The 57,671-nt window shown below is 57.4% G+C and carries 48 protein-coding genes (2 of these 48 running past the window's edge); 35 read left to right on the top strand and 13 right to left on the bottom strand.

Annotated elements, in window-relative coordinates; genetic code table 11:
- Window positions 1–601: the 3' portion of a serine endoprotease DegP gene (gene degP, locus ACL2XG_RS11120; RefSeq protein ID WP_410016369.1), read on the top strand. 845 nt of this gene lie to the left of the window's left edge; the window shows 601 of its 1,446 coding nt (coding positions 846–1,446); its start codon lies beyond the left edge, outside the window; the stop codon is at window positions 599–601.
- Window positions 602–784: 183 nt separating this feature from the next.
- Window positions 785–1,942, top strand: coding sequence for a CdaR family transcriptional regulator (locus ACL2XG_RS11115; protein ID WP_410016368.1), 1,158 nt, complete (start codon window positions 785–787; stop codon window positions 1,940–1,942).
- 69 nt (window positions 1,943–2,011) lie between these two features.
- Here ACL2XG_RS11115 and ACL2XG_RS11110 read toward each other — a convergent pair whose 3' ends face one another.
- A complete protein-coding gene (locus ACL2XG_RS11110) occupies window positions 2,012–3,358 on the bottom strand; it encodes an enolase C-terminal domain-like protein (protein WP_413722162.1) in 1,347 nt (448 codons plus the stop codon).
- 41 nt (window positions 3,359–3,399) lie between these two features.
- Window positions 3,400–4,737, bottom strand: coding sequence for an MFS transporter (locus ACL2XG_RS11105; protein WP_410016366.1), 1,338 nt, complete (start codon window positions 4,735–4,737; stop codon window positions 3,400–3,402).
- A gap of 558 nt (window positions 4,738–5,295) precedes the next feature.
- On the opposite strand from ACL2XG_RS11105, the gene gudD reads away from it, so the two are divergent.
- Complete coding sequence (gudD, locus tag ACL2XG_RS11100; RefSeq protein ID WP_413722163.1) at window positions 5,296–6,621, top strand: glucarate dehydratase; 1,326 nt, start codon at window positions 5,296–5,298, stop codon at window positions 6,619–6,621.
- Window positions 6,622–6,777: 156 nt separating this feature from the next.
- Here gudD and garD read toward each other — a convergent pair whose 3' ends face one another.
- On the bottom strand, window positions 6,778–8,352 hold the full coding sequence (gene garD / locus ACL2XG_RS11095; RefSeq protein WP_410016364.1) for a galactarate dehydratase: 1,575 nt from the start codon (window positions 8,350–8,352) through the stop codon (window positions 6,778–6,780).
- Window positions 8,353–8,839: 487 nt separating this feature from the next.
- Between garD and ACL2XG_RS11090 the strand changes: the two genes are divergently transcribed.
- From ACL2XG_RS11090 to ACL2XG_RS11075, 4 genes are all read left to right on the top strand, one after another.
- A complete protein-coding gene (locus tag ACL2XG_RS11090; RefSeq protein WP_410016363.1) occupies window positions 8,840–10,171 on the top strand; it encodes an MFS transporter in 1,332 nt (443 codons plus the stop codon).
- 60 nt (window positions 10,172–10,231) lie between these two features.
- Window positions 10,232–11,002 carry a 2-dehydro-3-deoxyglucarate aldolase gene (gene garL, locus ACL2XG_RS11085; protein ID WP_410016362.1) on the top strand — a complete coding sequence of 257 codons (771 nt, stop codon included), beginning with the start codon at window positions 10,232–10,234 and terminating at the stop codon, window positions 11,000–11,002.
- A gap of 55 nt (window positions 11,003–11,057) precedes the next feature.
- Entirely contained in the window at window positions 11,058–11,951 is an 894-nt protein-coding gene (gene garR / locus ACL2XG_RS11080) for a 2-hydroxy-3-oxopropionate reductase (RefSeq protein ID WP_410016615.1), read from the top strand.
- An 83-nt stretch (window positions 11,952–12,034) separates the two neighbouring features.
- Entirely contained in the window at window positions 12,035–13,177 is a 1,143-nt protein-coding gene (locus tag ACL2XG_RS11075) for a glycerate kinase (protein ID WP_410016361.1), read from the top strand.
- 90 nt (window positions 13,178–13,267) lie between these two features.
- Here ACL2XG_RS11075 and barA read toward each other — a convergent pair whose 3' ends face one another.
- The gene (barA, locus tag ACL2XG_RS11070) at window positions 13,268–16,015 is read right to left on the bottom strand and encodes a two-component sensor histidine kinase BarA (RefSeq protein WP_413722164.1); all 2,748 of its coding nucleotides are present in this window, start codon (window positions 16,013–16,015) and stop codon (window positions 13,268–13,270) included.
- Window positions 16,016–16,074: 59 nt separating this feature from the next.
- Between barA and rlmD the strand changes: the two genes are divergently transcribed.
- The 5 genes from rlmD (at window position 16,075) to eno (ending at window position 23,719) form a co-directional block, all read left to right on the top strand.
- The gene (gene rlmD, locus ACL2XG_RS11065) at window positions 16,075–17,409 is read left to right on the top strand and encodes a 23S rRNA (uracil(1939)-C(5))-methyltransferase RlmD (protein ID WP_413722165.1); all 1,335 of its coding nucleotides are present in this window, start codon (window positions 16,075–16,077) and stop codon (window positions 17,407–17,409) included.
- Between the two features lie 9 nt (window positions 17,410–17,418).
- On the top strand, window positions 17,419–19,653 hold the full coding sequence (relA, locus tag ACL2XG_RS11060) for a GTP diphosphokinase (RefSeq protein WP_410016358.1): 2,235 nt from the start codon (window positions 17,419–17,421) through the stop codon (window positions 19,651–19,653).
- Window position 19,654: 1 nt separating this feature from the next.
- Window positions 19,655–20,473: a nucleoside triphosphate pyrophosphohydrolase gene (mazG, locus tag ACL2XG_RS11055; RefSeq protein WP_413722166.1), complete on the top strand. Its 819-nt coding sequence runs from the start codon at window positions 19,655–19,657 to the stop codon at window positions 20,471–20,473.
- Between the two features lie 221 nt (window positions 20,474–20,694).
- A complete protein-coding gene (gene pyrG, locus ACL2XG_RS11050) occupies window positions 20,695–22,332 on the top strand; it encodes a glutamine hydrolyzing CTP synthase (RefSeq protein ID WP_410016356.1) in 1,638 nt (545 codons plus the stop codon).
- A gap of 85 nt (window positions 22,333–22,417) precedes the next feature.
- Window positions 22,418–23,719, top strand: a complete 1,302-nt coding sequence (gene eno, locus ACL2XG_RS11045) for a phosphopyruvate hydratase (protein ID WP_410016355.1) — start codon at window positions 22,418–22,420, stop codon at window positions 23,717–23,719.
- A 132-nt stretch (window positions 23,720–23,851) separates the two neighbouring features.
- Here eno and ACL2XG_RS11040 read toward each other — a convergent pair whose 3' ends face one another.
- The 5 genes from ACL2XG_RS11040 to ACL2XG_RS11020 form a co-directional block, all read right to left on the bottom strand.
- Window positions 23,852–24,646: a lytic polysaccharide monooxygenase gene (locus ACL2XG_RS11040; protein ID WP_410016354.1), complete on the bottom strand. Its 795-nt coding sequence runs from the start codon at window positions 24,644–24,646 to the stop codon at window positions 23,852–23,854.
- 190 nt (window positions 24,647–24,836) lie between these two features.
- Window positions 24,837–25,652 carry a lytic polysaccharide monooxygenase gene (locus ACL2XG_RS11035; protein WP_410016353.1) on the bottom strand — a complete coding sequence of 272 codons (816 nt, stop codon included), beginning with the start codon at window positions 25,650–25,652 and terminating at the stop codon, window positions 24,837–24,839.
- Between the two features lie 205 nt (window positions 25,653–25,857).
- On the bottom strand, window positions 25,858–26,583 hold the full coding sequence (locus ACL2XG_RS11030) for a lytic polysaccharide monooxygenase auxiliary activity family 9 protein (RefSeq protein ID WP_410016352.1): 726 nt from the start codon (window positions 26,581–26,583) through the stop codon (window positions 25,858–25,860).
- A 53-nt stretch (window positions 26,584–26,636) separates the two neighbouring features.
- Entirely contained in the window at window positions 26,637–27,425 is a 789-nt protein-coding gene (locus ACL2XG_RS11025) for a lytic polysaccharide monooxygenase auxiliary activity family 9 protein (protein WP_413722167.1), read from the bottom strand.
- Between the two features lie 433 nt (window positions 27,426–27,858).
- Window positions 27,859–28,713, bottom strand: coding sequence for a lytic polysaccharide monooxygenase auxiliary activity family 9 protein (locus tag ACL2XG_RS11020; RefSeq protein ID WP_413722168.1), 855 nt, complete (start codon window positions 28,711–28,713; stop codon window positions 27,859–27,861).
- Between the two features lie 262 nt (window positions 28,714–28,975).
- Here ACL2XG_RS11020 and queE point away from each other — a divergent pair, with 262 nt between their 5' ends.
- Window positions 28,976–29,647 carry a 7-carboxy-7-deazaguanine synthase QueE gene (gene queE / locus ACL2XG_RS11015; protein WP_410016349.1) on the top strand — a complete coding sequence of 224 codons (672 nt, stop codon included), beginning with the start codon at window positions 28,976–28,978 and terminating at the stop codon, window positions 29,645–29,647.
- Between the two features lie 100 nt (window positions 29,648–29,747).
- Here the strand turns inward: queE and queD are convergent, their stop codons facing one another.
- Window positions 29,748–30,116, bottom strand: a complete 369-nt coding sequence (gene queD / locus ACL2XG_RS11010) for a 6-carboxytetrahydropterin synthase QueD (RefSeq protein WP_410016614.1) — start codon at window positions 30,114–30,116, stop codon at window positions 29,748–29,750.
- A 108-nt stretch (window positions 30,117–30,224) separates the two neighbouring features.
- On the opposite strand from queD, the gene ACL2XG_RS11005 reads away from it, so the two are divergent.
- From ACL2XG_RS11005 to ACL2XG_RS10990, 4 genes are all read left to right on the top strand, one after another.
- On the top strand, window positions 30,225–31,121 hold the full coding sequence (locus ACL2XG_RS11005; RefSeq protein WP_413722169.1) for a hypothetical protein: 897 nt from the start codon (window positions 30,225–30,227) through the stop codon (window positions 31,119–31,121).
- A 156-nt stretch (window positions 31,122–31,277) separates the two neighbouring features.
- Window positions 31,278–33,083, top strand: a complete 1,806-nt coding sequence (gene cysJ, locus ACL2XG_RS11000) for an NADPH-dependent assimilatory sulfite reductase flavoprotein subunit (protein WP_413722170.1) — start codon at window positions 31,278–31,280, stop codon at window positions 33,081–33,083.
- Window positions 33,083–34,783 (top strand): assimilatory sulfite reductase (NADPH) hemoprotein subunit, encoded by a 1,701-nt coding sequence (gene cysI / locus ACL2XG_RS10995; protein WP_410016346.1) that lies wholly within the window; start codon window positions 33,083–33,085, stop codon window positions 34,781–34,783. Before cysJ ends, cysI begins: the two co-directional genes overlap by 1 nt.
- A 15-nt stretch (window positions 34,784–34,798) precedes the next feature.
- Window positions 34,799–35,533 carry a phosphoadenylyl-sulfate reductase gene (locus tag ACL2XG_RS10990; protein ID WP_410016345.1) on the top strand — a complete coding sequence of 245 codons (735 nt, stop codon included), beginning with the start codon at window positions 34,799–34,801 and terminating at the stop codon, window positions 35,531–35,533.
- A gap of 60 nt (window positions 35,534–35,593) precedes the next feature.
- On the opposite strand, the gene agaR is transcribed toward ACL2XG_RS10990, so the two are convergent.
- Window positions 35,594–36,391 (bottom strand): transcriptional repressor AgaR, encoded by a 798-nt coding sequence (gene agaR, locus ACL2XG_RS10985; protein WP_410016344.1) that lies wholly within the window; start codon window positions 36,389–36,391, stop codon window positions 35,594–35,596.
- Between the two features lie 383 nt (window positions 36,392–36,774).
- Between agaR and kbaZ the strand changes: the two genes are divergently transcribed.
- The 5 genes from kbaZ to ACL2XG_RS10960 all read left to right on the top strand — a co-directional run bounded on the left by kbaZ (window position 36,775) and on the right by ACL2XG_RS10960 (window position 42,051).
- On the top strand, window positions 36,775–38,061 hold the full coding sequence (kbaZ, locus tag ACL2XG_RS10980) for a tagatose-bisphosphate aldolase subunit KbaZ (protein ID WP_413722171.1): 1,287 nt from the start codon (window positions 36,775–36,777) through the stop codon (window positions 38,059–38,061).
- 16 nt (window positions 38,062–38,077) lie between these two features.
- The gene (locus ACL2XG_RS10975) at window positions 38,078–39,235 is read left to right on the top strand and encodes an SIS domain-containing protein (RefSeq protein ID WP_413722172.1); all 1,158 of its coding nucleotides are present in this window, start codon (window positions 38,078–38,080) and stop codon (window positions 39,233–39,235) included.
- Between the two features lie 71 nt (window positions 39,236–39,306).
- Window positions 39,307–40,179, top strand: a complete 873-nt coding sequence (locus tag ACL2XG_RS10970; RefSeq protein ID WP_410016341.1) for a tagatose bisphosphate family class II aldolase — start codon at window positions 39,307–39,309, stop codon at window positions 40,177–40,179.
- Complete coding sequence (locus ACL2XG_RS10965) at window positions 40,176–41,144, top strand: N-acetylglucosamine kinase (RefSeq protein WP_410016340.1); 969 nt, start codon at window positions 40,176–40,178, stop codon at window positions 41,142–41,144. Before ACL2XG_RS10970 ends, ACL2XG_RS10965 begins: the two co-directional genes overlap by 4 nt.
- A gap of 1 nt (window position 41,145) precedes the next feature.
- On the top strand, window positions 41,146–42,051 hold the full coding sequence (locus ACL2XG_RS10960) for a DMT family transporter (RefSeq protein WP_413722173.1): 906 nt from the start codon (window positions 41,146–41,148) through the stop codon (window positions 42,049–42,051).
- A 306-nt stretch (window positions 42,052–42,357) separates the two neighbouring features.
- Here ACL2XG_RS10960 and ACL2XG_RS10955 read toward each other — a convergent pair whose 3' ends face one another.
- The gene (locus tag ACL2XG_RS10955) at window positions 42,358–43,383 is read right to left on the bottom strand and encodes an aminopeptidase (protein ID WP_413722174.1); all 1,026 of its coding nucleotides are present in this window, start codon (window positions 43,381–43,383) and stop codon (window positions 42,358–42,360) included.
- Between the two features lie 271 nt (window positions 43,384–43,654).
- Between ACL2XG_RS10955 and cysG the strand changes: the two genes are divergently transcribed.
- From cysG to rpoS, 13 genes are all read left to right on the top strand, one after another.
- Window positions 43,655–45,070, top strand: coding sequence for a siroheme synthase CysG (gene cysG / locus ACL2XG_RS10950; protein WP_410016337.1), 1,416 nt, complete (start codon window positions 43,655–43,657; stop codon window positions 45,068–45,070).
- 10 nt (window positions 45,071–45,080) lie between these two features.
- Complete coding sequence (cysD, locus tag ACL2XG_RS10945; RefSeq protein WP_410016336.1) at window positions 45,081–45,989, top strand: sulfate adenylyltransferase subunit CysD; 909 nt, start codon at window positions 45,081–45,083, stop codon at window positions 45,987–45,989.
- 12 nt (window positions 45,990–46,001) lie between these two features.
- Window positions 46,002–47,429: a sulfate adenylyltransferase subunit CysN gene (gene cysN / locus ACL2XG_RS10940; protein ID WP_410016335.1), complete on the top strand. Its 1,428-nt coding sequence runs from the start codon at window positions 46,002–46,004 to the stop codon at window positions 47,427–47,429.
- A gap of 2 nt (window positions 47,430–47,431) precedes the next feature.
- On the top strand, window positions 47,432–48,061 hold the full coding sequence (cysC, locus tag ACL2XG_RS10935) for an adenylyl-sulfate kinase (protein ID WP_410016334.1): 630 nt from the start codon (window positions 47,432–47,434) through the stop codon (window positions 48,059–48,061).
- A 91-nt stretch (window positions 48,062–48,152) separates the two neighbouring features.
- Window positions 48,153–48,470 carry a DUF3561 family protein gene (locus ACL2XG_RS10930; protein WP_410016613.1) on the top strand — a complete coding sequence of 106 codons (318 nt, stop codon included), beginning with the start codon at window positions 48,153–48,155 and terminating at the stop codon, window positions 48,468–48,470.
- 159 nt (window positions 48,471–48,629) lie between these two features.
- Window positions 48,630–48,947, top strand: coding sequence for a cell division protein FtsB (gene ftsB / locus ACL2XG_RS10925; protein WP_331122399.1), 318 nt, complete (start codon window positions 48,630–48,632; stop codon window positions 48,945–48,947).
- A complete protein-coding gene (gene ispD / locus ACL2XG_RS10920; RefSeq protein ID WP_413722175.1) occupies window positions 48,947–49,672 on the top strand; it encodes a 2-C-methyl-D-erythritol 4-phosphate cytidylyltransferase in 726 nt (241 codons plus the stop codon). Before ftsB ends, ispD begins: the two co-directional genes overlap by 1 nt.
- Before the next feature lie 30 nt (window positions 49,673–49,702).
- The gene (ispF, locus tag ACL2XG_RS10915; protein WP_410016612.1) at window positions 49,703–50,179 is read left to right on the top strand and encodes a 2-C-methyl-D-erythritol 2,4-cyclodiphosphate synthase; all 477 of its coding nucleotides are present in this window, start codon (window positions 49,703–49,705) and stop codon (window positions 50,177–50,179) included.
- Window positions 50,176–51,225 (top strand): tRNA pseudouridine(13) synthase TruD, encoded by a 1,050-nt coding sequence (gene truD / locus ACL2XG_RS10910; RefSeq protein ID WP_413722176.1) that lies wholly within the window; start codon window positions 50,176–50,178, stop codon window positions 51,223–51,225. Before ispF ends, truD begins: the two co-directional genes overlap by 4 nt.
- 205 nt (window positions 51,226–51,430) lie before the next feature.
- Window positions 51,431–52,201: a 5'/3'-nucleotidase SurE gene (gene surE / locus ACL2XG_RS10905; protein WP_410016331.1), complete on the top strand. Its 771-nt coding sequence runs from the start codon at window positions 51,431–51,433 to the stop codon at window positions 52,199–52,201.
- Window positions 52,195–52,821 carry a protein-L-isoaspartate(D-aspartate) O-methyltransferase gene (locus ACL2XG_RS10900; RefSeq protein WP_410016330.1) on the top strand — a complete coding sequence of 209 codons (627 nt, stop codon included), beginning with the start codon at window positions 52,195–52,197 and terminating at the stop codon, window positions 52,819–52,821. Before surE ends, ACL2XG_RS10900 begins: the two co-directional genes overlap by 7 nt.
- Window positions 52,822–53,064: 243 nt before the next feature.
- On the top strand, window positions 53,065–54,261 hold the full coding sequence (gene nlpD / locus ACL2XG_RS10895; RefSeq protein WP_413723548.1) for a murein hydrolase activator NlpD: 1,197 nt from the start codon (window positions 53,065–53,067) through the stop codon (window positions 54,259–54,261).
- A gap of 54 nt (window positions 54,262–54,315) precedes the next feature.
- Window positions 54,316–55,305, top strand: a complete 990-nt coding sequence (gene rpoS / locus ACL2XG_RS10890; RefSeq protein WP_410016329.1) for an RNA polymerase sigma factor RpoS — start codon at window positions 54,316–54,318, stop codon at window positions 55,303–55,305.
- An 83-nt stretch (window positions 55,306–55,388) separates the two neighbouring features.
- Here rpoS and mutS read toward each other — a convergent pair whose 3' ends face one another.
- Window positions 55,389–57,671, bottom strand: the 3' portion of a protein-coding gene (gene mutS, locus ACL2XG_RS10885) for a DNA mismatch repair protein MutS (protein WP_413722177.1). The gene runs 282 nt beyond the window's last position; only the last 2,283 of its 2,565 coding nucleotides appear in the window; its start codon lies beyond the right edge, outside the window; its stop codon occupies window positions 55,389–55,391.

Below are 57,671 nucleotides of genomic sequence, written 5' to 3'. Positions count from 1 at the left end.
GGCGCAGCTGGTGGCCTATGGCCAGGTCAGGCGCGGCGAAATCGGCATTCTCGGCACCGAGCTCAATCCGGAGCTGGCCAAGGCGATGAAAGTCGACGCCCAGCGCGGCGCGTTTGTCAGCCAGGTGATGCCTAAATCCGCCGCCGAAAAGGCCGGGGTGAAAGCCGGCGATGTCATCGTCACCATGAACGGCCGGCCCATCAACAGCTTTGCCGCGTTCCGTGCGGATGTCAGCTCGCAGCCGGTCGGCACCAAGGTCCAGCTCGGCCTGCTGCGCGACGGCAAGCCGGTAACCGTCGATGTGATCCTGGAGCAGAGCACCCAGCCGCAGCTTGATTCGGGCAATGTCTTTACCGGCATCGAAGGCGCGGAATTGAGCAACATGGATACCGGCGATCAGCAGGGCGTCAAGGTGGACAATGTCAAGGCGGGCAGCACCGCGGCGAAAGTCGGCCTGAAGAAGGGCGATATCATCCTGGGCGTCAACCAGCAGCCGGTGCAGAATATCGGCGAACTGCGTAAAATCCTGGATGCCAAGCCGCCGATACTGGCGTTAAACGTCAAACGCGGCGATACCACGCTTTACCTGCTGGCGCAGTAATCCCCCGCGTCCGGCTCTCGCCACCAAGACGGCGTCATCACGACGCCGTCTTTTTTTGCCCGAAAGAATGTGATATCCCGCACAAAATAAGCGAGCAAGATCACGCTTTGTGCTTCTGCACAATGTATGAGCGCCAGCACCCGGGTATAATAGGGCAAAGGGCTTAACAGAACCGAGGCGGGGATGGCAACGTATCATCTTGATGCGAAATTGGCGCAAGAAATTGTGGCAAGAACGATGCAGATTATCGACAGCAATATCAACGTGATGGATGCGCGCGGCCGCATTATCGGCAGCGGCGATGAAGAGCGGGTCGGTGAACTGCACGAAGGCGCGTTATTGGCCCTGTCGCAGGCCCGGGTCGTGGATATCGACGACGGCGTGGCCCGGCATTTGCACGGGGTACGGCCCGGTATCAACCTCCCGCTGAAAATCGACGGCAATATCGTCGGCGTTATCGGCCTGACCGGCAATCCCAGTCAACTGCGGCAGTATGGCGAGCTGGTCTGCATGACGGCGGAAATGATGCTGGAGCAGGCGCGCTTGCTGCATATGCTGGCGCAGGACAGCCGGCTGCGCGAGGAACTGGTGCTGAATTTAATCCGCGCCGAGGAAGTCACGCCGGCGCTGATCGAATGGGCCCAGCGGCTGGGCATCGATATCAACCAGCCCAGGGTGGCGGCGGTGGTGGAGGTGGACAGCGGGCAGTTCGGCGTCGACAGCGCCATGGCGGAGCTGCAGCAGCTGCAAACGCTGCTCACCACGCCGGAGCGCGATAACCTGATCGCCATCGTATCGCTGACGGAAATGGTGGTGCTGAAACCCGCGCTGAACAGCCACGGGCGCTGGGATGCCGAAGAGCATCGCCGGCGGGTGGATACGCTGTTTTCGCGCATGACCGAAAGCAGCCGCCTGCGGGTACGTATCGCCCTGGGCAATTTTTTCCCCGGCGCCGGCGGTATTGCGCGCTCCTGGCGTACCGCGCGCACCACCATGTCGGTGGGCAAGCAGCGGCTGCCCGAGCAGCGCCGTTATTTTTATCCCGATCTGATGCTGCCGGTACTGCTCGACAGCCTGCGCGGCGGCTGGCAGGCCAGCGAGCTGGTGCGCCCGCTGGCAAAACTCAAGGCCATGGATAACAACGGCCTGCTGCGCCGCACGTTGATTGCCTGGTTCCGCCATAACGTTCAGCCCACGCCTACCTCCAAGGCGCTGTTTATCCACCGCAACACCCTGGAGTACCGCCTCAACCGCATTTCGGAAATGACCGGCCTGGATCTGGCCAATTTTGACGATCGGCTGCTGCTCTACGTGGCGCTGCAGCTGGATGACGAAGCCTGATCCCATCGTCCGCGGCCCACCCCATGTCGCCGGCAAACTCAGGGTACGGCCGGCCGTACCCTGGATGGGTTAACGCAGCATCGCCGGCCGTTTCCGGTCAAAGGTCCAGCCGGGAATCAGATACTGCATCGCCTGCGCGTCATTGCGCGCGCCGGACGGCATGCGCTTGTAAAGCTCATGCTGCCGTTCGATTTGCGCCATATCGATTTCCACGCCGAGCCCCGGTTTACCGTTGAGTGTGATCGCGCCGTCGACGATTTGCAGCGGTTCTTTGGTCAGATGCTCGCCTTCCTGCCAAATCCAGTGGGTATCCAGCGCGGTGGGCTTGCCCGGCGCGGCCGCGCCGACATGGATAAACATCGCCAGCGAAATATCAAAATGGTTATTGGAATGACAGCCCCAGGTCAGGCCCCATTCATCGCACAGCTGCGCCACGCGTATCGCGCCCTGCAGGGTCCAGAAATGCGGGTCGGCCAGCGGAATATCAATGGCGTTAAGCTGTACCGCGTGGTTTAGCTCGCGCCAGTTGGTGGCAATCATATTGGTCGCCACCGGCAGCCCGGTGGCCCGTTTGAATTCCGCCATCACCTCGCGCCCGGAAAAGCCCTGCTCGGCGCCGCAGGGGTCCTCGGCATAGGCCAGCACGCCGCGCATATCCTGGCACAAATCGATGGCTTCCCTAAGCGACCAGGCGCCGTTGGGGTCGATGGTAATACGCGCGTCCGGAAACCGCCTGGCCAGCGCCGTCACGGTCTCTATTTCGCTGGCGCCGGCCAGCACGCCGCCCTTGAGTTTGAAATCCTTGAAGCCATAACGATCCTGCGCGGCTTCCGCCTGGCGCACCAGGGCGTCGGTGGTCATGGCCGTCTCGCGGCGCAGCCGGTACCAGTCATGGGACGGCCGGCTGGGCCCGGCCTGATAGGGCAGGTCGGTCAGGCTCCTGTCGCCGACATAAAACAAATAGCCCAGCACAGGCACGCTGTCGCGCTGCTTACCAGGACCGAGCAGCTCCGCCACCGGCACGCCGAGATGTTGGCCCATCAGATCCAGCAGCGCGGCCTCGAGAGCGGCCACCGCGTTTACCCGCAGTTCAAAGGTCCAGGCGCCCTGGGCGAAAGAATCAAAATCGTTGCTGACATGCCCCTGGTGCACGTCGTGCACGATGCGGTTAAGCGTCGCCAGCGGCTGGCCCACCACCCGTTGCCGGGCGGCCTGCAGCGTGTTTAAAATCACCTCGCCGCCCGGGGCCTCGCCGACGCCGGTATGCCCGGCATTGTCGGTAAGGATGACAATATTGCGGGTAAAATAGGCGCCGTGGGCGCCGCCGATATTCATCAGCATGCTGTCATGGCCCGCGACCGGGATAACCTGCATGGCGGTCACCGTCGGCGCACCGTTAAAATCGCTGTGATCCATTCCCTACTCCTGCGGTTGCAAACTGCTATGTCAAAAAAACCTTACGCCGTCAGCGGCTTAAGCACCAGGCGTTGAATCTTGCCCACGATAAACAGATAACTCAAAATCACCACCAGGCCGTTGGCGGCGACATAAATCAGGGCGCCGTCAAAGGATCCGGTTTTATTCAGGATATAACCGATGACAATCGGCGTGGTGATGGCGCCGATTTGCGTCACCAGGTTCAGTACGCCGCCGCTCAGGCCGACGATTTCTTTCGGCGCGGTGTCCGCGTTGACCGTCCAGCCCAGCGCGCCGATGCCTTTGCCGAAGAACGCCAGCGACATGGCCGCCACCACCACCACGTCGGAAGTGGTGTAGTTGCAAATCACCATACTGGTGCACATCAGCATGCCGATAATGATCGGCGTCTTGCGCGCCACCGACAGCGAAAATCCTTTGTTAAGCAGATAATCGGAGAAAATACCGCCGAGCACGCCGCCGATACAGCCGCAGATCGCCGGCAGCGCGGCGACAAAACCGGCCTGCAGGATGGACATGCCGCGTCCCTTCACCAGATAGATGGGGAACCAGGACAAGAAGAACCAGGTGATGGCGTTAACGCAATAGTTGGCCAGGTAAATACCCAGCAGCATCCGGCTGGAAAGCAGCTGCTTGATATACCCCATCTGCGGTCCGGCCTCGGTTTTCTGGTGGGCCGCCGCGTTATCCATATCCACCAGGCCGCCGCCGGCGCGGATATACTCCAGCTCCTGCTTGCTGACCTTCGGGTGGTCGAGCGGGCTGTACATGGTCTTGAACCAGACCAGGGACAGCACCACGCCCACCACGCCCATGACGATAAATACGTATTCCCAGCTTACTTCCTGGGTAATCCATCCCAACAGCGGATTGAAGATCACCAGCGCGGCATACTGGGAAATATTAAATATCGCCGAGGCGGTGCCGCGTTCCCTGACCGGGAACCAGGCGGAGACGATGCGGCTGTTGGCCGGCATCACCGGCGCCTCGGCGAACCCGACCATAAAGCGCAGGATAAACAGCATCATCGCCGCGGAGGCGAAGAAGTGCACAAACCCCTGCATAAAGGTAAATATCGACCAGATCAGAATGGCGGCGCCATAGATGATTTTTGAACCAAACCGATCCAGCAGCCAGCCGCCCGGCAGCTGCGCCAGGGTATAAGCCCAGCCGAACGCCGAGAAGATATAGCCCATTTGCAGCGGGTCGAGCCCCAGGTCGGCGGCGACGTGTGGACCGGCAATGGACAGGGTGGAACGGTCGGCGTAATTAACCGTACTGATGATAAACAGGATTGCCAGGATCCAAAACCTGGAGCGGGTTTTGTGGGTGGCGACGGAAATTGAGTTTTCGGCCATGATTCCTCTTCCCGGTAGGGGAATGTGATCGGGATATCGGGTACGTGGGTAGGGCGTCCCGCGTTGCTTTATAGCTATTATCGTCTTATGGTAGCGCTGACATTTTTGTGGCCGATGACTTCCGGCACGGGTAAGCAAGAGCTGAGTATAAGGGGAAGGGGTTGGCTGTACATTGTGCTGATGACTGAATGAAAAGTGGCAAAACAAGGGGTTTTAAGGCGAACGAACAGGGCGGTGTGACCTGGGTCGAAGATCCAGGGAAACTTGTGATCGGTATAACATATCATTGCAATCGACTGTCGGTCCTTTTTTAAAATGGTGTTTCATTTCAAGAAGTTATTATTTTTGCCGTTTCAGGATCGGGGTCACATAAAATAATCCCGATTAGTGAGATGGCTCACGGCAGGTCATTAAAACGGCAATTTCAGTCCAGATTCTTCGTCAAGGCTTATGCATCTGCATAATGTCAGGGGCTTGCCATGACGTTATAGTCATGCCAGCGTTTCCGTTTGCGACGGTTCTCCGTCTCCGTATTGTGCCCTTTGCCAAGGAAAAAATATGACTCCTGTTATCACCACGATGCAAGTCATCCCGGTTGCCGGCCATGACAGCATGTTGCTTAACCTCAGCGGCGCCCATGGCCCGTTTTTCACCCGCAATATCGTTATTCTTACCGACAACGCCGGGCATACCGGCGTGGGTGAAATCCCAGGCGGAGAAAAAATACGCCAGACCCTGGAGGACGCCGCCGCGCTGGTGGTCGGCCAGCCCCTGGGCGAATATAAAAATGTCATGAGCGCCGTGCGCCGGCAATACGCCGATCGGGATGTCGCCGGCCGGGGCCAGCAGACGTTCGATTTGCGCATTACCATTCATGTCGTCACCGGCATCGAGGCGGCGATGCTTGACCTGCTGGGCCAGTTCCTGGAAGTGCCGGTGGCGGCGCTGCTGGGCGAGGGGCAACAGCGCGACGAGGTGGAAATGCTCGGCTACCTGTTTTATATCGGCGATCGCCTGCGTACCGATTTACCTTACCGCAGCCAGGCGGATGAGACCTGCGATTGGTATCGGCTGCGGCATGAACAGGCGCTGACGCCGGAGGCGGTGGTGCGCCTGGCCGAATCCGCCTATGAAAAATACGGTTTTAATGATTTCAAGCTCAAGGGCGGGGTGCTGGCCGGGCAGGAGGAAGCCGCGGCGGTTACCGCCCTTGCGGCGCGTTTTCCCCAGGCGCGCATCACCCTGGACCCCAACGGCGCCTGGTCGCTCGCCGAAGCTATCGCCCTGGGCAAACAGCTGCGCGGGGTGCTGGCCTATGCCGAGGATCCCTGCGGCGCCGAGCAGGGCTTTTCCGGCCGCGAGGTGATGGCGGAGTTCAAGCGCGCCACCGGCCTGCCCACCGCCACCAATATGATCGCCACCGACTGGCGGCAAATGGGGCATACCCTGGCGCTGCAATCGGTGGACATTCCCTTAGCCGATCCGCACTTCTGGACAATGCAGGGGTCGGTACGGGTGGCGCAGCTGTGCCACGAATGGGGCCTGACCTGGGGCTCGCATTCCAACAATCATTTCGATATTTCGCTGGCGATGTTCACCCACGTGGCGGCCGCCGCGCCGGGAAACATCACCGCCATCGATACCCACTGGATCTGGCAGGAAGGGGACCAGCGCCTGACCAGGGAGCCGCTGCAAATCGTCGGCGGTAAAGTCAAGGTGCCGGAAAAACCGGGGCTCGGTATTGAACTGGATAGGGATCAACTGATGAAGGGCAATGCGCTCTATCAGCAACATGGCCTTGGCGCGCGTGACGACGGCATCGCCATGCAATACCTGATCCCCAATTGGCGCTTCGATAATAAACGTCCGGCGCTGGTGCGCTAGCGCTGGGCGGCGCCCCGGTCCGCCTTGGGCGTGGGCGCCGTGGCGACAGCCGCAGGCTAATCCTGGGGTAAAAAAAAAGGCCGGGAGCGATTCCCGGCCAACCTATCAAAGTTCATTCACACATAGCAAAGGGTGGTTCAGTGGTGGTAAGGGTAATCAGGTCACCGGCGCCGGGTTGAATACCGACAGGGCGTTATGAATGCCCCATTGATCGGACCAGGTTTTTTTGCGGCCGCTGGCGATATCCAGGATCAGTTCAAACAATTGCCAGCCCACGTCTTCAATGGTTGCCCTGCCGGTGGCGATGGAACCGGCGCTGATATCCATCAAATCAAACCAGCGGTCGGCCAGCGCGTCGCGCGTCGCCATCTTGATCACCGGCACGGCCACCAAACCATAGGGTGTGCCGCGCCCGGTGGTAAATACCTGTATGGTGATGCCGGAGGCAAGCTGCTGGGTACCGCAAATAAAATCACTGGCGGGGGTGGCGGCGAAAATCAGCCCCTTTTTCGTCGGACGCTGGCCGGGGGAGAGCACCTCCACAATGGCGCTGGTGCCTGATTTGGCGATGGAACCGAGCGATTTCTCAACAATATTGGCCAAACCGCCTTTTTTATTGCCCGGGGTGGTATTGGCGCTGCGATCGCTTTTACCATCGTCAAGGTAATTATCATACCAGGCCATTTCCTCCAGCAACCGGCGTCCCACCTGTTCGTCAGCCGCCCGCGGCGTCAGCAGGTGGATGGCGTCGCGCACTTCGGTCACTTCCGAAAACATCACCGTCGCGCCGCAGCGCACCAGCAGATCGGAGGCAAAGCCCACCGCCGGATTGGCGGTTACGCCGGAGAACGCATCGCTGCCGCCGCACTGCGTGCCCACCACCAGATCGGATACCGGGCAGGTTTGACGCTGGCGGGTGTTCAGACGCTGCAGATGATCTTCCGCTACCTGCAGAATATCATCCACCATGGACTTGAAGCCCACGTGTTTTTCGTCCTGGAGACGGGTGATGCTCACCCCCGGGCGTTCCACCGCGATGGGAATTTGATCCTCGGTACCGGCCAGCAGGCGTTCGGGCGGCAATTTTTCGCAGCCCAGGCCGATCACCATGATTTCGCCGCCGAAATTCGGGTTGAGGGAGATATTATGGATGGTGCGAATCGGCACCACCGCGGCGGGCGCATTAATGGCCACGCCGCAGCCGTACAGATGGCTTAGCCCGACCACGCCGTCGACGTTGGGGTATTTTGGCAACAGATCGCGTTCAATCAGTTTCACCACGTATTCAACCACGCCGGCCACGCATTGTACGCTGGTGGTAATGCCCAGCAGGTTTTTAGTGCCGACGCTGCCGTCGGCATTCCGGTATCCTTCGAAGGTATAGCCCTCCAGCGGCGGCAACGTCGGCGGGACCTTGGTGGCCAGCGGCAGGGTTTCCAGCGCCGGGGCCTTGGGCATCTCGACCAGCGATTCATCAATCCAGCTGCCCTGTTTGATTTCACGCAAGGCATAGCCAATCACTTCGCCATAACGGACGATATCGCCGCCGATAGCGATATCGCGCAGGGCGACTTTATGCCCTTGCGGAACATGCTCGATTAATTTCAAGCCGTCCGCGAATTGAGTGCCGGCCGGCAAACCATTATTGTTCACGATAATCGCGACGTTATCGTCGACGTGAACTTTGATATACAATGCCTTTTCCGCATTGGTCATTATTGTTGATGACATAAACGTCTCCGCAAATACTAATCTGTTGTTATAACCCGAACCAGCGTTCAGCCAGGATAACAATACGGGTGATGAGGATATTATATGCGGAATAGGGGCACTTCTCATTGTGCAAATGCACGATTTTATAGCGGCTATACCCGGGATTTATTTGTCATATGTTCAGTATAATGTGATAAAGGTCACCCTTCATTCGCGGCAGAATCCACGCCAAAAAATAACGTGACGACCGTCGTGCTTTCACGTGCTCATGTCCAAAAAATCGGTTATTTTAGGCTTAATTGTTGTGCTTATGCACAGTGCCATTTTTCACGATGGTTTTTATACTATGCAGGTCAGTTAAATAAGACACCAACCGGCCTACCGGTGAAATAAAAAGACTCTTACGAGAAAATATTAACTCACGATAAAAAAGCGCAACGCAAAAAATAGTGTGGTAATGATTTTTTGTGTTCCCGAAGTTTATCGCCTGATTAGAGCGTATTCAATGAGCACGACACCTCTGGTTTCAAGTAGAACAAAAACACATGTTCGTTATGTGATTTTATTAATTATCTTCCTGGTCACCGCGGTTAACTACGCCGATCGGGCAACCCTGTCCATTGCCGGTTCCGATGTCGCCAAGACGCTGGGGCTGGACGCCGGGCAAATGGGGCAGATATTCGCCGCGTTTGGCTGGGCTTACCTTATTATGCAAATTCCCGGCGGCTGGCTGCTGGACCGTTTCGGGTCCAAACGCGTTTATACCTACAGCCTGTTTTTCTGGTCGCTGTTTACGCTGCTGCAGGGATTCGTCGGCTTTTTCCCGGTGGCTTACGCGGCGATGACGCTGTTTATCCTGCGCTTTATGCTGGGTTTCTCCGAGGCGCCGTCTTTCCCGGCCAATGCGCGCATCGTCGCCGCCTGGTTCCCCACCATTGAACGCGGCACCGCGTCGGCGATTTTTAACTCGGCGCAGTATTTCGCCCTGGCGATATTTTCTCCCATCCTGGGCTGGCTGACCTATGCCTGGGGATGGGAACATGTCTTCACCGTCATGGGCGTGCTGGGTTTCATCATGACGATGGTGTGGATCAAATATATTCAAAACCCGAATAAACACCCCCGCGTTTCGCAGCAGGAGCTGGATTACATCGCCGCCGGCGGCGCCATGGTCGATATGGACACGCCGAGAGACGGTAAAAAAGACGGCCCGCGCTGGGATTATGTCAAACAGATGCTGACCAACCGCATGATGCTCGGCGTATTTTTCGGCCAGTATTTCATCAACAGTATTACTTGGTTCTTCCTGACCTGGTTCCCGATTTACCTGGTGCAGGATAAGGGCATGTCCATCCTGAAAGTGGGCCTGATTGCCTCGATCCCGGCGTTGTTCGGTTTTGCCGGCGGCGTCCTGGGCGGCGTGGTTTCCGATATTCTGATCAAGCGCGGCCACTCGCTGACCGTGGCACGTAAGATACCGATCGTCGTGGGCATGCTGCTGGCCACCAGCATTATCCTGTGCAACTACACCAACAATACGGTCATCGTGGTGGCGCTGATGGCGCTGGCGTTCTTCGGCAAAGGCTTCGGCGCCCTGGGCTGGCCGGTGATTTCCGATACCGCGCCGAAAGAAGTGATCGGCCTGTGCGGCGGCATATTCAATGTGTTCGGCAACGTGGCTTCCATCGTTACGCCGCTGGCTATCGGTTATATGGTCAAGGAATTGCATTCATTCAACGCCGCGCTGATCTTTGTCGGCTGTTCCGCCCTGGCGGCCATGCTGTGCTACCTGGTGGTGGTCGGCGAAATCAAGCGACTGGTGCTGGTTAAATCCTGATATCGCGGGCCCGGCGTTTTGGGGCCCGCTACTTTCTGTTTCATTGCATAGAGGTAAATTATGAACACTCCACTACTGCCTAACCGTTTTCGCCAGGGGTTACTTCAGGGGGAAACCCAGATTGGGTGCTGGTGCGCGCTGGCAAATCCCATTACCACGGAAGTGTTGGGCCTGGCGGGATTCGACTGGCTGGTACTGGACGGTGAGCACGCACCTAATGACGTCGGCACGTTTGTTCCGCAGTTGATGGCGCTTAAGGGCAGCCACAGCGCGCCGGTGGTGCGTCCGCCAACCAATGAGCCGGTGATTATCAAACGCCTGCTGGATATTGGTTTTTATAATTTCCTGATCCCGTTTGTCGAAACCGAAGAGCAGGCCCTGCGCGCGGTATCCTCCACCCGGTATCCACCCGCCGGCATCCGCGGCGTGTCGGTTTCCCATCGTTCCAATATGTTTGGCACCGTGCCGGACTATAACGCCACCATCAATGACAATATCACCGTGCTGGTGCAGATCGAAAGCCAGGAAGGCGTGGACAATATCGACGCCATCGCCGCTGTGGACGGCGTCGACGGTATCTTTGTCGGCCCGGGCGATTTGTCCGCGGCGCTGGGTTACCTGGGACAGCCGGGCCATGAAGCGGTGCAAAGCGTCATCCGCCATATTTTTGCCCGCGCCAAGGCCCATGGCAAGCCGAGCGGCATCCTGGCGCCGGTGGAAGCCGACGCCCGCCGTTATCTGGAGTGGGGCGCCACCTTCGTTGCGGTCGGCAGCGATCTCGGCGTATTCCGCGGCGGCACCCAGGCGCTGGCCGACAAATTTAAAAAATAACTGACATGGCGCGTCTGACGCGCCCTACACTTTTTATAGCAAGCGTTAAGAGGTAATAGTAATGAAAATTGGATTTATTGGCTTGGGCATCATGGGAAAACCAATGAGCAAAAACCTGCTGAAAGCGGGTTACTCATTAGTGGTACTGGATCGCAATACCGAAGCGGTAGCGGAAGTGGTTGCGGCCGGAGCCACCTCAGCCGACACGGCGAAGGCCGTGGCCGAACAAACCGATATCATTATCACCATGCTGCCGAACTCTCCGCATGTTAAAGAAGTGGTGCTGGGTGAAAACGGCGTGGTAGAAGGCGCCAAAGCCGGTACCCTGGTCATTGATATGAGCTCCATCGCGCCGTTGGCCAGCCGCGAAATCGCCGCCGCCCTGGCGGAAAAAGGCATCGACATGCTTGATGCCCCGGTCAGCGGCGGCGAGCCCAAAGCCATCGAAGGCACCCTGTCCGTGATGGTCGGCGGTGATAAGGCTTTATTCGACAAGAGCTTTGAACTGCTGAAGGCCATGGCGGCTTCCGTGGTGCATACCGGTGATATCGGCGCCGGTAACGTCACTAAACTGGCCAACCAGGTGATCGTGGCGCTGAATATCGCCGCCATGTCGGAAGCGCTGGTGCTGGCAACCAAGGCCGGCGTCGACCCGGAAAAAGTATTCCAGGCCATTCGCGGCGGACTGGCGGGCAGCACGGTGCTGGAAGCCAAGGCGCCGATGGTATTGGATCGCAACTTCAAGCCGGGTTTCCGCATTGACTTGCATATCAAGGATCTGGCCAATGCCCTGGATACGTCGCATGGCGTCGGCGCGCAACTGCCGTTAACCGCGGTGGTAATGGAAATGATGCAGGCCCTGAAGCAAGACGATTTGGGCAATGCGGATCACAGCGCCCTGGCTTGTTATTATGAAAAATTGGCCAAGATTGAAGTTAAGCGGCAATAAATTGGTCGGGCGCCGGACCGGCGCCCTGCGAGGCGGCAAAATAGCTATTTTGCCGGCTTCAGCTCAACAGGCGCAGGTAGTCTATGAAGATAGTAATCGCACCGGATTCTTACAAAGAAAGTTTGTCTGCCTTGGAGGTCGCAACGCAGATCGAACAGGGATTTCGTGACGTGTTTCCCGATGCCCATTACGTCAAATTGCCGGTGGCGGATGGCGGTGAGGGCACCGTGGAGGCCATGGTGGCGGCCACCGGGGGAGAAATCGTCAAGGTCAGGGTCACCGGCCCCCTTGGCGACCAGGTGGACGGCTTTTTCGGCCTGTCCGGCGATAAACAAACCGCGTTTATCGAAATGGCCGCCGCCAGCGGGCTGGAATTGGTGCGCGCCTGCGACCGCAATCCGCTGTTAACCACCTCTTTCGGCACCGGCGAGCTGATCCGCTGCGCACTGGATCACGGCGTTAAACATTGCATTATCGGCATCGGCGGCAGCGCCACCAACGACGGCGGCGCCGGCATGGTGCAGGCGCTGGGCGGCGGGCTGCTCGACGCGCAGGGTCAACAGATCGGTTACGGCGGCGGCGAGCTGGATAAGCTGGCGCGTATCGATATTACCCATCTGGATCCGCGCATCAGGGAATGCCGTTTCGAGGTGGCCTGCGACGTCACCAATCCCCTGACCGGCGATGAGGGCGCCACGGCGATATTCGGCCCGCAGAAAGGCGCGACGCCTGCCATGATCCGGCAACTTGACGCCTCGCTTGGGCATTATGCCGCCATTATCAAACGCGATTTGGATAAAGATGTCGAACATATCCCCGGCGCGGGCGCGGCCGGCGGCATGGGCGCCGGTTTACAGGCGTTTTGCGGCGCGGAGCTGCGCAAAGGTATCGAAATCGTTACCGAGGCGCTGGGACTGGATGCCCTGGTCAGGGACGCTACCCTGGTGATCACCGGGGAAGGGCGCATCGACAGCCAGACCATCCACGGTAAAGTGCCGATTGGGGTGGCGCTGGTCGCCAAACGCTATAACAAGCCGGTGATCGGCATCGCCGGCAGCCTGACCGCCGACGTGGGGGTGGTGCATCAGCACGGCCTGGACGCGGTGTTCAGCGTGTTATATGAAATCTGCACGCTGGAGGACGCGCTGGAAAACGCCGCCGCCAATGTGCGCATGACCGCGCGCAATATCGCGGCTACCATCAAGCTGGCCCGCGAGATGGCCTGATTTACAAGACGCCGGCTAAACGCCGGGGTAAAGGGTGGCGCAGCTTCACGGCGGCCACTCTTTTTTTTTGCGCGGCCTGGCCGGCGACGCCTAAGCCGTAAGAAAAGGCGCGGACGCCAGGGTGACATTTTCAATTTCATCCAGCATTTCCAGCCACTCCGGCTCTAGCGCCGCCAGCGGCGCGCCCGCGCGCAGTTGGCGTTCGATATCGGCGCAGAGCCGCCTGAGCCTGGGCACGCCGCTGTAGCTGCAACTGCCGTGCAGTTTGTGCACCAGCTCACCGATATGCGGGTCCTCGACGCCGTTTACCACGGCGGTCACCCGTTGTTTTACCTCGATTAAAAAGCTGACCAGCATCCCCAGCAGGTCTTGGGCCAAATCCGGTTTGTCGGCGGCCTGGCGCAGCGCCAACTGCCAATCCAGGGTGGCGTCCTGATTGTCCTGCTCCGCGGTCGCGTCCGCCGTCTGCGCGTGCGGCGAGCGGCGTACCTCTTCGGCGCCATAACGCGCCAGCAGCCGCTGCAATATGTTTTCGTCGATGGGTTTGGCCAGGTAATCATCCATGCCGGCCTCAAGCAGTTTTTCCCGCTCATTGCCCAGCGTATGGGCGGTAACCGCCACGATGGGCGTTTGCGCGTGGCGCGGCAACTGCCGCATCAGCTCGGCCGCGCGCAGGCCGTCAATTTCCGGCATCTGGATATCCATCAGGATCAGATCCAGCGGATGCCCGTCGGCGTAGGCCAGCGCTTCGCGGGCGTTTTGGCATAAAATGGTGTGTTCCACCTGCTCTTGCAGCAGCGCGCCGATAAGCTTCAGGTTGGCCGGATTGTCATCCACCGCCATGACGGTCAGCGGCAGGCGCGCGGCGCGGGGCGGCGTGACTTGGCTTACCACGGGCCGCGGCCGCGCGCGCAGCAAGGGTAAAAACCGGTTGGCGGAGACCGGCTTCGCCAGGCAGGCACAGGCGCCCATGCGTTTGATCTGCTCAGCCTCCACCATGGCGGGGCTGGGCAAGGCCAGGATCACGCAGCCGGCAATCCCGGCGGCTTCAGTCAGCTCGCGCTTGATATCGATTAACGAGAGGCGCTGCGTCACCGGTTTGCCGATAAGCAAAATATCATAGTGCCCCGCCGGCAGTTGCGTAAGCGTCGGACTGAAACTGACCGTCAGCGGCGTGGCGCGCAGCATATCCAGCGTCGCCTGGGCGGCGGCGGGGTTGGCTTCGACAAACGCCAGGCTTTTATCGCGCAGATGGGCATAATCCGGCGCGCCGTCGGCCCCGCTCAACTGCAGGGGGATATGAAACCAAAAGGACGAGCCGCGGTCGACCTGGCTGTGGAAATTGATATCGCCGCCCATTTCCTTGATCAGTTTCTGGGTAATCACCAGCCCCAGGCCGGTGCCGCCGTGGCGGCGGGTAATGCTGGCGTCCGCCTGGCGAAACGCCTGGAACAGCTGCGACTGCTGACGTTCGGCGATGCCGATCCCGGTATCGTGGATCTGCACCTCCAGCTCCATTTGATGGTTCCCGGTGCCGTGTTTTTCGATGCGGATATCGATATTGCCCTGTTCGGTAAACTTGATGGCGTTGCCCAACAGGTTGGTAATGACCTGCTGCAGGCGCAGGGGATCGCCCACCACGCCGTCCGGCACATCCTGCTGCACGTTCAGAGTAATCTCCAGTCCCTTCTCATGGGCGGTCTGCGCCAGCAGGACAATCACCTCATCCAGGGTGGCGCGCAGCGCGAACGGAATGGCCTCCAGCAGCAGCTTGCCGGCTTCCAGTTTGGAAAAATCCAGCACATCGTTAATAATGCTAAGCAGGTTATTGCCCGAACGTTCTATGGTCTGCAGGTAATCCCGCTGCGTCGGCGACAGCGGCGTTTTTAACGTCTGCCGGGTAAAACCGATGACGCCGTTAAGCGGGGTGCGCAGTTCGTGGGACATATTGGCCAGGAATTCCGATTTGATGCGCACCGCCTCCTGGGCGCGTTTTTTAGCCAGATCCAGCTCGACGTTCTGGATCTCCATCTGCTCCAGGGTTTCGCGCAGGTCCGAGGTGGCCTGATCGATATTCTGCTGCATTTCCTCATGATATGCCGTCAGCGACATGGCCATTGAGTTGATGCCGTTTTTCAGCATATCCAGCTCACCGAGCATATACCCCTCCACCCGGCTGTCGAGCTGGCCGCGCCGGATGCGATCGACCGTGCTGACCATATTGCGGATGGGGCCGGTAACATCGCGCATCAGGCGATAGGCGAACAGCATGGCGATACACAGGCACAGCAGCAGCAGCAGCGTCGAGACAAAGGCTTCTTTATATTGCTGCAACCGTACCGAATCCAGGTCCAGCTCAATGGTAATATAGCCCAGCGGCGCGATGCGGGCGTCGGCCTGGTTTGCCGGGTCGGGCAAATCATCCTCCGACCAGATGGGCGCGCGCATGATAAGCGTACCGCCCAGGCGCGCCAGGGTCAGTTCGCCGGGCGGCGGACTGCCCGGCGGCAACTGCTGTTGGTTGATATTCTGGTGGTAGTTGGAGGTGGCGAAAAGTTTATTATTGGCATCGAACACGCTTATCGAGCGTACAATATCGGAGTGATGGCGATGCAGCAGGTTGACGAGATGGCGCACCGAGTCGCGGTCATGAAGGGTCATGCCGTAGACGGTTGATACCGCCAGCGGTTCGATAATGCTCGTGCCGGCAGCCACCAACTGATTCTGCAATTCGTTATAACGATGAACGACAAAAAATGCGCTTAGCAGCAAACCGATCAATAACGTCGGCGCCAGAATCAGTATCATCATCCGCGCGCGCAAGCTGTATTTGGTCATAGCGTTCCAATATGGGAGAATGATAACCCGGCTATTCAGGAAACCTGTAACAAGCAATTATGGCGCAATTCTACTCTGCAAACCGTCGCGTGGCGACACAGCAAACCCTGACCGTGACCTGTCACGATCTGGATGGTTTCGGCCAGGGCGTGGCGCGCCTCCAGGGGAAAACGATTTTTATCCCCGGTCTGTTGCCGGGTGAGCAGGCCGAGGTGCGCATCACCGAGGACAAACGCCAGTTTAGCCGGGGCCGGGTGACCAAAAGGTTAAACGACAGCCCGGAGCGGGTCGCGCCGCGCTGCCCGCATTTCGGCGTTTGCGGCGGATGCCAGCAGCAGCACATCAGCCAGGCGTTGCAACAGCAAAGCAAGGCCGCCACGCTGCGCACGCTGCTGACGCGGGAAATCGGCGCGATTCCGGGCGCTATCATTCGCGTGGGCGCGGACGCCTACGGCTACCGGCGGCGCGCGCGCCTGGGGCTGGAATACCGCCAAAAGTCCCGCTCCCTGGCCATGGGCTATCGCCAGGCGAAGTCCAGCGATGTGGTGGATATTACCCATTGCCCCATCCTGATCCCGGGCCTGGAGCAACTGCTGGCGCCGTTGAAAGCGGCGCTGGCGCAGCTAAAGGCGGCCAGGCGCCTGGGGCATGTGGAACTGGTGATGGCGGACAACGGGCCGCTGGTGGTGTTGCGCCATCTTGATGTGCTTGACGACGGCGACCGGCGGCGGCTGCTGGAGTTCGCCGCGCGCCATCAGGTGATGATGTGGCTGGCAGCGGACAGCGAGTCGCTGGAATGCCTGCATGGCGAGCCGCCGATATACCACATTGACGATTTGCGTCTACAGTTCAGCCCAAGGGATTTCATTCAGGTCAACGCCGAGGTTAACCGCCGCATGGTGGCGCTGGCGCTGGAATGGCTGGCGCCCGGGGCGGATGAGCGGGTGCTGGATTTGTTCTGCGGCATGGGTAACTTTACCCTGCCGCTGGCCAAACGCTGCGCCGAGGTTATCGGCGTGGAAGGGGTTGCGGCGCTAGTGGCGAATGGGCAATATAATGCACAACAGAATTTATTGAATAACGTCACCTTCTTTCATGACAATCTGGAAGAGGACGTGACCACACGGCCCTGGGCCAACCGGGGATTTGATAAAATATTGCTCGACCCGGCACGTGCCGGCGCCCTGGGCGTCATGTCCCATATTGCCGCCTGGGCGCCCCGGCGTATCGTCTATGTGTCTTGTAACCCCACAACACTTGCGCGGGATAGCACTGTGTTGATGGCGTCGGGGTATGTCCCGGCGCGCGTGGCTATGCTGGATATGTTTCCGCATAGCGGACATCTTGAATCGATGACGTTGTTTGTAAAAGATGCCGGCGTCTGTGCAAAGTAGGGAGTGGATATGGTTGCGGTAAGAAGTGCGCATTTGAATACAGCGGGCGAGTTTGTCCCCGAAGACTGGGTTGCCAGTCTGGGTCTTTCCAACCCGCAGTCAAGTGAGCGGCTGGCCGAAACCTGGCGTTATTGCGAGCAGCAATGTAAAGAGCACCCCGAGGCGGCGCTGATCCTCTGGCGCGGCATCGAGATGGTGGAGATCCTGTCCATGCTCAGCATGGACAGCGACAGCCTGTGCGCGGCGCTGCTGTTCCCCCTTGCCGACAGCGAGGTGGTCGAAGAATCGGTGCTCGAGACGCAGTTCGGCAAGAAAATCGTCGATCTGGTGCACGGCGTGCGCGATATGGACGCCATCCGCCAGTTAAAAGCCACCACTAACGACTCCATGGCGCCGGAGCAGGTGGATAACGTCCGGCGCATGCTGCTGGCCATCGTCGAAGATTTCCGCTGCGTGGTCATCAAGCTTGCCGAGCGTATCGCCCATTTGCGCGAACTGAAGGACGCCCCTGAGGACGAGCGGGTGCTGGCGGCGAAAGAAAGTTCCAATATCTACGCGCCGCTGGCAAACCGGCTGGGGATCGGCCAGCTCAAGTGGGAACTGGAGGATTTCTGCTTCCGTTACCTGCATCCGGACGAGTACAAGCGCATTGCGCAGCTGCTGCATGAGCGGCGCATCGATCGTGAGCAGTATATCGATGATTTTGTCGCCTCGCTGCGCGATGCGATGAAAGAGGAAGGGCTGAAAGCGGATATCTACGGGCGGCCCAAGCATATCTACAGCATCTGGCGCAAAATGCAGAAAAAATCGCTGGAGTTCGACGAGCTGTTTGACGTGCGCGCCGTGCGGGTGGTGGTGGAGCGGCTGCAGGATTGTTATGCCGCGCTCGGCATCGTCCATACGCATTTTCGCCATTTGCCCGATGAGTTCGACGATTACGTCGCCAACCCCAAACCCAACGGCTACCAGTCCATTCACACCGTGGTGCTGGGGCCGCGCGGCAAAACGCTGGAAATCCAGATCCGTACCCGCCAGATGCATGAGGACGCCGAACTGGGCGTGGCGGCGCACTGGAAGTACAAGGAAGGCGCCACCGCCACCGGCGGCGTGCGCTCCGGTTACGAAGAACGCATCGCCTGGCTGCGCAAGCTGCTGGCCTGGCAGGAAGAAATGGCGGATTCGGGGGAAATCCTCGACGAAGTGCGCAGCCAGGTGTTCGACGATCGGGTCTATGTCTTTACCCCGAAAGGCGACGTGATCGATTTGCCCGCCGGCTCCACGCCGCTGGATTTCGCCTACCATATCCACAGCGATGTCGGACACCGCTGCATCGGCGCCAAGATAAGCGGGCGCATCGTGCCCTTTACCTACCAGCTGCGCATGGGCGACCAGGTGGAGATCATCACCCAGAAGCAGCCGAACCCCAGCCGCGACTGGCTGAATCCCAACCTGGGATATGTCACCACCAGCCGCGGGCGCTCGAAGATCCATAACTGGTTCCGTAAACAGGACCGGGACAAGAATATCCTGGCCGGCCGCCAGCTGCTGGACGATGAGCTGGAGCATTTGGGCCTGAGCATCAAGGAAGCCGAAAAGCTGCTGCTGCCGCGCTATAACGTCAATACCCTCGACGAGCTGCTGGCGTCCATCGGCGGCGGCGACGTGCGCATCAACCAGATGATTAACTTCCTGCAGGGCAAGCTGAACAAGCCCAGCCCGGAAGAGCAGGATCGCGCGGCGCTCAAGCAACTGACGCAAAAGCCGTCCGCGGTGCCGCGCTCGAAGGATAACGGCCGGGTGGTGGTGGAAGGGGTCGGCAACCTGATGCACCATATCGCCCGCTGCTGCCAGCCGATCCCCGGCGATGAGATTACCGGTTTCATTACCCGCGGCCGCGGCATCTCCATTCACCGCGCGGACTGCGAGCAATTGGCGGATTTACAGGCCAACGCCCCCGAACGCATTGTCGACGCCGTCTGGGGCGAGAGTTATTCCAGCGGCTACTCGCTGGTGGTGCGGGTGGTGGCCAACGATCGCAGCGGCCTGCTGCGCGATATCACCACTATCCTGGCCAATGAAAAGGTCAACGTGCTGGGCGTGGCCAGCCGCAGCGACATCAAACAGCAGCTGGCGACCATCGATATGGATATTGAAATCTATAACCTGCAGGTACTTGGCCGGGTATTGTCCAAACTTAATCAACTGCCGGACGTGATCGACGCGCGCCGGCTGCACGGAGAATAATATGACCGCGAACGCCATCGATGCCTCGGCCGCCGCCCAGGCCAGGCTGCTGGCCATCATGACCCGCCTGCGCGACCCGCGCACGGGCTGTCCGTGGGACAAGCGCCAGACGTTCGATACCATCGCCCCCTACACCCTGGAGGAGACCTACGAGGTGCTGGACGCCATTGCCCGGCGCGATTATGACGATTTGCGCGACGAATTGGGCGATTTGCTGTTCCAGGTGGTGTTTTACGCTGAAATGGCGCGCGAGCAGGGACTGTTCGATTTTGCCGGCGTGTGCGACGCCATCAGCGATAAACTCGAGCGCCGCCATCCGCATATTTTTGCCCGGCAGCCCGGCGAGGACGGCGCGGCGCCTCCCGGCCAGTGGGAACAGCTCAAGGCGCGGGAACGGGCGGAAAAAGAACGCCTGTCGCCGCTCGACGATATTCCCGACGCTCTGCCGGCGTTGATGAAGGCGCAGAAAATCCAGCAGCGCTGCGCCACTGTGGGTTTTGACTGGACCACGCTCGGCCCGGTGGTGGACAAGGTCTACGAAGAAATCAACGAGGTGATGCACGAAGCCCGCCAGGCGGTGGTGGATGAAGATAAGCTTGAGGAAGAACTGGGCGATCTGCTGTTCGCCACCGTCAACCTGACCCGCCATTTGGGCAAGAAAGCGGAAACCGCTTTGCAAAAAGCCAACCGTAAATTCGAGCGCCGGTTTCGCCAGGTGGAAGAGATTATCCAGGCCCAGGGGCAAACCCTGCCCCAGGCCAGTCTCGAGCAGATGGAAGCCGCCTGGCGGCAAATAAAAAAACGGGAAATCGCCGGGTAAACTCATCATTGCCGCTATGTTAACGATAACGCCGTTTTCGTAGCTAATATACTATAAAATAAGGTATTTATGGCAAGCGGTCATCGACTGGGCCCGCTGATGCGGCCGTTATGCCACCTGCGCGATTTGCAAAACGAACATTTGTGGCCGATTCGCGCTTCAGGTATACTGTTTTCCCGTCTTGGTTATTCCGTCTTTACACCTAAATTCTCAGGTTCAGCATGACAACAAATTATATTTTTGTAACCGGCGGGGTCGTTTCCTCATTGGGTAAAGGCATTGCCGCGGCCTCCCTGGCGGCTATTCTCGAAGCCCGGGGACTCAACGTTACCATCATGAAGCTGGACCCCTACATCAATGTGGATCCGGGCACCATGAGCCCTATCCAGCACGGCGAAGTGTTTGTCACCGAGGACGGAGCGGAAACCGATCTGGATCTGGGTCACTACGAGCGCTTTATCCGTACCAAAATGTCGCGTCGTAATAATTTCACCACCGGCCGCATTTACTCCGACGTGCTGCGCAAAGAGCGCCGTGGCGATTATCTCGGCGCCACCATCCAGGTCATTCCGCATATCACCAACAACATCAAGGAACGCATCCTTGAAGGCGGCGAAGGCCACGACGTGGTGCTGGTGGAAATCGGCGGCACCGTGGGCGATATCGAATCCCTGCCGTTCCTCGAGGCCATCCGCCAGATGGCGGTGGACGTGGGCCGCGAACACACCATCTACATGCACCTCACCCTGGTGCCCTATATGGCCGCGTCGGGCGAGGTGAAAACCAAGCCGACCCAGCATTCGGTCAAGGAACTGCTTTCCATCGGCATCCAGCCGGACGTGCTGATTTGCCGTTCCGATCGCTCGGTACCCAATAACGAGCGGGCTAAAATCGCTTTATTCTGCAATGTGCCGGAAAAAGCGGTAATTTCCCTGAAAGATGTTGATTCCATTTATAAAATCCCGGCCCTCTTGAAATCCCAAGGCCTGGACGATTATATTTGTAAACGATTCAGCCTGAACTGTCCCGAGGCTAACCTGTCTGAATGGGAACAGGTGGTGTACGAGGAAGCCAACCCGGGCGGCGAAGTCACCATCGGCATGGTCGGTAAATATGTCGAACTGCCGGACGCGTATAAATCGGTTATCGAGGCGCTGAAGCACGCCGGGCTGAAAAACCGCCTGACGGTGAATATCAAGCTTATCGATTCGCAGGATGTGGAAACCCGCGGCGTGGAGATCCTGAAAAACCTCGATGCCATCCTGATTCCCGGCGGTTTCGGTTATCGCGGCGTCGAAGGCAAGATCCTGACCGCGCAGTACGCGCGTGAAAAGAAAATTCCCTACCTCGGCATCTGCCTGGGGTTGCAGGTGGCGTTAATCGAATTTGCCCGGCACGTGGCGGGCATGGAAAACGCAAACTCCACCGAATTTGTGCCAGACTGTAAGTACCCGGTGGTCGCGTTGATTACCGAGTGGCGCGACGAAAACGGCGTCGTGGAAACGCGCACCGAGCAAAGCGATCTGGGCGGCACCATGCGCCTGGGCAGCCAGGCTTGCCAGTTAACCGACGGCAGCCTGGTGCGCAGCATGTACGGCGAGCAGACCATCGTCGAGCGTCACCGCCACCGCTATGAAGTCAACAATATGCTGTTAAAGCCGATCGAAGCCGCCGGCCTGCGCGTTGCGGGGCTGTCGGGGGATAACCGCCTGGTGGAGATTATTGAATACCCGGATCATCCGTGGTTCGTGGCGTGCCAGTTCCATCCCGAGTTTACCTCGACGCCCCGTGACGGCCATCCGTTGTTCACCGGCTTCGTCAAGGCGGCCGGCGAGTACCAGAAGCGTCAGCTGAAATAAATTTGAACAGGCGGGCGGCCCGCGGTCGGGTATCGCGGGCGGGTCGTCAGGAATTTTGTTTTAACTTGTACTGAGGAAATACTAAATGTCCAAAATTGTTAAAGTCATCGGCCGTGAAATCATCGATTCACGCGGCAATCCGACTGTAGAAGCAGAAGTGCATCTGGAAGGTGGTTTTGTAGGTTTGGCCGCTGCGCCGTCAGGTGCTTCCACTGGTTCGCGCGAAGCGCTTGAACTGCGTGACGGCGACAAATCGCGTTTTCTGGGTAAAGGCGTGACCAAGGCGGTTGCCGCGGTTAACGGTCCCATCGCTGAAGCGGTGCTGGGCAAAGACGCGAAAGACCAGGCCAATATCGACAAGATCATGATCGATCTGGACGGCACGGAAAACAAATCCAAATTTGGCGCCAACGCCATCCTGGCCGTTTCCCTGGCCGCGGCCAAGGCCGCCGCCGCGTCCAAAGGCATGCCTTTGTACGAACACATCGCTGAACTGAACGGCACCGCCGGCAAGTTCTCCATGCCGTTGCCGATGATGAACATCATCAACGGCGGCGAACATGCCGACAACAACGTCGACATCCAGGAATTCATGATCCAGCCGGTTGGCGCTAAAACCGTCAAGGAAGCGATTCGCATGGGTTCTGAAGTGTTCCATAACCTGGCGAAAGTGCTGAAGGCCAAGGGCCTGAATACCGCCGTTGGCGACGAAGGCGGCTACGCGCCGAACCTGGAATCCAACTCCGCCGCCCTGGCCGCCATCAAGGAAGCCGTGGAAAAAGCCGGTTATGTGCTGGGTAAAGATATCACCCTGGCCATGGACTGCGCCGCGTCTGAATTCTACAGCAAGGAAACCGGTAAATACGAACTGAAAGGCGAAGGCAAATCCTTCACCTCCGAAGAGTTCACCCACTACCTGGAAGGCCTGACCAAGACCTACCCGATCGTCTCCATCGAAGATGGCCTGGACGAATCGGATTGGGACGGCTTTGCCTACCAGACCAAAGTGCTGGGCGACAAAATCCAGCTGGTCGGTGATGACCTGTTCGTGACCAATACCAAGATCCTGAAAGAAGGTATCGATAAAGGCATCGCCAACTCCATCCTGATCAAATTCAACCAGATCGGTTCGTTGACCGAAACCCTGGCGGCGATCAAAATGGCGAAAGATGCCGGTTACACCACCATCATCTCTCACCGTTCCGGCGAAACCGAAGACGCCACCATTGCCGATCTGGCCGTGGGCACCGCCGCGGGTCAAATCAAGACCGGTTCCATGAGCCGTTCCGACCGCGTTGCCAAGTACAACCAGCTGATTCGCATCGAAGAAGCCCTGGGCGCACGCGCACCGTTCAACGGTCTGAAAGAAGTGAAAGGCCAGGCATAATTGCCCATTCCCGACTCAGTGCGTCGTTTGCCGGCATGCTGACAGGAAATGCGGATGATGTTTTTATCACTTTTCGCATCTTCAAAAGCCCCATCGTAAAGATGGGGCTTTTTCTTGTCGTTTAATAGGGATTCAGCCGAAATCCACATCTAGCGCCTGATAGACGGCATAGTATGTGTCAGTAGTTAGCCATAATAAAAGAATGACATGGTAACCGCTTTTATTCCATGGCAGTGGAATAAGCATGTTATCTCTTGGTTTTAATGCCGCCGCGTGCTGCCAGTAGGGGGTTTGCGGGTTCAGCATTTCCCAGAACGGCACCGGTTCAAACTGGTCGCGAGAATAAGGCCATCGTTGCGACCAATCATCCTTGGTGATAAACGCCCGATAGCCCCTGGTGGCGCGCAGGACGTAATATAACCATTCTACATATAATTCCTGACCGCGGTTTACCCTGATCCTGGGCCAGGTAAAGGGAATGCCTAAATAGAAAGTCATATCCTGGTCGTCCAAAGACACCAGGCCCCGCCTATCCTGGTGACCACCGCTAAGGATGTAAAAGTCAGAGGGTGGCGTTGAGCTTTCTACATCATCCTGAAATGGTTGGCGAACAGGCCCCGGGAACCGGTCGGGAAAATTTTTTCCCCCGGTTATGGCTTCGGCAAACCAGACTTCAAGATATCCCTGATTGGCAAGAAACTGGGCACGTGAGGGTGGGACCGTCAAGCGGCCAAGGCGGGCCCCATAATCAACGTTTGATTCGCCGGAACATAGCGGGCACTCGGCGCGCTGGATTTTATCTCGCTGACAATGGGCATAGGGTGGGTTAAAGAGACGATGGCCATTACCGATATGATTCACCCTATAAAAACATTTAATATTTGAATTTTTTTTAGGTGGGTCAACTGTTTTTGCTTTATGGTACATAAGCGTCTCCAGATTTACTCGCAACGGAAAATCTTATTATTAGTGTAAGCGTCAGCGAAATGAATGATCTTTACATTAAGTTGAAAAATCTGATAGCACAAATTTCTATAGTTATCTGTATAATTAATTTACTTTTATATGTATGATTTAACCCGGTAATTGTTTTTAAATTGCAGGGCTTATTTCCATGTTAATATACAGTGTTTGAATCAATATCAATATCGAAAGCCTGATAAACGGCATCTTCAAAATCAGCTATAAGCCATAATAAGACGATGACATGATGCCCTCTTTTATTGAAGGGAATGGGAATTGAATGATGCGTTCTTGGTTGTAACTGCGCCGGGAACTGCCAAAAGGGGAACTCTTGGTTAATATTCTCCCAAAACGGACGCAGCTCCAACTGAGCTCGCGTAATACGGGCATTGGGATTCCAGTCGTCGCGGGTAATAAACGCCCGATAGCCTCTGGTGAGCCGTCGCCTATCGTAAAGCCATTCTATGTTTAATATCTGACCGGCGCTCAACCGTATCCTGGGCCATTGACGAATAGCGAACAAGGTGAAGATGGCGATTTGATTATCGGTAAAATTAACTGCACTAATCTCCCCACTTTGGCCGCCACTGAGAATAAAGCCATCCTCGGGCGGAGTTGCACTCCAGACATCATCCTGGAAAGGCCAAAAAACAGCTCCGCCATTGAGATCTGGGAAATTTTTTCCGCCGGTTGCTGTATTGACTTGCAGGGGGCTAAGCCTGCCTAAATCGACCAGGGTTTGCGCACGCGAAGCCGGAGTAACGATAGGCAAGGGTGGCACTGGCGTATCGTCGACGGTCGAGTTTATACAACAGCCTCTGTTGTTATAGCGAATATTATTGGACTGATCCCAATAAGGTGATAAAGAATAACCATCGCGCCAGTTACAACTGTTGCGATAGTCCCTTGAGTAATTGTCGTTAGGATTAACTTTCGATAAATGATCTTTAAGGGTATAATTTTTATTCATGATTTACTCCTGATAAAGCGGAACCGGTATAAATATATGTTGTTTTGATATTTAAGAATTTTGCTGCCAGTTTAAATATCATCGAATAGGCAGTGAACAAAATCTTTTAAAAATATGGGATATAACAGGGTCAATGAGCAAAAGTTCCGGCCCAGCTATAGGCAGATATGTCCGCAGCTGGACCTTTGTTCCAGTAATGGATAACCTAACCGAAATCGACGTCAAACGCCTGATAGATAGCAATAGGCTGATTGGCTACCAGCCAGAGTAAAATAATGACATGATGACCCCTTTTGTTAAAGGGGAGCACTAAAGGCAACGTTATTCGAGGTTGTAAATCGCCTAGGTGCTCCTGCCAGGGAACTCCCTGATTGAGCGTATTGAAGAACGGAACGGGCTCCAGCTGATTACGCGCAATGCGAACTCTGGAATCCCAATTATCACGTGTGATAAACGCGCGATACCCCCTGGTGACTCTGGGTATGGTGTTCACCCACTGAATGGTCAAGGATTGCGCCGGGTTAACCCGTAATCTGGGCCATTGGTTGAAATTGCCGCCAGTCAGGACACGTAATTCCTCATCTGTGGCATTGACGATATCGCGTGCGTCCCCATTACCGCCGCTGACGATCCGTCCATCAGGCGGGGGATTTGAACTTTCTATATCTGTGTGGAAAGGGAAAAGTACCGGGCCGGCAAATAAGTCAGGGAAATTTTTGCCCCCGGTCATTTCATCAACCAGGAACGGTGGTAAATACCCATTATTGAGCATAATCACCGCGCGCGAAGCCGGTGATACCACGCGACCGCTTTGCGGATCGATTGGCTCGTAAAAAGGGTAGGGAGGAGGATAGCCATAATTCTGCCGGTAATCTCCACCCTGACAGTGATCAGGCCGGTAGGGAAGTTGATTATTGTCTATATAACTCATGATGGGTTCCTTGTTATCAGGTAATTGGGGGAAAATGTAATAAGCCGGTTACATTAGCCAAAATCAACATCAAATGCCTGATAAAAGGCAAAGGGTTGATCGGCAACGAGCCAAAGCAATAGGATGACGTGATGGCCTCGTTTGTTAAAAGGTAACGGCATATCAAATGTTAAACGTGGCGGTAGACTACCCTGATGAGCAAACCAGGGGCTCGCCTGATTTATTTCATCAAAGAATGGGGCGGGTTCAATCTGCGCTCGCGTTAAGCGAACATTTTGCACCCAGTTATCTCTGGTAATAAAAGCACGGTAACCACGAGTAATTCGAGGGGCATCTATCAGCCATTGGATGCGCAATACCTCAGCGGGATTTACCCGCAGTCTTGGCCATTCCGTAAACTGAGGGCGAAAATTAGCAAATTCCGCATCGGTGAAATTAATTCTACCGCGCTGATCAAGATGACCGCCACTAAGTATAAAATTATCCGGGGGAGGCGTTGCGCTTTCAACATCCTCCTGAAACGGAAAGGGTACTTGCCCACCAAATAAGTTGGGAAAATTTTTGCCACCGGTGGTTTGATTTACCGTAAAGAATTCCAAGCCGTTCACATTCAGAAGAATTTGGGCGCGTGAAGCCGGCGACACTACGCGACCGGTTAGCGGGTCGAGCGGCTGGTAAAAAGGGTAGGGCTCCGGATAAATACCGCCACAGGGCGGTTTGACGGGATAAGGATGAGGCGGCTGTTGCGGACAGTCAGGGCGGTAATTTTCAACCGAATTGTGATCGGCGTTGCGATAGGCATCAGGGCGATTGGGATCTTGATTATAATCTATATGGCTCATAGTTAACTCCTGAAATGAAAAGTAATATATTTAGAAATAGTAGGGCCGTACCATTTTCAAAATTATTACACGGTCATTGTGATTGACGGTTCATGATTAATATGTGATTGCAATCATGAATGTTTTTTGTTGCCAAATGCCTTTTATGCTTGATAACCCTCTCGGCTCAACATTGGAATGAGCGTAAATAACGTTAATCCCGCGCCCGGTTGATATAGACGGCGGCAGGACATAATTTCGTTGCGCATTTAATTTGATTAATATCCACATCAAAGGCCTGATAAAAGCCATTATCAATATCCATACGCGGTCGGTTTGGGATTATAGCCTGTATAATTAATTGCAGAGTTGCTGCGATCCTGGTGCTGATCTGATTGGTAATATTAATATGCCGCCGCAGCGCCATCGGCCAGCGGCGGAGTGTTTATTTGGCTTAACCTATATCCACATCAAAACCCTGATAGAATCCGTTCGGCGAATCGGCAGTTACCCACACCATGACAATAATGTGATGACCTCTTTTGTTAAGTGGTATCGGGGCGCTATGAAAAACCCGCGGGATCAACTGGTCACGAAAATTATTGAAGGGAACCAGCGGACTGATATCCTCATAGAAGGGTCTTGATTCGAGCTGCTCGCGGGTAATACGCTGATTGGGGTTCCAGCCGTCACGGGTGATAAACCAGCGATAGCCCCGGGTGACATGCGCCTGTTGATAAAACCATTCCACATTAAATCGCTGGCCCGGCGCTACCCGTAGCCTGGGCCAGCCGGCAAACCGGGGCGCCAGTTGGTTTAGCTCGGCATCGGTAAAATTGACCCTATTACGGTTACCGGTCCTGCCGCCGCTGATGATAAAGCCATCAGGCGGCGGCGCGGCGCCCCAGGCATCGGTTTGAAACGGTGGGGGAGGTGTTCCGCCTGTGGTGGCGGGAAAGTTTTTGCCCCCTTCCATTTCATTGGCTTCCCAGGCCGCCAACAAACCCTCATTGACCAGAAACTGGGCGCGTGATGGCGGGTTTATCACGCGTCCGTGGCGCGCCTCGACTTCCCGGTAATAGTTTTTATCAATGTAGCTGTAACAGTTATCGCGCGGGAAATCCTGCTGGCAAAGCGGAGGCGGATAGTCATGACAGCCGCTTCCTCCCCGGTGAGGGACGTGGCCGCCGTGCCCATAATGATGGGGATCCCGGTAACCGTCCTCATTCCGAGGGTAATTGGCGTAGTCATTCTCATGCTCGCGTTGATCAGGATAATTATCTGGTCTTTCGTTATCATAAGTGCCCATATCTGGCTCCTGTTAGGTCTCAAAAAGAAAAGCGGAATGGCATCCGCGGACTTACCTCTGATACAGGGCAGTATCGTTGAACGCGCGCGAGCGGGGTGTGATGACGCCGGGGAATGGTTTTTATTGCCAGTTGCCTTTTGTGGGGGTAACGCGGCAGTGAGGCAACATTAGGTATTGTGCCGCCGGCAAGAGAAATTTGGTCTGCTTCAGCTAAAATGTAATAATCACCGCCCTTATAGCTAGGCAATTAATCGAGAACATCATGCAGTACCCGCTTAACGAGATTTTCCAGACGCTTCAGGGCGAAGGCTATTTTACCGGCGTGCCGGCGATATTTATCCGCCTGCAGGGTTGCCCTGTGGGCTGCAGCTGGTGCGATACCAAACATACCTGGGAAATGGACCCGCTTCGGGAGGCCCCTCTGGGGGACATTACGTTAAAAACCGCCGACAGCGACCGCTGGGCCACGGTTACGCCGGAGGAACTGCTGGCGATGATTGAACAACAGGGCTATACCGCGCGGCATGTGGTGATTACCGGCGGCGAGCCGTGCATCCACGACCTGTATACGCTGACGCAGGTGCTGGAACAGCAGGGGTTCAGCTGCCAGATTGAAACCAGCGGTACCCACGAGGTGCGTTGCACCAGCCAGACCTGGGTAACGGTGTCGCCTAAAGTGGGCATGCGCGGCGGTATGGCGATTCTGCCCCAGGCGCTGGAACGCGCTGATGAGATTAAACATCCGGTGGCGCGGGAGCGGGATATCGAACAGCTTGATGCGCTGCTGGCCACACTTGAAGACGATAAACCGCGTATTATCGCCCTGCAGCCTGTCAGCCGGCAGGACGCCGCCACGAAATTGTGCATCGCCACCTGCATCGCCCGCAACTGGCGCCTGTCCATGCAAACCCACAAATACCTGAATATCGCCTGATCCGGCGAAACGACAGGCCCGGGCCGGCACCGCCGGGGGCTAAGCCGTTATCCGGCGCGCCGCCGATAGCGCGACTTTGCCAGGCGGATGCCGGAGCCTGTTATTGATCGCCGCGATAGATGCAGCCGGCGGTACAGGTTTCTTTCACCATGATGCCGCTCAGCAGGGGCAGGCGGGGTTTAAGCTGTTGCCAAATCCAGTGGGCCAGTACTTCGCTGGTGGGGTTTTCCAGGCCGGGGATATCATTAAGATAATAATGGTCAAGCTGGTCGAGGATCGGCCGAAACAGCGCCTTGAGCTCGGCGAAGTCGATCACCCAGCCGGTGAACGGATCCACTTCACCGGTGATTTCCACGCGCACCATAAACGAATGGCCGTGCAAACGCCCGCATTTATGACCGTCGGGCACATGCGGCAAACGGTGCGCCGCCTCAAAAGTAAATTCTTTAAATAACGTGGTTACCACTATAGGGCCTCTTGTCAAAACAAACGCTGCATGGTACCGAAATGCGGCTTATGATTCTATGTTATGTGCCGCCAACCCGTAATAAGTTGGCTAAGGGGCCATCAAAACACCATGAACGCGGTCCAATCCTTGCTTTTATTGCTCTCGCCGCGGCGAACCGCCGGGCTGTGGCTGTTATGCGCCCTGACGGCGTGCGCGTGCCGCGTCAGCGCCGCCGGGGGAGAAACGCTCGCCATACCCACGGCCGACGGCGCGATGAGGGTCTATCTCTATCGTCCGATGGCCGATGCGCGCGATATGCCGGTGGTCATGGTGCTGCACGGGGTCAAACGCGACGGCGCCCAGGCGCGGGATCAATGGATCGCCGCGGCCAATCATTACCATTTCCTGATTATAGCGCCCGAATTCCCCGGCACGCGTTATCCCGGCGCGCGGGGCTATATGTTGGGCAATACCGCGGCGGGTCCTGCGGTCCTCCCGGCAGCGCAATGGTCCTATTCCCGTATTGGCGATGTTTTCAACGCGCTGCGGCGCGAGGGCATTACGCGCCGCAGCGACTATCTGTTGTACGGCCATAGCGCCGGCTGCCAGTTTGTCCACCGGATGCTGATGGCGCTGCCGGATATGCCGGCCAGGGCGGTGGTCTGCGCCTCGGCCGGCTGGTGGACGCCGCCGGATCCGCGCCGGTCCTGGCCCTACGGGCTGGCGCGCGCGCCTTTTACCCTGGATGCCGCCCAGGAAGCCCGCTTCTTTGCCCGGCCGACGCTTATCATGGTCGGAGAGCAGGATAGGCGCACCCGGCGCACCGCGATGCGCAGCACCCCGCAGGCCCAGGCGCAGGGAAAGAACCGGCTTGAACGCGCCGGCTGGTATTTCCGGCGTGCGCAATCCCTGGCGGAACAGCAGAAGATGCCGTTTCACTGGCAATTTATCAGCGTATCCGGCGCCGGGCATCAAAGTCCGCTGCTGGTGGATGAGGCGGCCCGCTTTCTTAACCAGTTTAAGTGATAAGTTTTACCGAAATAACTCTTTAGGCTATTTAGTTATTTATTATTGCCATCGCATCCTTTATTGATTGCGTCGCACTGAGTAACCTTACAAACTCTGGTGATCCCTTAATACACGCCCGGCCCTACTGGTACGCACAAGGAAATTCGAACAGCAATGACGACTCAGGCCCCACCAACTTCTTTGCTCCCGCTGAATCCGGAACAACTCGCCCGCCTGCAGGCTGCAACCGGTGATTTTTCGCCGCTGCAGATGGCCTGGGTATCCGGTTATTTTTGGGGGCAGGTCAACCAGACGCCCGTCGCCGGTACCCCTCCGGCGCCCGCGCCGACGCAGGCGCACGCCATTACGCTGCTGTCCGCGTCGCAAACCGGCAACGCCCGGCGGGTGGCGGAACAGCTGCGCGACGATTTGATCGCCGCCAAACTGGATGTCACCCTGGTAAACGCCGGCGATTATAAATTTAAACACATCGCCCAGGAAAAGCTGCTGGTGATCGTCGCCTCCACCCAGGGCGAGGGCGATCCGCCGGAAGAGGCGGTGGCGCTGTATAAATACTTGTTTTCGAAAAAAGCCCCCCGGCTTGCCGATACGCGCTTTGCGGTATTGGGCCTCGGCGATACGTCCTATGAGCACTTTGCCAAGATAGGCAAGGATTTTGACGCGCGTCTGGCCGAGCTCGGCGCCCAGCGGCTGCTGGACAGGGTTGACGCCGATGTTGAATATCAGCCGGTGGCGCAAGCCTGGCGCCGGGATATCGTGGCGCTATTGCAAGCGCGGGTGCCGCAGGAAAGCGCGGCCCGGCACGAGATAACCCTCAGCGGCGCGGTAGATGAAGTCGATTCCACGCCTTATACCAAAGAACAGCCGCTGGTGGCCGCCATTGCGGCGTCGCAAAAAATTACCAGCCGCAGCTCGCTGAAAGACGTGCGCCATATCGAAATCGATCTCGGCGACTCCGGCCTGCGTTACCAGCCGGGAGACGCCCTGGGCGTCTGGTATGAAAACGACCCGGCGCTGGTGGACGAACTCTTGACGCTGCTATGGCTGGACGGCGGACAAACGGTGACGGTGGAAGGACAAACCTTATCCCTCGCCGATGCGCTGCGCGCTCATTACGAACTGACCCAGAACACTACCCTTATCGTCGGGGAGTATGCCGCCATGGCCCGCGACGAGGCGCTGCTGGCGCTGACGGCGGACAAGGAACGCCTGCAGCGGTACGCCCAATCGACGCCGATCGTGGATATGGTGCGCCAGGCGCCGGTGGAACTGGGCGCGGATCAGCTGCTGGCGCTGTTGCGTCCGCTAACGCCGCGGCTGTATTCCATCGCCTCGTCGCAGGCGGAGGTCAGCGACGAGGTGCATATCACGGTGGGCGTGGTGCGTTATGAGGTGGATGGCAGGCCGCGCACCGGCGGCGCCACCGGCTATCTGGCCGACCGGCTGGCCGAGGACGATCGGGTACGCATTTTTATCGAGCACAATAACAATTTCCGCCTGCCGGCCGATACCGACGCGCCGGTCATCATGATTGGACCCGGAACCGGCATCGCGCCGTTCCGCGCGTTTATGCAACAGCGGGAAGCGGATGGCGCCGCTGGCAAGAACTGGCTGTTTTTCGGCAATCCGCATTTTACCGACGATTTTCTCTACCAGGTGGAATGGCAGCGCTACAAAAAAGAGGGCCTGCTGACCGCGATTGATTTAGCCTGGTCGCGGGATCAGCCGGAGAAAATCTATGTACAGGACCGGCTGCGGCAAAAAGGCGCTGAAGTCTGGCGCTGGATCGAGCAGGGGGCGCATATTTATGTTTGCGGCGATGCCAACCATATGGCCAAAGACGTAGAGCAGGCATTACTGGACGTGGTAGCCGAGCACGGTGGCATGGACACCGAGCAGGCCGATGAATTTTTAAGCGAGCTGCGCATCGAGCGCCGCTATCAGCGGGACGTCTACTGATGAGTGAAAAACAACCTACTCCCCCCTTATCCGATAATGAACGGCTGAAAGGGGCAAGCAATTTTCTGCGCGGCACCATCGCCGAAGATTTGCACGACGGGCTGACCGGCGGCTTTAACGGCGATAATTTCCAGCTGATCCGTTTTCACGGCATGTATCAGCAAGACGATCGCGATTTGCGCGCCGAACGCACGGAACAAAAGCTGGAGCCGCTGATTAATATGATGCTGCGCTGCCGCCTGCCGGGGGGGATCATAACGCCGCGGCAGTGGCTGGGCATCGAGGCGTTTGCCGCCGAGCATACCCTGTACGGCAGCGTGCGCCTGACCACCCGCCAGACTTTTCAGTTCCACGGCGTGCTCAAACCCGACCTGAAGCAAATGCATCAACTGCTGCACAGCCTGGGGCTGGACTCCATCGCCACGGCGGGGGATGTCAATCGTAACGTGCTGTGCAGCGCCAATCCGGTGGAATCGGTGTTGCATCAGCAGGCCTATGAGTGGGCGAAAAAAATCTCCGAACATTTACTTCCCAAGACCCGCGCCTACGCCGAGATCTGGCTGGACGGCGAGAAAAGCGAAACCACCGACCAGGAGCCGATCCTGGGGCCTACCTATCTGCCGCGTAAGTTCAAGACCACGGTTGTGGTGCCGCCGCTAAACGACGTCGACGTGCATGCCAACGATCTGAACTTCGTCGCCGTCAGCGACAACGGACAACTGGTCGGGTTTAACGTGCTGGTGGGCGGCGGCCTGGCGATGACTCACGGTGATAATACCACCTATCCGCGCAAGGCCAGCGAATTTGGTTATATCGCGCTTGAACATACCCTGACCATCGCCGAGGCGGTGGTGGGCACCCAGCGCGACTGGGGTAATCGTTCCAACCGTAAAAACGCCAAGACCAAATACACCCTGGAGCGGGTCGGGGTCGACACCTTCAAAGCGGAGGTGGAACGGCGCGCCGGCATATCCTTCGCGCCGATCCGGCCTTATCACTTTACCGAGCGAGGCGATCGTTTCGGCTGGGTGAAAGGCGTGGAAAACCTCTGGCATTTAACCCTGTTTATCGAAAACGGCCGTATCCTGGATTATCCGGATCGGCTGCTTAAAACCGGCATGGCGGAGATTGCCCGCATCCATAAAGGGGATTTCCGGCTCACCGCCAACCAGAACCTGATCGTGGCCGGCGTGCCCGCGCGGGACAAGGCCAAAATCGAAGCCCTGGCGCGCAAGTACGGCCTGATTAACGACAGCGTCACCCCGCAGCGTAAAGCGTCCATGGCCTGCGTGGCGTTTCCCACCTGCCCGCTGGCGATGGCCGAGGCCGAGCGCTTCCTACCGCAGTTTGTCACCAAGGTGGAGGATATCATGTCCGCCCACGGCCTGGGCAACGACGAAATCATCCTGCGGGTGACCGGTTGTCCAAACGGCTGCGGCCGCGCGATGCTGGCGGAAATCGGCCTGGTCGGCAAAGCCATCGGCCGCTACAACCTGTATCTGGGCGGCGATCGCGCCGGTGAGCGTATTCCGCGCATGTACCGGGAAAACATCACCGAAGACGAGATCCTGGCCATTATCGACCAGACTGCCGGACGCTGGGCGGCCGAACGCCATCCGCAGGAAGCCTATGGTGATTTTGTTATCCGCGCCGGTATCGTCAAGCCGGTGGTTAACTCAGCCCAGGATTTTTATGACTAACCCGAGGGGCCACCTATGAGCAGCCTGAACCTGACCGAACTGAACCTGTTGCCGAAAGAAGAACAAACGGCGGCGCTCGCTGATACGAACCGTCAGCTTGAAACCCTGACAGCGCAAGAGCGGGTGGGCTGGGCGCTGGCAAACCTGCCCGGCGAAACGGTATTGTCATCAAGCTTCGGCATCCAGGCCGCGTTATGCCTGCATCTGGTGACCCGCCAGCGGCCGGATATCCCGGTGATCCTGACCGATACCGGCTATCTGTTCCCGGAAACCTATCAGTTTATTGATGAGCTGACCGACAAGCTGGGCCTCAATCTGCGGGTATTCCGCGCGGAACTTTCCCCCGCCTGGCAGGAGGCCCGTTACGGCAAACTGTGGGAGCAAGGGGTGGAGGGGATCGAAAAATACAACCAGATCAATAAAGTCGAACCGATGAACCGCGCTTTAAGCACGCTGAAAGCGCAAAGCTGGCTGGCGGGGCTGCGCCGCGAGCAGTCCGGCAGCCGCGCCCATCTGCCGGTGCTGGCCATCCAGCGCGGGGTATTTAAACTGCTGCCGATCATCGATTGGGACAATAAGCAGGTGTACCAGTATCTCAAAGCCCACGATCTTGGCTACCATCCCTTGTGGGAGCAGGGCTACCTGTCGGTGGGCGACACCCACACCACCCGCAAATGGGAACCGGGCATGAGCGAGGAAGAAACGCGCTTTTTCGGCCTCAAGCGCGAGTGCGGGCTGCACGAAGGTTAACAGCGGCTTCGCCGATAACCAACAACGCCGCCGGAGGCTTAACGTTTCCGGCGGCGTTGGCTATTCGGCATCGACGAGGAGGACGTCAATACCTTTATCGGCGAAAAAATCCAGCAGGGAGGACGGAATGTTATTGTCGGTGATGATTTTATCCACCCGTTCGATACTGATAATCTTATGCAGGCTAATGCGATGGAATTTCGAAGAGTCGGTAACGACGATGATTTTTTTCGAGGCATCGCACATACAGCGGTTCAGCCTGGCTTCGTCTTCATTATGCGTTGTCACTCCCATCAGGGGGTCCAGCCCATCCACGCCTAAAAACAGCATATCGAAATGATAGTTTTGCAACGCGATTTCGGCCTGGCCGCCAAAAAATGATAAGGAGTGCCGCCTGAGCCGCCCGCCGGTCACTAATAAATCCACCCCGGGGGCATCAATCAACGCTTCCGCCACATTCATGCCGTTGGTCATCACGATGACCTCCTCATGATTATGCAGTTGCCGCGCAATTTCATACGTGGTGGTGCCGGAGTCCAGGATAATGGTGCTTCCCGGCGTGATGAGCGACGCGGCCAGTTTGCCGATGCGCTCCTTGATGGTGGCATTTTCCGAACGCTTGGCTTCGATTGACCGCTCCGCTTCCGCCGGGGACGCGGGAGACAGCATCGCCCCGCCATAAGCGCGGGTGGCGACGCCCTGTTTTTCGAGAAAAGACAGATCGTTACGGATGGTCACCGTCGACACATTAAAATCCGCCGCCAACACATTCACCTGCACGCTTCCCTGCGCCTTAAGTTGACTGACAATCCGCTCGCGCCGCGCGCTGGTCGTCATCGTTCTATTGCCAGGGCTCATCACATCGCATCCCTCATCACCACCTCCACTGCCGAAATTTGCCCCGTTGCGCTATAGAACCGCAAAGGAATCCGCCTAATTTCATCACCGCCAAACCTTTCATTCCCTTATGTCTTTCTTATTAACGCTATTGTAGCCACCCCCCAAGATGATGTCGACTGTTTAACCTTTCTTCATCCCCGCGGTGAAACGACGGAATCCAGACCCGACGCCGGCCTTATCCATCCGGCGGCACGTTACCTCCAGGAAAGGGAGGGTAAAGCTATCCATTTCGTTTTCTTATTTTTTGATCTTTATCACAGAGATTGATCTTTCATTTTCTTTCTTTATGGTCATGATGTAATCTTTTTACAACACAACGAAAGATATAAAAGGCAATACTCATGGAAACACAAAGCGCGGCGCTGCAAACGCTGCTGGCCCGGCATAAAGCAGGCCATCCGGTCGGGATCTATGCGGTTTGTTCGGCGCATCCCCTGGTGATTGAAGCCGCCCTGCGGCATGCGCAGGCGGAAAATACGCTGCTGCTGGTGGAAGCGACGTCCAACCAGGTCGACCAATATGGCGGTTATACCGGCATGACGCCGGCCGATTTTTATCACGCCATCATGGACCAGGCCGCGGCGATAGGTTTTGACGCCGGCCGGCTGATTCTGGGCGGCGATCATCTGGGACCCAACCGTTGGCAGGGACTGCCGGCCGCGCAGGCCATGAGCAAAGCGGAAGTGCTGATCGCCGCCTATGTGGCGGCGGGATTTAAAAAAATCCATCTTGATTGCAGCATGGCCTGTCAGGATGACGCCGTACCCCTGAGCGATGAGATTGTCGCAACGCGTTCGGCGCAATTAGCGCAAGTGGCTGAAATCACCTGCCATGACACCTTCGGCTGCCAGGATATTGTCTACATTATCGGCACGGAAGTGCCGATTCCGGGCGGCGCCCAGGAGAATCTGCGGCAGCTGGACGTCACTGCGCCGCAGGCCGCGGCGCGCACAATTACCGCCCATCGCGACGCCTTTGCGCGGCAGGGTCTGGCGGACATCTGGCCCCGGGTCATAGGGCTGGTGGTGCAGCCCGGCGTGGAATTTGATCATACCCAGGTGATCGATTACCAACCCGGGCCTGCCGCCGCGTTAAGCCGGATGATTGATGACTATCCCTATCTGGTCTATGAAGCCCATTCCACCGATTACCAACGGCCCCAGGCTTACCGGCAACTGGTGCGGGATCATTTCGCCATTCTTAAGGTGGGCCCCGCGCTAACCTTCGCTTTGCGCGAAGCGTTGTTTGCCCTGGAGTGCATCGAGGAAGAAATTATCAGCCAGGACCGCTCTGAATTACGCGCCACCCTTGAACAGGTGATGCAAGAGCAGCCCGGGTATTGGCAGCAACATTATCACGGCGATGAAGAGGCTAAGCGATTATCGCGCCGGTATAGTTATTCGGATCGCATCAGGTACTACTGGCCGCATGACAGGGTGCAGCGCAGTTGCCAAAAGCTCATGCAAAACTTGGGGAATCAGGTCATTCCGCTGCCGTTGTTAAATCAGTATTTGCCGGAACAATACGCCAAAGTAAGGGATGGGAAATTAGTTCTCAATCCGAAAGATATTATTATCGATAAAATTATCGATGTGATTAAAGCATATTCATCAGCCTGTCATGAATAATCAAAGGCACGAAAAAATGACTGATTCTGTAAAAGCACCTTATCACCCGGAGCACGCCACGGCGCAGGAAATTATGCAGCAGCCGGCGACCTGGCGCAAAACCCTATTACTGATTGAACAGCAACGGGACCGCATCAATACCTTTTTAACGCCCTTATTGGCCCGTACGGATCTGCGGATTATCCTCACCGGCGCCGGAACTTCGGCTTTTATCGGTAAAATCCTGGTACCGGCGCTGCTGCCAAAATTAAACCTGCGCGTAGAGGCCATCGCCACCACCGACCTGGTCAGTAATCCCCGTGAATACCTGTCCGCTCACTGCCCCACGCTGCTGGTCTCCTTCGGGCGCTCGGGCAACAGCCCGGAAAGCGTGGCGGCAATAGAGCTTGCTAACCAGATGCTGGGGCAATGTTTCCATCTCATCATCACCTGTAATGAACGCGGCCGGTTACACCAGAATTTTGCTCAAAGCGCTAATACCTTGTCATTACTGACGCCGCCCGAAACGCACGATCGCGGCTTTGCCATGACCAGCAGCGTCAGTAACATGATGCTGGCCTGCCTGGCGGTATTTGCGCCCAGGCAGTATAACCTTGCCAGCTTTTTGCCCATTATCGAAAATAGCCAAAATATTATTGAGCAATATCTGCAACGGCCGACCTCATTATTTGGCCAAGATGAATATCATCGCGTGGTATACCTCGGCAGCGGTGGATTGCAAGGTATCGCGCAGGAATCGGCGCTCAAGATTCTTGAGCTTACCGCCGGAAAGATCAGCACCTTTTTTGATAGTCCCACCGGTTTCCGCCATGGACCGAAATCTATCGTGGACGGAAATACCCTGGTCGTGGTGTTTATTTCTAACTCGCCCTACACCAGAAAATACGATCTGGATCTGTTAGCCGAATTAAGGAATGACAACGTGGCGCGCCGGGTGGTTGCCATCGCCGACAGTCCTGTCCCGGGAATAGGCAAGGGCGAATATCTGTATTTGCCAAAGACCACTCATGCCGATGACGCCCATATTGGGTTTTGTTATTTACTCTATGCGCAAATATATGCCTATTTGACATCGCTGCAATCAGGCGCCTCGCCGGATAATCCTTCTCCCAGCGGCGTGGTAAACAGAGTCGTCGAAGGTGTGGTTATTCATAGGCTGGAAATAGAGAAATAAGCTAACCCGCTGCCGCGGTGACCGAATAATACAGCACATGACAGATAATGTCGTTAATCAGGGTATAAATCATGCGTATGGTATCCACAAAATATTTATTGGCACGGGCAAAAACTGAGAATTTTGCCGTGCCCGCGTTTAATATCCATAATGCCGAAACGATACAGGCGGTGCTCGAAGCCTGTCACGAACGTCAATCGCCGGTGATCCTGGCCGGCACGCCCAGTACTTTCAGACATATCTCTTTTAAGGATTTGCACGCCCTTTGCCAATCCTTTGCCGGTACCTTTGATATCCCCATTGCGCTGCATCTGGATCATCATGAGGCCCTTAGCGATATCCGCGATAAAGTTTTTGCCGGCGCCCGCAGCGCAATGATTGACGCCAGTCATTTGAATTTTGCCGACAATGTCGCCTTGGTGCAGGAGGTGACGACGTTTTGCCATAAATATGACTGTAGCGTGGAAGCGGAGCTGGGCAGGCTGGGCGGCATTGAAGATGATAAAAATGTCAGCGCCGGCGCGAGCTTTCTTACCGACCCGGATGAGGCGGTGGACTTTGTTAATCTTACCGGTATCGACAGCCTGGCCATCGCTATCGGCACGGCGCACGGTCTGTATAAAGACACGCCGAAAATAGATTTTGAGCGGCTGGCCATCATCAACGGCAGGATTGACATCCCGCTGGTATTACACGGCGGCAGCGATGTGCCCGATGACTATATTATCCGCGCCGTCAAGCTGGGTATCTGCAAAGTGAATGTCGGGACTGAATTGAAAATTGCCTTTGCCGGCGCGGTAAAAAAATACTTCGCCGCGAATCCGCAGGCGAACGATCCCCGCTTTTACATGCGGGAAGGCATGGATGCCATGAAAGAGGTGGTTTACAGTAAAATCCGCATTTGCGGTTCTGCCGGAAAATTGGCTATCGGGAGTGAATCATGATCTTTCTCGGGGTTGATGGGGGAGGCACCAAAACAGCCTTCGTGCTGATAAACTCGGATGGCGAGATATTGGCGCAGCATGAAGCTTCCACTTGCTACTATTTAAACGTCGGCCGCGAAAACAGCAAAACCATTATCGTCAACGGTATCGCGGAAGTCTGCCGGCGCGCCGAGATCGCGCCGGACATGATTGATTATTCTTTTTTCGGCCTGCCGGCCTACGGCGAAGTCTCGGCGGATGTGCCTTTTCTGGATCAGATTCCCGCCGTGTTGCTTAGCCCGGAAAAATATCGCTGCGATAACGATATGGTTTGCGGCTGGGCGGCAAGCCTTGGCTGCCGGGACGGCATCAATATCGTTTCCGGCACGGGCTCGATCGCCTATGGCGAGCATAATGGAAAAACCTCCCGCTGCGGCGGTTGGGGGGAGCTGTTCAGCGATGAGGGCAGCGCCTATTGGATCGGCTGTAATGCCCTCAATTTGTTTTCAAAAATGTCCGATCATCGGCTGAAAATGGATATTCTCTATGATCTGATTAAAAGCAAATACCACATTGATGTTGATCTTGATATCAATGATCTGGTGTTTAATAAATGGCAAGGAGACCGGACAAAAATCGCGTCGGTTGCCAGGGTCGCCTATGAAGCGGCGGTCGAGGGCGATAAAGAAAGCTATAAACTTTTTTGTACCGCAGCCCGTGAACTCGCCATGATGGTGGATTCGGTGCGCAAAGATCTGGCGTACTCACCCGATGAGACCACCCTGGTTTCGTTTACCGGCGGTGTTTTTAACTGCGGGGATATCATCCTTGATCCTTTTATGCATGAGCTGGCAAATCTCAGCGGTAGCTATTTAGTATGCCAACCAAAATATAATCCCTCAATGGGGGCCGCTATTTATGCCGCAAAGATAAGCGGTAATCCCCTGGCGAACGCTGTTCTCAATAAGCTTAAAATTGGAGAATAAAATGAAAAGCAACTCGTGGATAATCTATACCTTGATGGTGGTATTAACCTGGGGTGTGTGGGGCGGTGTGAGCGCATATCCGACCCAAAAATACAGTTTTCCTGATCAGTGGGTTTATATCATATGGTCAATTACCATGCTTATCCCCTGCTACTTTACGCTAAAAGGAAAAAAGATTGATTTTTCCCCGCAGGCGGTACTTTATGGGCTGGCGATCGGGTTTACCGGTGCGGGCGGGCAGTTATTGCTGTTTAAAACCCTCGGCATGGGTGCTCCGGCTTATCTGGTATTCCCCATTATCTCGATTTCACCCGCAATCACGGTGATAATGTCGCTGGTGCTGTTGAAAGAAAGAATTAATTTTCTCGGTACTATCGGTATTATCCTGGCGCTATTGTCGATACTCGCCTTCAGCATAAGCCAGGGCGATGGTACGACAGTAAGCGGCTCATTGTGGCTGGTGTTTTCAGTTATTATTTGCCTGGCGTGGGGGTTGCAAGCGTTTTTTATGAAAAGGGCGTCCAACAATCGCATTGAGGATAGCGCTATCTTCTTTTATATGACGCTAACGGGCCTGATCCTGGCGCCCATCGCCTATGCCATGATTCCTGATAAAAGCGGCAGTTATCCGGCGGCCGCCTATCTTATTACCGCCGCCACCCAGGTATTGAATGCCGTCGGCGCCTTATTCCTGGTGATGGCATTGTCCAGGGGGAAGGCTATCATCGTGGCGCCTTGCACCAATGCGCTGGCCCCGGTCCTTACGGCGGTAATATCATTATTATTGTACCAAACCCTGCCAACCGCTTATGCATTGATAGGCATTATCCTAGCCATTACAGGTTCCACTATCATGGTCTATTCTGAGGAGAAAAGCAGTACCGCGACAATACAGCCCACGCTTTAATAAAAAGCATGGTTTCATTTTATTATTAATTTGCGGACAGTATTGATACCGATTATCTCCGTTGCCACTCAGATCTGATATATGCAAAGGGTAACTGTTTAAAATCAGCCGTTTTACTTTATTATTATGCGCTTTAGGGTAATTGAACCTATTCTTATGGTTGGTTACTGTCATTAATTATAATTTGCTTTCGCTGTAATTCCCGCCATAGAACTGTATTGAATTATGGCGGCCCGGGTATGGGCCTCACCTCGCTGTGATACCGGCATGCGGTTTTCTTACCGCATGCTCCTTATTTCCATCGGGCTAGGATTTAGCCCCCTGCGTCAGTCCTTGCAACAGCGGCCACAACAGTTTCATGCTGTCGCGCGCGCGTTTACCGATTTGTCCGGTCAGGTGGGTATCAAGATACTGGATATTATCGCGCTGGCTCTGGTAACGCGCCATGCCCTGGGGAAAGTTACGACTGGGCTTGCGCTGCAGGCAACTGTCGCCGTTTGTGCCCGAACCCACATCCAGCACCGCGAATCCCGCCTTGGCAAACGGCAGCGCGTCGCTGGCGCAAGCGGCCGAGGTCCTGATGCCGGGGCTTAAGAGCAGCGGGATACCCGCCTGGCGCGCCTGGGCGCCCAGGTTTTTAACCAGTTCCTGCAGGCGGGCGTCGCCGCTGTCCGGGCTGTAATTGACCCGCAGCTTTTCGCCGGCCACCAGGCTGTCGAGGTTGATCACCAGCAGCGTATTGCGTTTTTCCTGCGCGGACATGCGTTGCAGATAATCATCCACGCCCAGGGTTTCCGGCTCCCCGGCGCTGAGCGCCACAAAACGCACGCCCACCGCCAACGTGCCGCGCCCCAACTGCTGCGCCAGACCCAGCATCACGCCGAGGCCGGACGCGTTATCGTCTACCCCCTGTAGCGTCAGGCCGCCCAAATTGTCATTCAGGTCCTTATCGCTGCGCGGCATAAAGGTATCGGCGTGGGCCACTATCAGCACTTCGCCGGGCGCCGCGCCGGCACGGGCGGCGATAACCGAGGTGGCGGTAATTCTGCGCCAGTCGGCTTTGCCGGCGCTGCCGTGGAACAGATAACGGGTATTGAAGGCGCGCAGATCGCTGTGGAAGCCCAGCTCGGTGAACCGACGCTGAAGATAATCCGCCGCCATCAGTTCCGCCGGGCTGCCCGCCATGCGGCCGGGAAAATAGGTAGCGATATAACGAATCTGCTCTTGCGCGTATTGGCTTGGAGTGAAGGCGGCGGCGGGGGCGGAAAACGCCAGCAGGGCGCCGAGGCACAGCGTTAAACGGGCGCGCTTGCTGCGACCGGGGTGAAACATAAAACAGTATCCTTAATAGACGGGAACGGCATCGGTTTTCGCCGCTCAACCCAGCGCTATAGTATGGTACCGCCCCGCGGGCAATACAATTTGTACCCATGGCCGCGACCGGCTGATCGCACGATTCGTTGCCCGCAATCCTCTTGGCGCGCGCGCATGAAAGGCGCCGTTATTCCATTAAAGCAATTGTAATTCCAATTAACTATTTCATAGAACCTAATCGCAAGACGTATAGTCACATTATTGCTAAGCCAAATCATAAAAGGTAGCTGTGGATTATTTACCTCTTTTTGCCGATCTCAGGCAGCGTCCGGTACTGGTGGTCGGCGGGGGCGAGGTTGCCGCACGCAAGATCCTGCTACTGCAGCGCGCCGGCGCACAGGTCAGGGTGGTTGCGCGCCGGCTTTCCCCCGATCTCGGTCGTCAGGCGCAAGCGGGCTATCTCCAATGGCTCGGGGAGAGTTTTGCCGCCGACATGCTGGACGGCGTGTTCCTGGTGATCGCCGCCACCAACGATCGGGCGCTGAACGCCGAGGTTTATGCCGCCGCCGACCAGCGGCATATCCTGGTCAATGTGGTGGACGATCAGCCCCAGTGTTCGTTTATCTTCCCCTCCATCGTCGATCGTTCGCCCATCATGGTGGCGATTTCCTCCGGGGGAAAGGCGCCGGTGCTGGCGCGCATACTGCGCGAAAAACTGGAATCCCTGCTGCCGGCCTTTCTTGGCCCGATGGCGGAGATGGCCGGCGCTTTTCGCGAGCGGGTAAAACAGCATTTTCCGGTCATGGACGCGCGGCGGCGTTTTTGGGAGCGGGCGTTTAACGGGCGTTTCGCCGGCCTGGCGGCGCAGGGGCGGCATGACGACGCCCAGGCGGCGCTGGAGCGGGAGCTTGACGCGCCGGCCGGACAGGCCGGCGACGTGGCACTGGTGGGCGCCGGCCCGGGCGACGCGGGCCTGTTGACGCTGCGCGCCCTGCAACTGATGCAGCAGGCGGACGTGGTGCTCCACGATTACCTGGTCAGCGCCGAGGTGCTGGAACTGGTGCGGCGGGATGCCGAGCTGATTTGCGTCGGTAAACGCGCCGGCGACTTTTGCATGCCGCAGGAAGAGATTAACCGGCAACTGGTCGAACACGCGCGGCAGGGCAAACGCGTGGTACGCCTGAAAGGCGGGGATCCGTTTATCTTCGGGCGCGGCGGCGAAGAGCTACAGGCGGTGGCCGCCGCCGGCATCCCTTTCCAGGTGGTGCCGGGGGTCACCGCCGCCGCGGGCGCCACCGCCTACGCCGGCATTCCTCTCACCCACCGCGACCATGCGCAAAGCGTGACCTTTATTACCGGCCACGCGCGCCGCGGCGGCGGCGATCTCGATTGGCCGGCGCTGGCGGCGGGCCGCCAGACCCTGGCTATCTATATGGGATTGATGAAAGCAGGGGACATCAGCCGGCAGCTTATCCTGCACGGCCGTTCGCCCTTGACGCCGGTGGCGGTGATAAGCCACGGCACCCTGGCCTCCCAGCAGGTGCTGACCGGTACCCTGGGACAACTCGACACCCTGGCGCAACAGGCGTCCACCCCGGCTTTGCTGGTCATCGGCGAAGTTGTCACCCTTCATGATGAAATTGCCTGGTTTGGCGTCCAACAATCGGCGGCGCAACAGCGCGCGACGTTGGTTAACCTGGCTTAAGGATGTAAAAATGGATCAACAACGACATACTCATTTGCGGCAACTGGAGGCGGAAAGCATCCATATTATCCGCGAGGTGGCGGCCGAATTCGCCAATCCGGTCATGATGTACTCCATCGGCAAGGATTCCTCGGTGATGCTGCATCTGGCCCGCAAGGCGTTTTTCCCGGGCACGCTGCCGTTTCCGCTGCTGCATGTGGATACCGGCTGGAAATTCCGCGAAATGTATGAATTTCGCGATCGCACCGCCAAGGCCTATGGCTTCGAGCTGCTGGTGCACCGTAATCCGGACGGGGTGGCGATGGGCATTAATCCCTTTATCCACGGCAGCGCCAAACATACCGATATCATGAAAACCGAAGGCCTTAAGCAGGCGCTGAATAAATACGGTTTCGACGCCGCGTTCGGCGGCGCCCGGCGCGACGAGGAAAAGTCCCGCGCCAAGGAGCGCATCTACTCCTTTCGCGATCGGTTGCACCGCTGGGACCCGAAAAACCAGCGGCCGGAGCTGTGGCATAACTATAACGGCCAGATCAACAAAGGCGAAAGCATCCGCGTCTTCCCGTTGTCCAACTGGACCGAGCTGGATATCTGGCAATATATCTACCTGGAAAACATAGAAATTGTGCCGCTTTACCTCGCCAAACCGCGCCCGGTGCTGGAGCGCGACGGCATGCTGCTGATGGTGGATGACGACCGTATCGATCTGCAGCCGGGAGAAGTGATCAGCCAGCGCATGGTGCGGTTTCGCACCCTTGGCTGCTGGCCGCTTACCGGCGCGGTGGATTCCACGGCGCAGACCCTGCCCGAGATTATCGAGGAAATGCTGGTGTCCACCACCAGCGAAAGGCAGGGCCGGGTTATCGACCGCGATCAGTCCGGATCGATGGAACTGAAAAAGCGTCAGGGTTATTTTTAAGGAGCGATCGACATGAACACGACCATAGCTAAACAGATCGCCGAACAGGGCGGCGTGGAAGCCTACCTGCATGCGCAACAGTATAAAAGCCTGCTGCGCTTTCTCACCTGCGGCAGCGTGGACGACGGCAAAAGCACCCTGATTGGCCGCCTGCTGCACGATACCCGTCAAATTTATGAAGATCAGCTGACCACCCTGCACTCCGACAGCAAGCGCCTGGGCACCCAGGGCGAGAAGCTGGACCTCGCGCTGCTGGTGGACGGCCTGCAGGCGGAGCGGGAGCAGGGCATCACCATTGACGTGGCTTACCGCTATTTCTCCACGGAAAAGCGTAAATTCATTATTGCCGATACGCCGGGGCATGAACAGTACACGCGCAACATGGCCACCGGCGCGTCCACCTGCGATCTGGCGATCTTGTTAATCGACGCGCGCAAAGGCGTGCTGGACCAGACCCGCCGCCATAGTTTTATCAGTACGCTGCTGGGCATTCGTCATCTGGTGGTGGCGGTCAACAAGATGGATTTGGTGGACTACCGGCAGACTGTCTTTGAACAGTTCAAGCAGGATTACCTGCACTTCGCCGAGGAACTGCCGGTGGATCTGAGCATTACGTTTGTGCCGATTTCCGCCCTTGACGGCGATAACGTCGTCACGCCCAGCGTCGCCATGCCCTGGTATAACGGCCCGACGCTGCTGCAGGTGCTGGAAACGGTCGAAGTCATCAATCTTAATGAACAGCAGCCGATGCGTTTTCCCGTGCAGTACGTTAACCGGCCCAACCTGGATTTCCGTGGTTACGCCGGTACCGTGGCGGCGGGCGTGCTGCGGGTGGGACAGCAGATAAAAGTGCTGCCTTCGGGCGTCACGTCCTCCATCGCCCGTATCGTGACCTTCGACGGCGACGTGGCCGAAGCCTGGGCAGGCGAGGCGGTGACGCTGGTCCTGGCGGATGAAATCGATATCAGCCGGGGCGATCTGGTGGTGGATGGCGCTGAAACGCTGCGCCCGGTGCGCAACGCCCTGGTGGATGTGGTCTGGATGACCGACAACCCGCTGGTGGCCGGCCAAAGCTTCGACATTAAAATCGGCGGTAAAAAGACCCGCGCCCGGATAGAAAATATCCAGTATCAGGTGGAGATCAACAGCCTGACCCAGCGCGTGGTCGACAGCCTGCCGCTCAATGGCATCGGTCTGGTGGAGCTGGCGTTCGACGAGCCGATGGCGGTGGATAAATACCCGCATAACGCCGTGACCGGCGGCATGATTTTTATCGACCGCCTGAGCAACGTGACCGTCGGCGCGGGCATGGTGCGCGAACCCTTGGCGGAGGTCTTTACCGAGCCCCGGCGCCACAGCGAATTCGAGCTGGAATTGAACGCGCTGGTGCGCCGCCACTTCCCGCACTGGGGCGCGCGTGATTTGCTGGGTGGTAAATAACCATGGCCGATCGGCATACCCCATCCCCCGCGGCGCCCGACAGCAATATTGTCTGGCACGAACACCCGATAACCCGGGAGGATCGCGAACAGTTGCACCGGCATCAGGGAACGGTGGTCTGGTTTACCGGCCTTTCCGGCTCGGGCAAATCCACCCTGGCGGGCGCCCTTGAACAGGCTCTGCATCCGCTGGGCATCAGCACCTACCTGCTGGACGGCGATAACGTGCGCCATGGTTTATGCAGCGATTTGGGGTTCAGCGAAACGGATCGCCGGGAAAATATCCGCCGGGTGGGTGAAGTCGCCCGCCTGATGGTGGATGCCGGACTGGTGGTGCTGACCGCCTTTATTTCCCCGCATCGCGCAGAGCGCCGGATGGTGCGCGATCTGCTGCCCGCCGGACGCTTTATCGAAGTGTATGTGGACACGCCGCTGGACATTTGTGAAGCCCGCGATCCCAAAGGCCTGTATAAAAAAGCCCGCGCGGGGCGGTTGCCTAATTTTACCGGCATCGACGCGGTTTACGAGGCTCCCGAGCAGGCGGAAATTCATCTTGACGGCCAACAATTGGTAACACATTTGACCGGGCAATTGTTAGACCTGCTGCGTGGCCGCGTTATCATCAGTTCCTGAGAAGCCGCATCGGTATACCGGCCGTCCGGCCGCGTTACCACCAGCCCAGGAAGTGAGAGGTATGCTGAACGTCACCCAGACCAAGCGCGTCATGCCGGCCAAGGTTATCCCCGCCCCGGTAGCCGAACGCGCCGCCGAAGAGCCCGCTTATGGCTTTTGGGGGGCGATGGCGGGGTTTATCTTCTACTGGCTGGCCTTCGCCATTCCCATTCTTACCTATGGCGCCAATGCGCTATTCTTCCTGCTCTACACCTGGCCTTTTTTCCTGGCGTTAATCCCGGTATCGGTGCTGATCGGCCTGGTGTTCAGCGTTCTGCTGACCGGCCGGCTGATCCTGATGATCGCCTGCACCGGCCTGGCGGTTTTTTGCCTGTTCTGGCTGGTGTTCACCGCGCTCACCGGCTGGTAAAGCGTAAGAATGGGGTTACGACGGGTAACAAACCGTAAAAAAGCATTGGAAATGCGCGTAAAAAAGCAGCTTCAGCGTCTTTTCCCCGTCATTTTGGCGCCCGGTGTGGAGTCCTGGCCCAAGTTATGGGATGATTGGGCTGTCTTTTAGGGGGCGGGGATGGGAAAACTTACGCTGTTATTACTGGTATTGCTTGGCTGGCTGCAATATTCCTTGTGGCTGGGTAAAAATGGCGTGCACGATTTAGTCCGGGTCGAGGACGACGTGTCGGTCCAACAGGCCGGTAATGCAAAGCTTAAAGCGCGCAACGATCAATTATTCGCGGAAATCGATGATCTCAACGATGGACAAGAAGCCATTGAGGAACGATCACGCAATGAACTCGGCATGATTAAGCCGGGAGAGAGTTTCTATCGCCTGGTGCCGGATCAGTCTAAACGTCGGACGGCGGCGCCTGCTTCACAAGACAATCAATAATGACCACGTCGGCCGGGGCATTCCCCGCAACCATTGCTATTCTGCCGGCCGCCGGCATCGGCAGCCGCATGGGCACGGATTGTCCCAAGCAATACCTCGCCATTGGTGGTAAAACCCTGCTGGAGCATGCCATCGACGCGCTGCTGCGCCAGTCCTGCGTGCGCCATGTTATTGTCGCCATCAGTGCGGATGACCCTTATTTCGCCTCCCTGCCCATCGGCCGCGACGCGCGCGTCAGTCATGTTATCGGCGGGCGGGAGCGCGCCGATTCAGTGATGGCGGGCCTGCGCGCGGCGCGCGGGCGGGCGGGCGACGAAAAATGGGTACTGGTGCATGACGCCGCGCGTCCCTGCCTGCATCAGGACGACCTGGCCCGCCTGCTGGCGATCACCGCCCATACCGCCATCGGCGGCATCCTGGCGACGCCGGTGCGCGATACCATGAAGCGGGCCGGCGGCGATGCCATCGACCATACGGTGGATCGCAACCATCTCTGGCATGCCATGACCCCCCAACTTTTCCCCCTGGCCCTGCTGGAATCCTGCCTGGCCCGGGCGCTGGCGGACGGCGCGCGCGTTACCGACGAAGCCTCGGCGCTGGAGCACTGCGGCTACCGGCCGCTGCTGGTGGCGGGCCGCGCGGATAATATTAAAGTCACCTGCCCGGAGGATTTAGCCCTGGCAGCATTCTATTTGACCCAATTGCAAAACAGCGCCATTGCATAAGCATAATAATAAGGAGAGCCGGTGAAACGTATCCGTATCGGTCATGGTTTTGATGTCCACAAGTTCGGCGGCGAAGGCCCGTTGATTATCGGCGGCGTGCGTATTCCCTACACCCAGGGACTGCTCGCCCACTCCGACGGCGACGTGGCGCTGCATGCGGTGACCGACGCGCTGCTCGGCGCCGCCGCGCTCGGCGATATCGGCAAGCTGTTTCCGGATACCGATGCGGCTTACAAGGGCGCGGACAGCCGCGCGCTGCTGCGCGAAGCCTGGCGGCGCATACGGGAAAAAGGCTACCTCTTGGGCAATATCGATATCACCATTATCGCCCAGGCGCCGAAGATGGCCCCGCATATTCCGCAAATGCGGATTCATCTGGCGGAAGATCTGGCGTGCCATATGGATGATGTCAACGTCAAGGCCACCACCACCGAACAGTTGGGTTTTACCGGGCGCGGCGAAGGCATCGCCTGCGAGGCGGTGGCGTTGCTGCTAAAAGACGCATGATCGCCGACCTCAACCCCCTGAATTTATTCTGGCTGCACGGCAAGCCCGAAGCTACCGGTATCATCAAGGCGCAGCCCGCGGATTTCCAGGTGCTGGAAGATCTCGGGTTCGAGCCTGACGGCGCGGGCGAGCACGTGCTGGTACGGTTGCGTAAAAGCGGCGCCAATACGGTATTCGTCGCCGAAGAGCTGGCCAAATTCGCCGCCATCCCCGCCCGGTCGGTAAGTTATGCCGGGCTCAAGGATCGCCATGCGGTGACCGAACAGTGGTTCTGCCTCCATCTGCCGGGCAAGGAAACCCCGGATTTCTCCGCCTTCAGTCTTGAGGGGTGTGAGGTGGTGCGCAGTACGCGCCATGGCCGCAAGCTGCGCATCGGCACATTGAAAGGTAATGCCTTTGACTTGGTATTGCGTGAGATAAGCGATCGGGACGCCGTGGAAGATCGCCTGAATATCATTGCCCGCGAAGGCGTGCCCAACTATTTCGGCAGCCAGCGTTTCGGCCATCAGGGCAACAATCTCGATCGGGCGCTGCGCTGGGCGCGTGGCGAAATCAAGGTCAAGGAACGCGGCAAACGCAGTTTCTACCTCTCAAGCGCCCGCAGCGCGCTGTTCAATCTGGTGGCCAGCCAGCGTCTCGAGCGTCTTGGCCGCCGGCAGGTGCTGGCCGGCGACGCCCTGCAGCTTACCGGCCGGGGCAGTTGGTTTGTCGCCACCGATGAGGATATGCCGGACGCCCCCGCGCGCGTGGCCAGCGGCGAACTGAGCCTGACCGCGCCGCTGCCCGGGGACGGTTTGCCGGGCAGCGAGCGCGAGGCGCTGGCGTTTGAACAGCAGTGCCTGTCCGGCCAACCGGAATTACTCGGATTATTGGCCCGGGAACGGCTGGAACCGGCGCGCCGCGCCCTGATGCTCAGGCCCGCCGATATGCGTTGGCACTGGCGCGACGACGCCACGCTTGCGTTGTCGTTCGCCCTGCCGGCGGGCAGCTTCGCCACCAGCGTTATCCGCGAACTGCTCGACGCGCCGGCGGACGTTGTCCTGTAAACCCCCGTTGCCCGGGGCCATCCCGGCCACGGGTATTTTGCGGACCGGCCGGCACGGCAGACTTCACCGCCGTAGCGTTTCATGCCATTATTACGGTTATTCCCGGCCTGCATCGCTGCCGTTCGTTTTGATGCGCAGGCCGATTTTGCCCAATGGGTGGGCGGCGCGTTAAAAACAATCAATAATTAATAAAGCTAATAATGATATGCGCATACTATTAAGTAATGATGATGGCATTCATGCGCCCGGCATCCAAGCGCTGGCGGCCGCCCTGCGCCAGTCTGCCGATGTGGACAGCGTGCAAATCGTGGCGCCCGATCGCAACCGCAGCGGAGCGTCGAACTCGCTGACCCTCGACCGGCCGCTGCGGGCGCTGAAAGAGGGCAACGGTGATATCGCGGTGCAATCCGGCACGCCCACCGACTGCGTCTATCTCGGCGTCACCGCCCTGATGCGCCCCGGTCCCGATATCGTGGTGTCCGGCATTAACACCGGTCCCAACCTGGGGGACGACGTTATTTATTCCGGCACGGTGGCCGCGGCCATGGAAGGACGGCACCTCGGCTTCCCGGCGCTGGCTATTTCACTGAACGGCGATACCTTTTATGATACCGCCGCGGTCATTGCCTGCAGGCTTATCCGGGCGTTGACCCTTGAGCCGCTGCGTACCGGCAGGATCCTGAACGTCAATGTCCCCGACCTGCCAATGTCTGCCATCAAGGGTATCAAGGTCACCCGTTGCGGCAGCCGGCATCCCGCCGCCCATGCCATCCGGCAGCTGGACCCGCGCGGCCGTGAAATATTCTGGATCGGCCCGCCCGGTGAAACGTTCGACAAAGGGCCCGATACTGATTTTGCCGCCATTGAGCAGGGGTATGTTTCCATTACGCCATTGCAGGTGGATTTAACCGCCTATTCCGCTCAATCGGTACTCACGTCGTGGTTGGCCAATGCGGAGGTCAGTTGGACATGGTAAACCGTCGCACCCAGGCCCTGCTCGAACAGCTTCGCCAGCAGGGAATAAGAGATGAACGGCTGTTGCAAGCCATCGAATCGGTACCGCGCGAGCGATTTATCGACGAAGCTTTCGAACATAAGGCATACGACAATACCGCCTTGCCCATCGGCTCGGGCCAGACCATTTCCCAACCCTATATCGTGGCGCGCATGACGGAGCTGCTCAGGCTCCAGCCGACATCGCGCGTGCTGGAAATCGGCACCGGCTCCGGCTACCAGACGGCGATTCTCGCGCACCTGGTGCAGCATGTCTGTTCGGTCGAGCGCATCAAGAAACTGCAGTGGCAGGCCAAACGCCGCCTGAAGCAGCTGGATTTGCATAACGTGTCCACCCGCCATGGCGACGGTTGGCTGGGCTGGCCGTCGCGCGGTCCTTTCGATGCCATTATCGTCACCGCCGCGCCGCCGGAGATACCCTCGGCGCTGATGGCCCAATTGGATGAAGGCGGCATTATGGTATTGCCGGTCGGCGAGGATACGCAGGATTTGACCACCGTCACGCGCCAGGATGGCGAGTTTAGGGTGGAAACCGTCGAAGCGGTGCGTTTTGTACCCCTGATCAGGGGAGAACTGGCATAATCGGCAGCATGTTTTTTACCCCTTCATCACTCCCATACGCCCGCGCGATGCCACCTGATATTTCTATACAACTGTTTTATGGCGCCTTCCCCCGGATGTTGCTAGCATTAACAGCATAAAATTAACTTTTCGGAAATAGCTGAAAATACTCTCATTCATGAAGTAATGAGAGAAAATAGGATGTATAACGATAATGTCTGGCATGTTTGGAACGATGATTGGCTTTGCTGCCATAGGGGAGAGATGAGCATGGGAAGCCCGAAATGCTATTGGCGCCGCGTTGCGGTATGTTCAATGGCAAGTTTATGGTTGGCGGGTTGCGCCAGTGATGAGACAGCGGCACCAATCAGTAGCGTGGGCGGCGATAATAACAGCGGTATGACGACCTCCGCCCCCGTCCAGAGACCACGGCTGCAACAGCAGCAATCGCTGCCGACGCGGCAGCTGCAACCGGTACAGCCGGTACAGCCGGTACAGCCGGTACAGCCAGCCCAGCCGAACGTGGTTGGAAGCGTAAGTGCCGTTAACCAATCGTCTGAAGGTAATATTGTTTATAACCGCAGCTACACCTCTATTCCAAAAGGTTCCTATGGCGGTACTACCTATCAGGTCAAGCGCGGTGATACATTGTTTTATATCGCCTGGATTACCGGGAATGACTATCGTGATTTGGCAAAAAGGAATAATATTCCGGAACCTTATGGATTGAATGTAGGTCAAACCTTACAAGTGGGTAACGGAACGGCACCCCTAACCGGGAGCGGAACCGTGGCAGGCGGCGAAGTAAGCGGCGGAGGCATGCTGGCAAATCATAGCAGCGCTACCGTGGCTTCAGGCGCCACTGTCGCTCCAAATGCCGCTACGAATACGAAAATGATGAGCTCGGGTATTGATTCTCAAGCAAACAATGAGTATTCTGAAAATTCAGGTAAACAGAATGTAGGGAAAATGTTGCCATCTAACGGCGGCAAAATGTTACCCACATCGGGAGCAGTTGTTGCAACAACCGCCCCTGTTACCGCACCCGCTTCAACGTCCGGCACTATGATGTCGGGCGGCAGTACGGCGATAACCGGTTGGCGTTGGCCGACGGACGGAAAGATTATTGATAACTTCTCCGCTGCGGAAGGCGGCAATAAGGGTATCGATATTTCCGGTTCACGCGGACAATCCATCCTGGCCACCTCCGGCGGACGAGTCGTCTATGCCGGTAACGCTTTGCGAGGGTACGGTAATCTGATAATCATCAAACATAATGATGATTACCTGAGCGCCTATGCCCATAACGACACGATGCTGGTACGGGAACAACAAGAAGTGAGCGCCGGGCAGAAAATCGCTACCATGGGTAGCACGGGTACCAGCTCGGTTAGATTGCATTTTGAAATTCGTTACAAGGGGAAATCCGTAAACCCGCTGCGTTATCTCCCGCAGCGATAAATTGGTCGGAATATCCAGATATTCTGTCCTGGGATCACGGGTAGGAGCCATAGAATGAGCGAAAACACGCTGAAAGTAACCGAGTTACATGAAGAAGCCGAATTCGACGAGAACGGAGCCGAAACATTTGACGAGAAAGCGTTAATCGATGAGCCCGCTGATAATGATTTGGCGGAAGAAGAGTTGCTGTCTCAGGCGGCCAGCCAACGTGTGCTGGATGCCACGCAACTCTATTTGGGTGAGATCGGATACTCCCCATTGCTTACAGCTGAAGAAGAAGTGTATTTTGCCCGGCGTGCGCTTCGGGGTGATGTTGCCTCACGACGCCGTATGATTGAAAGCAACCTGCGGCTGGTGGTTAAAATCGCCCGCCGTTATGGCAACCGCGGACTGGCGCTGCTGGATTTGATCGAGGAAGGTAACCTGGGTCTTATCCGCGCGGTAGAGAAATTTGACCCGGAAAGAGGGTTCCGTTTCTCCACATACGCTACCTGGTGGATCCGCCAGACCATTGAACGGGCGATCATGAATCAAACCCGTACCATACGTCTGCCGATCCATATCGTAAAAGAATTGAATGTCTATTTACGCACCGCCAGGGAGTTGTCCCACAAGCTCGACCATGAGCCAAGCGCGGAGGAAATTGCCGAGCAGCTTGATAAACCGGTCGATGACGTCAGCCGTATGCTGCGCCTTAACGAACGTATTACTTCAGTGGATACTCCGCTCGGCGGGGATTCTGAAAAAGCCCTGTTGGACATTTTGTCCGATGACAAAGACAGCGGGCCGGAAGATACCACGCAAGACGATGATATGAAGCAAAGTATCGTTAAGTGGTTATTTGAACTGAACGCCAAGCAGCGTGAAGTGCTGGCCCGGCGTTTTGGTTTGTTAGGGTATGAAGCCGCCACGCTTGAGGATGTAGGCCGTGAGATCGGATTGACGCGTGAACGCGTCCGCCAGATCCAGGTTGAAGGTCTGCGCCGCCTGCGTGAAATCCTGCAAGGGCAGGGGCTGAACCTTGAGGCTCTGTTCCGGGAATAACCGCCCGGAAATAAAAAACGGTGAAGGGTAAACCTTCACCGTTTTTTTTTGTTTTATGGTAACCCCTGCGGATCGCGGTGGACCTAAAGCATTCCCTTCAGGCGATAAATCCACTCCAGCGCCGCCCTGGGCGTCAGCGTATCCGGATCAATCCCCTCAAGCGCGGCAACCGCCGGCGGCGTTTCTTCCTCCACCGGCGCCAGCAGCGACAGCTGCGAACCGTCCACCTTGCTGGCCGTGGCGCTGGTGGACAGGTTTTCCAGTTCCTTCAGTTTTTGCCGCGCCCGTTTAATCACCTCGCGCGGCACTCCGGCCAGCGCCGCCACCGACAGTCCATAGCTCTTGCTGGCGGCGCCATCCTGCACGGTATGCATAAAAGCAATGGTCTCGCCTTGTTCAAGCGCGTCCAGGTGGACATTCACCACCCCCTCCATCTTTTCCGGCAGGGTGGTCAGTTCAAAATAGTGGGTGGCGAACAAGGTCATGGCTTTAATCCGCCCGGCCAGGCTCTCAGCGCAGGCCCAGGCCAGCGATAAACCGTCGTAGGTGGAGGTGCCGCGGCCGATTTCGTCCATCAGCACCAGGCTTTGCGGCGTGGCGTTGTGCAGGATATTGGCCGTCTCGGTCATCTCCACCATAAAAGTGGATCGTCCGGAGGCCAGATCGTCCGCCGCTCCCACCCGGGTAAAAATACGATCCACCGGTCCTATTACCGCCTGTGCGGCGGGGACAAAGCTACCGATATAAGCCATCAGCACGATCAGCGCATTTTGCCGCATATAGGTGCTTTTGCCGCCCATGTTCGGGCCGGTAATGATCAGCATGCGCCGCTGGGCGGACAGCGCGAGCGGATTGGCGATAAACGGCTCGCTTAACACCCGCTCCACCACCGGGTGGCGTCCCGCCGAAATTCGGATCCCCGGCTGGTCGGTAAGCGTCGGACACACATAATTCAGCGTTTCGGCCCGTTCGGCCAGGTTGCTGAGCACGTCCAGCTCGGACAGCGCCGCCGCGCATTGCTGCAAGGGGCCGAGATGGGGCAATAGCAGATCAAATAACTGATCATAGAGCGCCTTTTCCAACGCCAGCGCTTTACCTTTGGAGGTCAGCACCTTGTCCTCGTACTCTTTGAGTTCCGGAATAATATAGCGTTCGGCGTTTTTCAGCGTCTGGCGGCGGACATAGTGCATCGGCGCCTGATGGCTTTGTCCCCGGCTGAGCTGGATATAATAGCCGTGCACAGCGTTAAAGCCGACTTTCAGGGTCTCAAGGCCGGTTTTTTCGCGCTCGCGGATTTCCAGGCGGTCGAGATAATCGGTGGCGCCGTCGGCCAGCGCCCGCCATTCATCCAGTTCCTCATGATAACCCGGCGCAATCACGCCGCCGTCGCGCACCAGCACCGGCGGCGCATCGACTACCGCCCGCTCGAGCAAGGTCCTTAATTCGTCAAACAGCCCCACCTGCGCGAGCAGATGGCGAATGTGCTCCGTCGGCTGCGGCGCCAGCAACGCATGGATAGCCGGAAACTGCTGGAAGGCATGGCGCATGCGCGCCAGATCGCGCGGGCGTGCCGAGCGCAGCGCCAGGCGCGCCAGGATACGCTCCAGGTCCCCAACCTGACGCAGCAGCGGCTGCAGCTCGGCGCAGGTCTCCTGCAGGCTGCTGATGGCCTGCTGGCGATGGGTCAGTACGGCGGTATCGCGGGTAGGCATATGCAGCCAGCGTTTCAGCATCCGGCTGCCCATCGCCGTCACGGTATGATCCAGTATTTCCGCCAGGGTATTGTCAAACCCGCCGCTAAGGTTTTGCGTTAACTCCAGATTGCGGCGCGTGGCGGCGTCCATCATGATGCCGTCCTGCTGGCGTTCAAGCGTGATGGCGCGGATATGGGGCAGCGAGGTGCGCTGGGTGTCCTTGACATACTGCAGCAGGCAGCCGGCGGCGCGCAGCGCGGCGCTGGCGCGCTCGATGCCGAAGCCATGCAAATCCCGGGTGCCGAACTGCAGATTAAGCTGCTGGCGGGCGGTATCGAGCTCAAACTCCCAGATCGGCCGGCGGCGCAGTCCACGGCGATGCTCAATCAGCCCCATTTCCTGCAATGTCTCGGGAAACAGCAGTTCAGCGGGGTTGGTGCGCTGCAATTCAGCGGCCATGGCCTCGCGATCGGCCGGTTCGCACACCAGAAAACGCCCGGAGCTGAGATCAAGGGTGGCATAACCGAACCCGGACGCTTCCTGCCACACGGCCGCCAGCAGATTATCCTGGCGTTCGTTTAACAGCGCTTCATCGCTCAGGGTTCCCGGCGTGACGATGCGCACCACCCTCCGCTCCACGGGGCCTTTGGTGGTGGCCGGATCGCCGATTTG

Origin of the sequence: Sodalis sp. RH24, assembly GCF_047324145.1 — a bacterium.
Lineage (GTDB): Bacteria > Pseudomonadota > Gammaproteobacteria > Enterobacterales > Enterobacteriaceae > Acerihabitans.
Note: the sequence above shows the minus strand (reverse complement) of the source record. Positions and strands in the feature narration are given on the sequence as shown.

Bases quoted from the DNA above. Each gene is read 5' to 3' on its own strand.
- ACL2XG_RS11115 (WP_410016368.1), top strand. From the start codon at position 785: ATGGCAACGTATCATCTTGATGCGAAATTGGCGCAAGAAATTGTGGCA.
- ACL2XG_RS11110 (WP_413722162.1), bottom strand. From the start codon at position 3,358: ATGGATCACAGCGATTTTAACGGTGCGCCGACGGTGACCGCCATGCAG.
- ACL2XG_RS11105 (WP_410016366.1), bottom strand. From the start codon at position 4,737: ATGGCCGAAAACTCAATTTCCGTCGCCACCCACAAAACCCGCTCCAGG.
- gudD (WP_413722163.1), top strand. From the start codon at position 5,296: ATGACTCCTGTTATCACCACGATGCAAGTCATCCCGGTTGCCGGCCAT.
- garD (WP_410016364.1), bottom strand. From the start codon at position 8,352: ATGTCATCAACAATAATGACCAATGCGGAAAAGGCATTGTATATCAAA.
- ACL2XG_RS11090 (WP_410016363.1), top strand. From the start codon at position 8,840: ATGAGCACGACACCTCTGGTTTCAAGTAGAACAAAAACACATGTTCGT.
- garL (WP_410016362.1), top strand. From the start codon at position 10,232: ATGAACACTCCACTACTGCCTAACCGTTTTCGCCAGGGGTTACTTCAG.
- ACL2XG_RS11075 (WP_410016361.1), top strand. From the start codon at position 12,035: ATGAAGATAGTAATCGCACCGGATTCTTACAAAGAAAGTTTGTCTGCC.
- barA (WP_413722164.1), bottom strand. From the start codon at position 16,015: ATGACCAAATACAGCTTGCGCGCGCGGATGATGATACTGATTCTGGCG.
- rlmD (WP_413722165.1), top strand. From the start codon at position 16,075: ATGGCGCAATTCTACTCTGCAAACCGTCGCGTGGCGACACAGCAAACC.
- relA (WP_410016358.1), top strand. From the start codon at position 17,419: ATGGTTGCGGTAAGAAGTGCGCATTTGAATACAGCGGGCGAGTTTGTC.
- mazG (WP_413722166.1), top strand. From the start codon at position 19,655: ATGACCGCGAACGCCATCGATGCCTCGGCCGCCGCCCAGGCCAGGCTG.
- pyrG (WP_410016356.1), top strand. From the start codon at position 20,695: ATGACAACAAATTATATTTTTGTAACCGGCGGGGTCGTTTCCTCATTG.
- eno (WP_410016355.1), top strand. From the start codon at position 22,418: ATGTCCAAAATTGTTAAAGTCATCGGCCGTGAAATCATCGATTCACGC.
- ACL2XG_RS11040 (WP_410016354.1), bottom strand. From the start codon at position 24,646: ATGTACCATAAAGCAAAAACAGTTGACCCACCTAAAAAAAATTCAAAT.
- ACL2XG_RS11035 (WP_410016353.1), bottom strand. From the start codon at position 25,652: ATGAATAAAAATTATACCCTTAAAGATCATTTATCGAAAGTTAATCCT.
- ACL2XG_RS11030 (WP_410016352.1), bottom strand. From the start codon at position 26,583: ATGAGTTATATAGACAATAATCAACTTCCCTACCGGCCTGATCACTGT.
- ACL2XG_RS11025 (WP_413722167.1), bottom strand. From the start codon at position 27,425: ATGAGCCATATAGATTATAATCAAGATCCCAATCGCCCTGATGCCTAT.
- ACL2XG_RS11020 (WP_413722168.1), bottom strand. From the start codon at position 28,713: ATGGGCACTTATGATAACGAAAGACCAGATAATTATCCTGATCAACGC.
- queE (WP_410016349.1), top strand. From the start codon at position 28,976: ATGCAGTACCCGCTTAACGAGATTTTCCAGACGCTTCAGGGCGAAGGC.
- ACL2XG_RS11005 (WP_413722169.1), top strand. From the start codon at position 30,225: ATGAACGCGGTCCAATCCTTGCTTTTATTGCTCTCGCCGCGGCGAACC.
- cysJ (WP_413722170.1), top strand. From the start codon at position 31,278: ATGACGACTCAGGCCCCACCAACTTCTTTGCTCCCGCTGAATCCGGAA.
- cysI (WP_410016346.1), top strand. From the start codon at position 33,083: ATGAGTGAAAAACAACCTACTCCCCCCTTATCCGATAATGAACGGCTG.
- ACL2XG_RS10990 (WP_410016345.1), top strand. From the start codon at position 34,799: ATGAGCAGCCTGAACCTGACCGAACTGAACCTGTTGCCGAAAGAAGAA.
- agaR (WP_410016344.1), bottom strand. From the start codon at position 36,391: ATGAGCCCTGGCAATAGAACGATGACGACCAGCGCGCGGCGCGAGCGG.
- kbaZ (WP_413722171.1), top strand. From the start codon at position 36,775: ATGGAAACACAAAGCGCGGCGCTGCAAACGCTGCTGGCCCGGCATAAA.
- ACL2XG_RS10975 (WP_413722172.1), top strand. From the start codon at position 38,078: ATGACTGATTCTGTAAAAGCACCTTATCACCCGGAGCACGCCACGGCG.
- ACL2XG_RS10970 (WP_410016341.1), top strand. From the start codon at position 39,307: ATGCGTATGGTATCCACAAAATATTTATTGGCACGGGCAAAAACTGAG.
- ACL2XG_RS10965 (WP_410016340.1), top strand. From the start codon at position 40,176: ATGATCTTTCTCGGGGTTGATGGGGGAGGCACCAAAACAGCCTTCGTG.
- ACL2XG_RS10960 (WP_413722173.1), top strand. From the start codon at position 41,146: ATGAAAAGCAACTCGTGGATAATCTATACCTTGATGGTGGTATTAACC.
- ACL2XG_RS10955 (WP_413722174.1), bottom strand. From the start codon at position 43,383: ATGTTTCACCCCGGTCGCAGCAAGCGCGCCCGTTTAACGCTGTGCCTC.
- cysD (WP_410016336.1), top strand. From the start codon at position 45,081: ATGGATCAACAACGACATACTCATTTGCGGCAACTGGAGGCGGAAAGC.
- cysN (WP_410016335.1), top strand. From the start codon at position 46,002: ATGAACACGACCATAGCTAAACAGATCGCCGAACAGGGCGGCGTGGAA.
- cysC (WP_410016334.1), top strand. From the start codon at position 47,432: ATGGCCGATCGGCATACCCCATCCCCCGCGGCGCCCGACAGCAATATT.
- ACL2XG_RS10930 (WP_410016613.1), top strand. From the start codon at position 48,153: ATGCCGGCCAAGGTTATCCCCGCCCCGGTAGCCGAACGCGCCGCCGAA.
- ftsB (WP_331122399.1), top strand. From the start codon at position 48,630: ATGGGAAAACTTACGCTGTTATTACTGGTATTGCTTGGCTGGCTGCAA.
- ispD (WP_413722175.1), top strand. From the start codon at position 48,947: ATGACCACGTCGGCCGGGGCATTCCCCGCAACCATTGCTATTCTGCCG.
- truD (WP_413722176.1), top strand. From the start codon at position 50,176: ATGATCGCCGACCTCAACCCCCTGAATTTATTCTGGCTGCACGGCAAG.
- surE (WP_410016331.1), top strand. From the start codon at position 51,431: ATGCGCATACTATTAAGTAATGATGATGGCATTCATGCGCCCGGCATC.
- ACL2XG_RS10900 (WP_410016330.1), top strand. From the start codon at position 52,195: ATGGTAAACCGTCGCACCCAGGCCCTGCTCGAACAGCTTCGCCAGCAG.
- nlpD (WP_413723548.1), top strand. From the start codon at position 53,065: ATGAGCATGGGAAGCCCGAAATGCTATTGGCGCCGCGTTGCGGTATGT.
- rpoS (WP_410016329.1), top strand. From the start codon at position 54,316: ATGAGCGAAAACACGCTGAAAGTAACCGAGTTACATGAAGAAGCCGAA.